Genomic DNA, 54,753 nt, shown 5'->3' with positions numbered 1-54,753 from the left:
GGCCGCTAGAGCATCGCCCCGGCTCCGATACCCGGTCGAGGTCGCTGCGCGGGATCGCATGCCGACCCGATCCCGGGGATTCCAAAGGGATCATCCCTTTGGCGGGGTCCCGGGGCAGAGCCCCGAGGCATTCGCAGGGCATGCGCTCTGCGCCCGCGAAGGGTCTCGGACCGCACGAAACCACGGCTCGGCTTGCCGATCCTCGGTCCCGGTGTAGCGGCCCCCCGTCGCGCCGGCCGCCGCCCGACCCGTGGGCGGCTGCGTCCGGCCCCGTCGCCTCAGTGACCTGAGCCGCGCATCAGGCTCTTGAGGCGCTGGTCGGCCCTGTCGAGGCGGTCGGCGATGCCCCGCCGGATGCACCGGCCGATGGAATCGCCCGCATAGAACCCGATCGTCTGCTCCTGATGCCGGCAGGACAGGACCGGCGGCCAGGCCATCACTCCCGCCACCACGAGGAGCACCACCACGCTGTCGACGGCGAGCCAGCCCTTCCAGCCGAGCCGAAAGCCGCCCTGGCCTGGGCGGCGGCGGGACCCCCGCCGACGGGACGGATCGGGTCCGACCCGCGCCATGCGGGCGCGGAACTGGGCTTCCTGGAGCCTGTCGGGGGTGTCGCCGGCTGCGGGGAGGAGGGGGCGGCTGGACATGGCGCGCTCGCGGGGTCGTCAGGTGCGGATCGGACGGGATTCGGGCCTCGTCCCGGATGCCGGGCGCCGAGGGCCCGGGCGGCTCATTCGGTGATCCGCTTCAGGAGCGCGAAATTGTCCTGCACGGACGCGACGCTGCCGAACATCGCGTGCCGGGCGCAGGCGCCGGTCCCGAGGAGCCCGAGCCAGCCCGCCGCCGGGGGCCCGCTGCAATCGGCGTAGCTGCCGTAGAGGAACAGCGCCACCGGCAGCGCCAGCAGGCCGAACTTCACGCAGGCGAACAGACGCCCGAAGACGCCGCGGCGCGCGCGGGGCGGCGCGTCGTCCTCCGCGTCCCAGCCCGCATCCTCCGGATCCCATCCGTGGCGATCCGCGTCGATGTCCCGATCCCGGCGGTACATGGCAAGTCTGGCCTCGGTCTGATCCGGTCAGACACGGTGCCATGCCTTCGTGAAGCTTGGCCTAAGGCGAATGTTTAAGGTTGCCTGAACGCCGACCGCGCGTCCGCCAGGGGTCAGGCGGCCAGCGCCCGCCTCACCGTCGCCCGCAGGTCCGCCAGCGAGAAGGGCTTCGTCAGCACGTCGGTGACGATGGCATCGAGTCCGCGCGCCCGCTCGCGCTGGTCCGCGAAGCCGGTCATCAGCAGGATGGTCAGGTCCGGGAAGTCGCGCTTGGCCGCCAGCGCCAGGGCGATGCCGTCCATGAGCGGCATGCGGATGTCGGTGAGCATCAGATCGAAGCCGCCATGGGCCTCGTTGAGGCGGTCGAGCCCGTCGCTCCCGTCGTTGGCGGTGACGACCGCATGCCCGTCGATCTCGAGACCTCGCTTGAGGAAGCCCCGGACGGTCTCTTCGTCATCCACCAGGAGGATGCGCGCCATGTGGTCCCGTAAACGTCCCCGCCCCGCGAGCCTCCCGCCGTGACGACGTCAGACCCTCCGACGCACGACAGACGCAGACCGATCCGCACCATGTCAAGATGGGGCGCGGTCAAAACCGCCGGATCGTCGCGGCCCGCGGCGAAAATGCCGCGCCGGACGGATGTCCGGCTACGGATCGAACAGATCCGGATCCCCGCTGCCGAAATCGACCACGCCGACGAAGGGCAGCTGCCGGAAGGCGTGGGCCGCGTCCATCCCGTAGCCGACGACGAACACGTCGGGGCAGGTAAAGCCGACGAAATCGGCGTCGATGGTCACGGCGCGCTTGCCGGGCTTCTCCAGCAGCACTGCTGTGAGCACCCGCCGGGCGCCGCGCGCCATCAGCAGGTCCTTGGCGAAGACGACGGTCCGGCCGGATTCCAGGATGTCGTCGACGAGCAGCACGTCCCGCCCGCGCACTTCGCTCTGCACGTCCCGCAGGATCTCGACCTGCCCGCTGGAGACCGTCCCGGTGCGGTAGCTCGACAGGTGGACGAACTCGACCTGCGGCGCGAGCCCGACCCGGTGGAGCGCCCGCAGCAGGTCGGCGGCGAACATGAAGCTGCCCTTGAGCACGGCCACGACCAGGAGATTCTCCGGCCGCGCCCCCAGGATCTCCCGGGCGAGCTCGTCGTTGCGCTTGGCGATGGCGGCCTCGTCGAACAGGGTTCGGACGCGCCGTTCAGGGATGCTCATCTCACGTGTCCCGGAAGTCCGGCCGCGGGACGGGACCCGCCGCCGCGCTCGGCACCGGTCTTAGCCTCCCCGGATCGCGGGGGAAACCGCGGATGCACGACGGCGCCGCCGCAGCGTCACCGAACCGACCGCCCCCGCACAAGCAAAAGGGGCCGGCGATCCGCCAACCCCTTGCGCTGTCGAGCTGAATGGATGGTACCACCGCCCCGGCTCGAACGGGGGACCCCCAGATCCACAATCTGGTGCTCTAACCAACTGAGCTACGGCGGCACTGGCGGGCGGTGTATCGTGGGCCGCGGCGGTTTTCAAGCGATGTGCGCGGCGTTGTGCGGGTCGGCGCCCCGGATCGGTGGACGCAGGCCGGGTTCGGCCCCTAAGTGAGGCCGCAAGGCCGAGCCGTGATACGGCGGCCGGGGCGGACCGGGGTGAACGGACGGACCGTGAGCGCGCGACAGCCAGCGGCGGCCAAGGGCGGGAACCAGGCCCCCGCGGACCGGTCGGCGGACGCGCCGGCCCGGAATGCGGCCGGGCCGCAGGGACGCCGCCGTCGCCGCTGGACCGGCGCCGGCATCGTCCAGGCGCCGGGGCAGCTGCGCAGCCTCGTCCGCCGGAGCGAGGGCGGCCTCATCGCGCTGGCGACCCTGGTGGGCTGCATCGCCGGGGTGGCCGTCTCGGGCATGAACTGGGCCACCCAGAGCCTGCGCGAGCTGCTCTTCCTCCTGCCGCCGGGGATGCGGCTCAGCGCGGCCGACACCGTCTCGCCGGTGCTCCTGCTCGTCGGGCCCTGCCTGGGCGGCGGGCTGCTCGGGCTCGTGATCGTCGCGGCAGGCTTCATCCGCGGCCCGCGCAAGCGCCCCGCCATCGACCCGATCGAGGCGAACGCCCTGCACGGCGGCCGCCTGTCCCTGCGCGACAGCCTCTACCTCGCCCTGCAGAACGTCATCTCGAACGGCTGCGGCGCCTCGGTGGGGCTGGAGGCCGGCTACACGCAGCTCGCCTCCGGCCTCGCCTCCCGGCTCGGGATCGCCTTCGAGGTGCGCCGGAGCGACCTGCGGACCCTGGTCGGCTGCGGGGCCGCGGGGGCGATCGCGGCGGGCTTCGGCGCGCCGCTGGCCGGGGCCTTCTACGCCTTCGAGCTGATCATCGGCACCTATTCCATCGCCACGCTGACCCCGGTGGTGGTCGCGGCGCTCTGCGGCAACCTGATCGCGCAGTCGCTGATCGAGACGCAGCCGCTGGTCGATTTCGGCGACGTGCAGGCGATCACCACCTCGCACGTCACCAGCATGGAGATCCTGCCGAGCCTCGCCCTGGGGCTGGTCTGCGCGGGGCTCGGCATCCTGATCATGCGCGGGGTCACCCTGGTGGAGCGGCTGGTCCAGGCCTCGCGGGTGCCGCGGGCGGCGGCGCCGGCCCTGGGCGGGCTCTGCGTCGGGGCGCTGGCGCTGCTGGCGACGCCGCAGGTGCTCTCGGGCGGGCACGGCGCCCTGCACCTGCACTTCGCCGCCGAGGGGCAGGGACACGGGATCGCGGCCCTGGCCGGGCTGTTCGCCGCCAAGGCGGTGGCCTCGGCGATCTCGATCGGCTCCGGCTTCCGGGGCGGCCTGTTCTTCGCATCCCTGTTGCTCGGGGCCATCGCGGGCAAGCTGTTCGCCGCCCTGGCCCCTGCGCTCGTGCCGCCGCTGGCGGGATTCGGACTCACGCCGCTCGCCTACGCGGTGATCGGCATGAGCGCGCTGGCGGTGGCGGTCATCGGCGGGCCGCTGACCATGACGTTCCTGACCCTGGAGATCACCGGCAGCCTGCCGATCACCGGGCTGGTGCTGGCGGCGGTGATCGCGTCCTCGCTCACCGTGCGCAAGACCTTCGGCTACTCCTTCGCCACCTGGCGCTTCCACCTGCGCGGCGAGAGCATCCGCAGCCCCCACGATGTCGGCTGGATCCGCTCGCTGACCGTGGGCCGGCTGATGCGCCGCGATCCCGGCACCGTGGCGGTGGACACGCCGCTGCCCACTTTCCTGCGCGCCCACCCCCTGGGCTCGCCCTCCCGGGTGATCGCCGTGGACGGGCGCGGGCGTTATGCCGGGATCGTGAACGTCCCCGAGGCGCATGCCGCCGCGCGGGAGGCCGATGCCGCGGCGCAGCCCGTGCTGGTCGACCTCCTGCTGCACGGCGCGGATTTCCTCACCCCGGGCATGAACGCCAAGGACGCCGCCGCCGCCTTCGACCGCACCGAGAGCGAGGCGCTGGCGGTGGTCGACGGGCCCGAGACCCGCAGGGTGCTGGGCCTGCTCACCGAGAGCCACACGCTCAAGCGCTACAGCGAGGAACTCGACCGCCAGCGCCGGACCATGGCGGGGGAAATCGACTGATTGTCAGGCCGGGGTGTTGACCGGATACCGGCGCGGACCAATCACCTGACGCCGACGATCCGGGCTCAGCGAGGCCCGCTCTTCCGAAACGCGTGGAGGATTCATGCCCGGTCCAGAGACCAGCCAGCAGCGCCGCTACCGCATCGCGGTGATCCCGGGCGACGGGATCGGCAAGGAGGTGGTGCCCGAGGGCGTGCGCGTGCTGGAGCAGGCCGCGAAGCGGCACGGCTTCGCGCTCCAGCTCGACTGGTTCGATTTCGCGAGCTGCGACTACTACGAACAACACGGCCGGATGATGCCGGAGGACTGGAAGGCGCAGATCGAGACCCACGACGCGATCTATTTCGGCGCCGTCGGCATGCCGGAGCGGGTGCCCGACCACATCTCGCTCTGGGGCTCGCTGATCCTGTTCCGGCGCGAGTTCGACCAGTACGCGAACCTGCGCCCGGTCCGGCTGATGCCGGGGGTGAAGTGCCCGCTCGCCGACCGCAAGCCCGGCGACATCGACTTCTGGGTGGTCCGGGAGAACACCGAAGGCGAGTACTCGAACGCGGGCGGGCGGATGTTCGCCGGCACCGACCGGGAATTCGCCCTGCAGGAGACGATCATGACCCGGCACGGGGTCGACCGGATCCTGAAATTCGCCTTCGAGCTCGCTCAGAAGCGCCCGAAGAAGCACCTGACCTCGGCCACGAAGTCGAACGGCATCTCGATCACGATGCCGTACTGGGACGAGCGCGTGAAGGCGATGGCCGAGGGCTACCCGGACGTGCGGTGGGACCAGTACCACATCGACATCCTGACCGCGCATTTCGTGCTCAATCCGGACCGGTTCGACGTTGTGGTCGCCTCGAACCTGTTCGGCGACATCCTGTCGGATCTGGGTCCCGCCTGCACGGGCACGATCGGCATCGCGCCGTCCGGCAACATCAACCCGGAGCGAGTGCACCCGTCCGTGTTCGAGCCGGTCCACGGCTCCGCCCCCGACATCGCCGGCCAGGGCATCGCCAACCCGATCGGCCAGATCTGGTCCGGCGCAATGATGCTGGAGCATCTCGGCGAGCACGAGGCCGCCCGGGAGATCGTCAGCGGGATCGAGCGGGTGCTGTCCGAGCGGACGCTGCGCACGCGCGACCTCGGCGGCAATGCCGACACGCAGGCGTGCGGGAAGGCGGTGGCGGAGGCTCTGGGGTAGGGGCGGTCGGTCCCGCCGCCTCCCACCAACCCCCCTCATCCTGAGGTGCCCGCGCCAGCGGGCCTCGAAGGAGCCCTCCAGGGATCGCGAGACCGCTGGAGGGCTCCTTCGAGGGCTACGCTGCGCTCCGCCGCCTCAGGATGAGGGGATTGGGTTGGACGATCGTCGCGTTCAAAACAATCAGCGCGGACGGCGGCGGACGCTCACCACGTTGCTCGCCTGCTCGACCTGGCCGGAGGAAGCCGGCAATGTCGCCAGCGCGGTCTTGACGATGGTTGCGGCGTCCAGCCCGGCCTCGGCGTACATCTTCTCCGGGCTGTCGTGGTCCTGGTACAGGTCCGGCAGCGTCAGCGTCCGCACACGCACCCGGCCCGCATCCAGCGCGCCCTGCTCCGACAGCAGGTGCAGCACCATCGCCCCGAACCCGCCGCGCGAGCCCTCCTCGATGGTGATCAGCACCTCGTGGCTCTGCGCCAGCTCCAGGATCAGCGCCTCGTCCAGCGGCTTGGCGAAGCGCGCATCCGCGACGCTCACCCCGACGCCCTGATCCGACAGCGTGTCCGCCGCCTTCAGCGCCTCGGACAGGCGCGTGCCCAGGCTGAGGATCGCCACCCGCGCCTCCGCGTCCCGCCGCACCACCCGGCCCTTGCCGATCGGAAGCACCTCGCCCCGCTCCGGCAGCTCGACCCCGACCCCCTCGCCGCGCGGGTAGCGCAGGGCGATCGGGCCGGAATCGTGCGCGTGGGCGGTCGCCACCATGTGGACCAGCTCGGCCTCGTCGGAGGCCGCCATCACGGTCATGTTCGGCAGGCAGCACAGATACGCCAGGTCGAAGGCCCCGGCATGGGTCGCCCCGTCCGCCCCGACCAGCCCGGCCCGGTCCAGGCAGAACCGCACGGGCAGGTTCTGCAAAGCCACGTCGTGCACGACCTGGTCGTAGGCCCGCTGCAGGAAGGTCGAGTAGATCGCCACGAACGGCCGGTAGCCCTCGGTGGCCAGGCCGCCGGCAAACGTCACCGCGTGCTGCTCGGCGATGCCGACGTCGAAGGTCTTGTCCGGATGCGCCTTCCCGAACAGGTCGATGCCGGTGCCGCCGGGCATCGCCGCGGTGATCGCCACGACCCGGTCGTCGGCGTCGGCCGCCTTGATCAGGCTCTCGCCGAACACCCTTGTATAGGCCGGGGCGTTCGGCTTGGCCTTGGCCTGGACGCCCGAGACCACGTCGAACTTGACCACCCCGTGATAGCGGTCGGCGCTGGCCTCGGCCGGGGCGTAGCCCTTGCCCTTCCGGGTGACGACGTGGAGCAGGATCGGGCCGTGCTCGGCGTCGCGGACGTTCTTCAGGACCGGCAGCAGCTGGTCGAGGTTGTGCCCGTCGACCGGGCCGACATAGTGAAAACCCATCTCCTCGAACATCGTGCCGCCGCCGACCACGAGGGAGCGGGCATATTCCTCGGCCGCGGCCGCGCGCTGGTAGAGCGCCTTCGGCAGGAGCTTGCCGAGCTGCTTGGCGGTCTCGCGCAGGGACTGGTAGGTGCCGCCCGAGGCCAGCCGCGCGAGGTAGCCCGACATCGCGCCCACCGGCGGGGCGATCGACATGTCGTTGTCGTTGAGGATCACGATCAGGCGCGAATGCAGGGCGCCGGCATTGTTCATGGCCTCGTAGGCCATGCCGGCCGACATCGAGCCGTCGCCGATCACCGCGATGGCGTTGCGGCGCGTCACGCCGCGGCCCTTGGCCTTGGCGGCGGCCGCGTCGAGGTCGCGGGCGACCGCCATGCCGAGCGCGGCCGAGATCGAGGTCGAGGAATGGGCCGCGCCGAACGGGTCGTAGACGCTCTCGGAGCGCTTGGTGAAGCCCGACAGGCCGCCGCCCTGGCGCAGCGTCCGGATGCGGTCGCGGCGCTCGGTGAGGATCTTGTGCGGGTAGCACTGGTGGCCGACATCCCAGACGATCCGGTCGTCGGGGGTGTCGAACACGTGGTGCAGCGCGACCGTGAGTTCGACCACGCCCAGCCCCGAGCCGAGATGGCCGCCGGTGACCGAGACCGCGTCGATCATCTCGGCGCGCACCGCCTCCGCCACCGCCGCAAGCTCCGATTCCGGAAGACGGCGCAACGCCGCCGGATTCGGGACACGGTCGAGAAGTGCGCTCTGCTCGGGGGTAATCGCCACGGCATCAACCTCTAACGGACGGGATCGGTCGGACCGCCGAGCCTCAGGACATATCGAGCGGGGCGACGCCCTCGGGCCGCCCGTCGGAGCCGTGGGTGATCCGCTGGATCCGCGCCTCGGCCCGCTTCAGGAGCGCCTCGCAATGCTTCTTCAGCACCTCGCCGCGCTCGTAGATCGCCACCGACTCGTCCAGCGGGACGTCGCCCCGCTCCAGCCGGCGCACGATTTCCTCGAGCTGTTCCAGCGCCTTCTCGAAGGGCAGGTCGCCGGCGGCCGGGGCCGCCTCGGGTCTGCTCACGGTCATCCCAGATACTTCCTTTGGACAGGTTCTACGGCGCCAGCCCCCACCGCCACAACCCAGGCAACCGGGGGGCAAGGCGGCCGAAAGCCGTTTTGGCCCGGCGCGGCGACGTTTCCGCCACACTGTCCGCCACGCTCGCCCCCCGGTCGAGACCGCCGCCCCACCGTCGTCCAGGGGCCGCCGCCGGGTCTGTCTGCGCGGCCGGTCACGTGAGCGTGAGGCAGAACGGCACGCCCTCAAAGGCGTCCGCGCCGCGGCCGATCCGCTCGATCGCCGCCACCATGCGGCCGGCGCGGCCGAGCATGCGGTCGGCGATGGCCACGAACAGGGGGTTGGGCGTCGCGGACGGGGAGGCCGCCCGAAGGGCCTCGGCGATCGCGCCCTCGTCGCGCTCCGGTGCCAGCGCGCAGGCCGCGATATAGGCCGCCGCGGTCGAGCGGCTGATTCCGGCATAGCAATGGATGACCAGCGGCTGCGCCCGGGGCCAGGCCCGGACGAAGGCCAGGATGCCGGCGACATGGTCTTCAGCCGGCAAAACGTGGCCCTCCCGCGGGGCCGCGATATCGCTGACCCCGATCACCACGTGGTTGTCGGCCGCGATCAGAGCGGGTCGCTCCAGGGGCGTTCCGACATTGACGAGCGTGAGCACGTGGCTCGCGCCGGTGGCGGCGACGGTCTCGGGCAGGCGCGAGAGCGGGCAGACATGGAGGGTCGACATGATGGGCGCGCCTCTGCCGTGCGATCGTGACGGATCGAGGGCGGAGATCCGTCAGCCCGGGCGGAGCGTGTGGAACCGCGCGCGGAATCGGGCCTCGGCCTCGGCGGTGGGCCAGGGCTCGGCCAGGGCGACGACCGCCTCGGGCAACTCTTCCGGCCGGCCGAAATGGAGCGCGGCCTCGTCCGGGGCGAAACCGGCGAGCCGGACCGCCTCCAGATGGGCCGCGACCCGGTCGGCCCGCTTCACCAGCCGGGCGAGGGCGGGCGCCGGGGCTGGCAGGTCGAAGCGGCGGCGTATGGCGTCGAGCAGGCGCAGTTCGACGCCGCGATAGGCGTCGCCGATCGCGGCCTTCAGCGGGGAGATGATGTCGCCGACCACGTATTCCGGGGCGTCGTGCAGGAGCAGTTCCAGGCTGTCCGGATCGGTGCAGCCCGGGGCGAAGTGGCGGCCCACCGCCTCGACCAGCAGGCTGTGCTGGGCCACCGAGAACACGTGCGGGCCGCGGGTCTGGCCGTTCCAGCGGGCGACCCGGGCGAGCCCATGGGCGATGTCGGCGATCTCGATGTCCCGGGGCGCGGGATCGAGGAGGTCGAGCCGCCGCCCGGACAGCATCCGCTGCCAGGCCCGGGGCGGCGGGCTGTGCGCCGGGCTCACGGCGCCCGCCCGAGCCCGGCGCAGGGCCCGTGCCGATGGCAGCCGACGAGGTGGTCGTTGACCATGCCCACCGCCTGCATGAAGGCGTGCACGATCGTGGGGCCGCAGAAGGAGAAGCCCTCCGCCTTGAGGGCCTTGCCGATGGCGCGCGACACCGGCGTCTCGGTGGCGATCTCGGCCCGGCTCCGGGCGCTGCCCTGGACCGGGCGGCCGTCGACGAAGTCCCAGAGGAAGCGGGAGAAGCCGGGGCCGCTCTCCTCGATCCGCAGCCAGGCCCGGGCCCCCGCGATCGTCCCGAGGATCTTGGCGCGGTTGCGGATGATGCGGGCGTCCCCCATCAGACGGGCCACGTCGTCCTCAGTGAAGCGGGCGATCCGCTCCGGGTCGAAGCCCGCGAAGGCGTCGCGGAAGCCGTCGCGGCGGCGCAGGATGGTGATCCAGGACAGGCCGGCCTGGAAGCCGTCGAGGATCAGCTTCTCGTAGAGCGCCCGTCCGTCGCGCTCGGGCACGCCCCATTCGGTGTCGTGATAGGCGACGTAGAGCGGGTCGAGGCCCGCCCACCAGCAGCGGGGGCAGCCATCGGGATGCGCGATCAGGCCGGTCTCGGACATCGGACCGGTGTAGCGAGAACAGGAGAGGAACGCCACCGCCGAGGCAGAGCGGGTGCCGGCGTACGCGCATCGCGCCGGGTAGCGGACCCGGCGCGGTTCCCGCCTCTCAATAATGCGCCAGCACCGCCAGCAGCAGCAGGGCGATGATGTTGGTGATCTTGATCGCCGGGTTCACGGCGGGGCCGGCCGTGTCCTTGTAGGGGTCGCCGACCGTGTCGCCGGTCACCGCGGCCTTGTGGGCGTCGGAGCCCTTGCCGCCGTGGTGGCCGTCCTCGATGTACTTCTTGGCGTTGTCCCAGGCGCCGCCGCCCGAGGTCATCGAGATCGCCACGTAGAGCCCGGTGAGGATGACGCCGAGCAGGCTCGCCCCCACCGTGGCGAAGGCCTGGCTCTTGCCCGCGATCAGCTGGATCACGAAGAACAGCACCACCGGCGACAGGACCGGCAGCAGCGAGGGCACGATCATCTCCTTGATCGCCGCCCGGGTCAGCATGTCGACCGCCCGGCCATAATCCGGCCGGTCGGTGCCCTGCATGATCCCGGGCTTCTCCCGGAACTGGCGCCGGACCTCCTCGACCACCGCGGCCGCCGCCCGGCCGACCGCCGTCATGGCGATGCCGGCGAACAGGAACGGGATCAGGCCGCCGAGCAGCAGCCCGACCACCACGTAGGGGTTGGACAGGGAGAAATCGACGCTGACGCCCTGGAAGAAGCGGTACTGCGTCGGGCTCGCATTGGCGATGAAGTAATTCAGGTCCGACGTGTAGGCGGCAAACAACACCAGGGCGCCGAGGCCGGCCGAACCGATCGCGTAGCCCTTGGTCACCGCCTTGGTGGTGTTGCCGACCGCGTCCAGGGCGTCCGTGGACTTGCGCACCTCGGCGGGCAGGCCGGCCATCTCGGCGATGCCGCCGGCATTGTCGGTGACCGGCCCGAAGGCATCGAGCGCCACGATGAAGCCCGCGAGCGCCAGCATCGCGGTGACCGCGATGGCGATGCCGAACAGGCCGGCGAGCGCGTGGGTCGCGATGATGCCGGCCACGATCACGAGGGCCGGGAGCGCCGTCGATTCGAGGGAGATCGCCAGGCCCTGGATGACGTTGGTGCCATGGCCGGTGACCGAGGCGTCGGCGATGGACTTCACCGGGCGGAAGTTGGTGCCGGTGTAGTACTCGGTGATCACCACGATCAGCGCCGTGATGGCGAGCCCGATCACCGCGCAGCCGAACAGCCCGCCCGACGTGAAGGTCACCCCGGTGGAGGTGGTGAAGGACGTCGAGAAGCCGCCGAGCAGGGTCAGGTTGACGATGGCGATCGCCACCACCGACAGCAGCCCCGCGGTGATCAGGCCCTTGTAGAGCGCCCCCATGATCGACTGATTGGCCCCGAGCCGCACCGCGTAGGTGCCGGCGATCGAGGTGAGGATGCAGGCCGAGCCGATCGCCAGCGGGTAGAGCATCATCGGCTCGAGCACCGCCCGGCCGCTGCCGGTGGGTCCGGAGAAGAAGATCGCGGCCAGCACCATGGTGGCCACGACGGTCACCGCGTAGGTCTCGAACAGGTCGGCCGCCATGCCGGCGCAATCGCCGACATTGTCGCCGACATTGTCGGCGATCGTGGCCGGGTTGCGGGGGTCGTCCTCCGGGATCCCGGCCTCGACCTTGCCGACGAGGTCGCCCCCGACATCGGCGCCCTTGGTGAAGATGCCGCCGCCGAGCCGGGCGAAGATCGAGATCAGCGAGGCGCCGAAGCCGAGCGCCACCAGGGCGTCGATCACCTCGCGGCTCGACGCGTCGAGCCCGGCGCCGCGGGTGAGGAACAGGTAGTAGAGGGCCACCCCCAGGAGCGCGAGCCCGGCCACCAGCATGCCGGTCACCGCCCCGGACTTGAACGCCATGTCGAGCCCGGCGCCGAGCGAGGTCGCGGCGGCCTGGGCGGTGCGCACGTTGGCCCGCACCGAGACGTTCATGCCGATGAAGCCCGCCGCGCCGGACAGCACGGCGCCGATCAGGAAGCCCACCGCGACCTTGATCCCGAGGAACACCGCGAGCAGCACGAACAGGACCACACCGACCAGGCCGATGGTCGTGTATTGCCGGCGCAGGTACGCCTGCGCGCCCTCCGCGATGGCCGCGGCGATCTCCTGCATGCGCTGGGTGCCGGCGTCGCGCCGCATCACGTCGAGGATCGTGATGATGCCGTAGGCGACGGCACAGAGCCCGCCCGCGATGATGAGGATCAAGGGAATCATTCGACCGTCCTTGTTCTTATCGTGCCTGGCGGGGGCTTGTGCGTGTCGAGCGTGGCCGCTGAGAGCGGTCACGGGATGTGGCGCGCGGTTTTGGGGCTTTCCTTCCCAGAACAATGCCTTGATTGCCAAACTTCGCCGGTGAGCGCAAACGCTGTCTTGCACTTCGTTGCAGCGCGAAAACTGGAAGCCGCGCCGCGCGATAGGCAAGCGGTGACGATCGAGAATTATCCTGCCGGTTTTTCGAGCCGATGGCCGTGATCGGATGCCGGCCCCGCGAGCGGCGGATGAGGGCAATGGTTGGGTACAAGCGCGTCTCCCTCCCCCCTCTGCGGGGGAGGGTGGCCCCCGAAGGTGGTCGGGAGAGGGGAGCGACGGTGCAGAATGGGACTGCGCGCGTCATAACGGTTTGCGCCCTGTCCTGAAGCCGCGCTCCCCTCTTGCGGGACTTCGTCCCGGCCCGACCCCGCAGAGGGGGGGGGGAGGGCGCAGGTCATCTCTGGAGCAGGCCTGAAGTTCAGCCGGAGCGATACAAAACCCGATGTGTGAATCCGGTCGCCGCTGCGGGGGAGGGAGCGCGTGCGGGGCCGGCCGTTGCCCGCATTCGGAAGCGATGTGTGACCGTCCTAGGGCTGCGGGAGACGGCCGCTCGCCGGTGTCGCGCCGCGGCGTGATGGCGGCCCAATCGGGCCGCGCGGGTCGGGCCTCAGAAGTGGCTGAAGGCCCCGGTGGCGAACACGCGCGCAGCCCCGTCGCCCGACTCGAAGCGGGGCGGGCCGTCGCCCGCGGTGACTGTGCCGATGGCGGTGAGCGGCACCCCGGCCGCGGCCGCATCGACCCGGAACGCGTCGAGCCCCTCCGGCGCCACCGTGCAGAGGATCTCGTAATCGTCGCCGCCGGTCAGGACCGCGTCGATCAGGTCCGGCTCCGCCGCGCAGGCGGACCGGGCCGCCTCCGAGAGCGGCACCGATTCCACCGCGATCCGGGCCGAGCGGCCCCCACCCAGCATCTTGGCGAGGTCGCCCGCGAGGCCGTCGGACACGTCCATGGCCGCGGAGGCGTGGCGGCGCAGGGCGGGCGCCGCGGCGAGGCGGGGGCGCGGATGCAGGTAGCGGTCGGCCAGCGCCGCCCGCAGCGCCGGATCCAGGCCGGCGGCCCAGGGCGCCGCCGGGTCCAGGCGCAGGCGCAGGCCGAGGGCGGCGTCGCCGATCGTGCCGGTGACGCAGATCCGGTCGCCGATTCGGGCATGGGTCCGCCGCACGATCGCGCCGGCCGGCACCTCGCCGACCATGCTGATGCCGATCAGCGCCGGCCCGCCGGAGCGCACCGTGTCACCGCCGAGCAGCGGGCAGCCCGCCGCAGCGGCTGCCGTGCCGAGCCCGGCCGAGAAACCGGCGAGCCAGTCCTCCGTCCAGTCGTCGGGCAGCGCCAGGGTCAGCAGGAAGCCGCGCGGGACCGCGCCCTTGGCGGCGATGTCGGAGAGGTTCACGCCGAGCGCCTTGCGGGCGATGGAGGCGGGCGGATCGTCCGGGAAGTAGTGGAGTCCGGCGACCACCGCGTCGGCGGTGAGGACGAGGTCGTGGCCGGGGGACGGCGTCAGGATGGCGGCGTCGTCCCGGAGCCCGTCCGCGCCCGGCCCCGCCAGGGGGGCGAAGTAGCGGGCGATCAGCCCCTCCTCGGAGGAGCGGGCCGGGCCAGACACGGGTCAGGCCTTCTCGGCGGGCGGCCGCGCGGGGAGGGGCCTGGACGAGCCCGGCTTGCCGGACCCCTTGCCCGAGCCTTTGGCGGCCGCGACCTCGCCGGGCCGAACCTCCCGGGCGACCCGGTCGAGCACCGCATTGACGAGGCCCGGCTCGTCGGCGGTGTAGAAGCTGTGCGCCACGTCGACGTATTCCGAGATCGCCGCGCCCACCGGCACGTCGGGCCGGAACATCAGCTCGTAGGCCCCCGCCCGCAGGATCGCCCGGAGCACGATCTCGATGCGCCGGAGCGGCCAACCCTGGGCGAGCGCCTGGTCGAGCTTCTGGTCGATCGCCCGCTGCTCCGCGACGGTGCCGCGCAGCAGGTCGCGGAAGAACGCGGTCTCGGCCTGGGGATGGACGATGCCGTCGATCTCCCGGCCGATCCAGAACGCCTCGAACTCGGCCAGCGCGTCGAGGACGCCCTTGCCGGAGATGTCCATCTCGTAGAGCGCCTGCACGACGGCGAGGCGGGCGCCGGTGCGCGGGCTGATCGTCGCCGTCCCGGGGGCCGCGCCGGCGGCGGCGCCCTCCGGCGGGGTGTCGGTCGTCCCGGTCATGTCGGTATCCGTCATCGCGGGCGCACCGCCTCGGCCGCGCGTTTGAGGGCGAGCACGCCGAGGGCCGCCTCGGCCGCGCCGCCGCCCTTGTTCATCTCGGCCACCCGGGCGCGGGCCAGCGCCTGCGCCTCGGTCTCGACGGTGAGGATGCCGTTGCCCAGCGGGATCCGGCGGTCGACCGAGAGGTCCATCAGCGCGCGGGCGCTCTCGCCGGCGACGATGTCGTAATGGCCGGTCTCGCCGCGGATCACGCAGCCCAGCGCCACCACGGCGTCGTAGGGCACCGCGTCGAGCAGGATCGCCACGGTGGCGGGAATCTCCAGGGCCCCGGCCACGGTGACCACGGTGGCGTGCGCCGAGGCGGCCGCGATCGCCGCGCGGGCGCCGGCCAGGAGTTCGTCGGCGATCGCCTCGTAGTAGCGCGCCTCGACCACGAGGATGCGGGCCCCGGCCAAGGCCGGATCCTGGGGCTTCGGCGCCGTGTCGGCGCGGGTATGGGCGACCATGGCTCTCGTCCGGCCGGACTATCGGGGGGCAGGCGTGCGGTGCGACGGGCGCCCGCATGGGTGAGGACGGTTAGACCGAAGCGGCCGGCGCCACAAGCGGGGCGCGGCGGTGACCCGCCGGTGGAGGATCCGCGCCGTGCCGGGCGTAAGGCGCGCGCCCCTGCCCCGGTGGATTGCCCCGTCCAACCGAGGGCGCCACCCCGGGGACCTTCGCGGTCCGCGGCCTCAGGGGCCGTCGCCGGCCTCCGGGGCCGGATCGGGGCCGTCGATGGACCTGGCGAGTTCGGTCAGCACCTCCTCGACCATGGGCGGCCAGGGCGCGTTCTCATCATCCATCAGCCGCGCGGCGCCGACCAGGGCGGCGATCTGCTCCTCGTAGACCGGCCGCCCGACGAGTTGCGCGTAGCGCACCCGGGCGGCGAGCGCCGTCGCCAGGCGCTGGACCTCCGCGAGCTTCGCGTTCGGCGCGCGGATGCCGTCGCCGTTGCCCATCCCGTCGCCCCCTTCCGACCGTCGCTCGTCCTCATAGGCCATGGCCGGCGCGCCGTCAGGTGGCCCCGTGCCGAACCGGCCGGCGGGAACTTCCGGCGTCCGGAGGCGTCGGTTCCACACACAGACGCTTGCCGTTTCAGGAGCTTCCCATGCGTATGTCGACGATCTTCGCGGTGACCGCGGCCCTCGCCCTCGGCTCCGTGCCCGCCTGGGCGGATCCCGCCAGCGAGACCGGCACCGGCGGCGGCCCGACCTCTACCGCGAAGGCCCCGCACACCGCCGCGACCGGCCAGACGGTGCCGAATCCGGGCGCCCTCAACCCGAAGGAGACCGGCAGCATCGATCGGCGCAGCGTGAACGAGCGGCAGGACGACGCAATCACCCGCGGCATCTGCATCGGCTGCTCGCGCTAGCGCGTCGTCCCGAAAGCGCACACACCGTACCCGGCCTCAGTGTCCGGCACGGTGTGCGCGTCCCGGCGCCGCGTCCCACGGCTTTGGGCAATCGGACCGGCGGCGCGGGTTAGGCGCCGGCGACCCGCGGCAACCTGGGCTCGCTCAGCTCTCGGCCCGCAGGCTCTTCACGATCCGGCCCGCGATCTTGCGCACGGCCGCGTCGTCCCGCGCCTCGCCCTCGGCCTTGTCCCAGAGGTGGTCGAGGCTGGCGTCGAGTTCGTCCAGCAGTTCCGGATGACGCTGGGCGAGGAAGCGGATCGTCCCGAACAGCAGGTGCTCGGTCGCCATCTCGCGGCGGCGGGCCTCGACGACTGGGTCGAGGGGCGGCGTGGGGGTGTGGTCGGTCATGCGGGCTCAACGATCGGTCGGCGGTCCGGTTCGGCACGGCCGGCGCGGTGCGACGCCGCAAGAGACGGGTGATCGGTCACGGACAGCAAAGGCCACCGCGCCCGGTTGGCCGGGGCCGCCCGGCGCACGGGGGTCGACGCGTGATCCGCGCGCTCAGCGGCGCAGGGCGCCGATCCAGGCCGTCAACGGCTCCACGAACGCCGCCCAGGTCCGCGACCAGACCGTCCCGGGCCGTCCGTCCTCGGCCGGGCGGCCGGACATCAGGGCTGCCACCAGGGCGTCCTCGCTGGGCTTGCACTCGTCCAGGGCGTTGCGCTCGTTCCCGGCGCGGCTCTGCCCGGGGGGCTGATGCGCCGCGGAGTCGCGCAGGCAGCGGTGCCAGGCCCGTTCCAGCGCGCGCGGGTCGGCCGGATCGGCCGCCGCGTTCGCGCCCGCCTGGACGGCGGTCACGAGGAGGAGCGCGCATAGGGCCGGGACCACGCCCGGACGCGTCCAGCCCGGGAGCCACCGAAAACCCCTGTCGTGACGCGCCCGTCCCCGCCGAACCGTGATCCAGGTCGACGGAGAGCGCGTGAACACCGTCCTGCGCATCCCCGTCCTATGCCCCAGGGCCGGGCCGTTCGGATAGAACGGATCGGCAACAGTGGCGCGCGCTCGGCGGTCAGCTGTCCCGGCGCGCGCGGGCCGCCCGGCAGCCGTGATCCATCAGTTCCTCGGCGCTCGCCTCCGGCATCCTGTAGGCGAGGACGATCATGCCGGCCCGCTCGTCGTCGGGGTCTGCCGCGACCGCCGCGAAGCTCGCATCGTGCAGCCGCCCCCGCCAGCCCGGCACGCGCGCCAGCGCCTCAAACGGGTTGAAGCGCTCGACCGCGTCGGCCGGCACCCGCAGGGCGAGATAGCGCTCCTCCTCCAGGGGGACGGGGAACGGGGCCCAGCTCTCGCCGACGGCCGGGCCATGCGCCTTCAGGGCCGCCGTGACGCTGCGGTGCAGGCAGTCGAGATGGATGTGCAGCTGATCCTGGCTGCGGCCCCCCACCGAGTTCACCTCCAGGCCGACCGCCGCGACCGGCAGGCGGCCCGGGAGGGCGTCCGACACGAAGTGCCGCGCGTCGAGCGCCGCCCGCCAATAGGCGGCGCCGCGGGGCCCCTGGAGCACCGGCGCCTCGATCCCCGACACGTTGTCGGTGGGCATCACCACCGTATGGGTCGGCTGACCCGGCGCGCGCAGCACCGCCGTCCCGGGCCGCGCCCCGTCACCGAGATCGACGGACAGGCAGGGGAAGCTCCGGCCCGCGGCCTTCTTGGCGAGGACGCAGCCCTGCAGCGCGACCCACAGCACGTCGCGCACCGGGTTGGCCGCGTCGGCGGCCGGCATCGACGTGAAGGCGAGCAGCGTCGCGAGGACCAGCATTCGGCGCATGAGCAGGCTTTCCGGTCCTCGGCGGCCGTTAAGCGACAGGCAACGGCTCGCGGACATTGTATGCCGAAGCCGTCAGTATGAGGTTACGGAACGTCGATGCTTCGATTGGACACGCAGCGGCTCGTCCTGGTGCGCATCGCCGCCTGGATCCTGGTGGCCTTCATCGCCGCCGTCACCCTGGTGCCGATCGGCCTCCGGCCGGTGGTGACGGCCAATCCGAGCCTCGAACGGATCGCGGCCTACGCCCTGGCCGGGATGCTGATGATGGTGGGCTATCCGCGGCACCGGTTCCAGATCTTGATCGGCAGCGTGCTCCTCGCCGGCGCCCTCGAGGCGGCGCAGACCCTGACCAGCACCCGCCACGGCCGGGTCGAGGACTTTTTCGTGAAGGCGGCCGCCGCGCTGGCCGGCGTGGTGGCGGGTCTCGCCGTCGCGGCCCTGCGCCCCCAGGGCCGGGCGAACGGGTAGGCACCTGCCCGAGCCCGCGCGGAGGCGGGACCCGGTGGAACGCGCATCCCCATTGTAACCGAGTTTATCCAACGCCGACGCCGCCATTGACTTATGTTATTATTTTTGGTTGAACCGGTATATAACGACCAGGATCAGTTATAATCGATCAGGTGTGCCCTTGACTAATGGCAAGGGACGCCACGTTCATGGTGTACTCCCGCGAGAGAGGCGCCGATGGAAGACACCACATCAATCCCGAACCATGACCAGATCGATTTCGTCGAACTGACCGCCGACATCGTCTCGGCTTACGTGGCCAACAACTCCGTCCCGATGCCCGACCTGCCGACGCTCCTCTCCGGCGTCCATGCCGCGCTGACCGGATTGGGCCAGGGCGCCGCCCCGGCCGAGCCGGACTTCAAGCGGCCGACGCCCGCGCAGATCAAGAGGTCGATCACGCCGGACGCGCTGACCAGCTTCATCGACGGCAAGCCCTACAAGACGCTGAAGCGGCATCTCACCGGCAACGGCATGACGATCGAGCAGTACCGCCAGCGCTACGGCCTGCCGCCCGATTATCCGACGACGGCGTCGAGCTACTCGGCGATGCGCGCCGAGTTCGCCCGGAATGCCGGCCTCGGCCACAAGCGGAGGGGTTCGGCCGCCAAGCACGCCGACGCGTCCGAGACCGTGGCGGCGTCGCCGGAGGCGGCCGGCAAACCCGCCAAGGGCCGCAAGACCAAGAAAGCCGACGCGCAGGTCTGAGCGCGTCGGACCGGCGGTTCCGGAGGGGGCCGGGGCAGCCGGCGGCCGGAACGACGCGGGCGGCCGGCCGTTGCCTCCCCGAATGCCAGGGAGCCCCGCTTGAACCGAACGATCCTCGCCCTCCTCCTCGCCGCCACGACCGTGGTCGGGCTTCAAGCAACGGCCCGGGCGCAGGACCGGACCGGTTCCGGGGCGGAGCCGAAGACCGAGACCGCGGTCAAGCCGGACGCCGACACCCACGAGCCGGGCAAGACGGCCACGGACGCCGTGACCAACCCCTCCGCCGTGCCGCCGACCGAGGGCGCGGTCGGCACCGGCAAGCCGCCGGCCACGCATCCCCCGTCGGCGCCGGGTCGATAGGCCGCTTCGCGCGGGCCGGGATCGGTCGCCCCGCGCGTGCTAGACGGTGGCCGCGCTTGTTCGCGGGGCGGCCGCTCCATAGATGCCGATCATGATGTCATTCCCCTTCGACAACAGCTACGTCCGCCTGCCGGAGCGCTTCTTCGCGCGCCGGGCGCCGACGCCGGTGGCGGCCCCCCGCCTGATCCAGGTCAATCGGACGCTCGCCGGGGAACTCGGCCTCGATCCGGATTGGCTGGCGGGCCCCGAAGGCGTTGCCGCGCTTGCGGGGAGCAGCATCCCGCCGGGCGCAGACCCGGTCGCCACGGCCTATGCCGGCCACCAGTTCGGCCAGTTCGTGCCGCAACTCGGCGACGGCCGCGCGGTCCTGCTCGGCGAGGTGGTGGGCCGCGACGGGCGCCGCCGGGACATCCAGCTGAAGGGCGCGGGCCCGACGCCGTTCTCCCGGAGCGGCGACGGGCGTGCGGCCCTCGGGCCGGTGCTGCGCGAGTACCTCGTCAGCGAGGCCATGGCGGCGCTCGGCATCCCGACCACCCGGGCGCTCGCCGCGGTGGCGACGGGCGAGCCCGTGATGCGCGAGACCCCGCTGCCCGGCGCGGTGCTCACCCGGGTGGCGGCGAGCCACATCCGGGTCGGCACCTTCCAGTTCTTCGCGGCCCGGGGCGACGTCGAGGCGCTGCGGGCGCTCGCCGACCACGTCGTGGCCCGGCACTATCCCGAGGCGGCGCAGGCCCAACATCCCTACCGGGCGCTGCTCGACAGCGTCATCGCCGCCCAGGCGGCACTGGTCGCGCGCTGGCTGCTCGTGGGCTTCGTCCACGGGGTGATGAACACCGACAACATGTCGGTGGCCGGCGAGACGATCGATTACGGGCCCTGTGCCTTCCTGGATGCCTACGATCCCCGGACGGTCTACAGCTCCATCGACCGGGCCGGGCGCTACGCCTACGGCGAGCAGCCGCGCATCGCCCTCTGGAACCTCACGCGACTCGCCGAGACCCTGCTGCCGCTGCTCGCCGACGACGAGACCGAGGCGGTCGCCGCCGCCGAGGCCGCGCTCGCCGGCTACGCGCCGCGCTTCGAGGCGGTCTATCACGGCGACCTCGCCCGCAAGATCGGCCTCGGCGACCTCCGGGAGGGCGACGCGGCGCTGGCGGGCGACCTCCTGCGGCGCATGGCCGAGAACCAGGCCGACTTCACCCGCACGTTCCGGGCCCTGTGCGAAGCGGCGGAGCGGCCGGCGGGCGACGGCGCCGTGCGCGACCTGTTCGTCGACCCCACCGCCTATGACGATTGGGCCCCCCGCTGGCGGGCGCGGCTGGCCGAGGAGGCCCGCGATCCGGCCGAGACCGCCGCCGCCATGCGGGCGGTCAACCCGGCCTTCATCCCGCGCAATCATCAGGTCGAGGCGATGATCGCGGCCGCCGTCGAGCGGGCCGATTTCGCGCCCTTCGCGGCGCTCCTGGCGGTCCTGGCGCGACCCTACGCGGACCAGCCGGACCAAGCGCGCTTCGCCGAGGCGCCGGAGGGCGGCGGTGTGGGCTACCGGACCTTCTGCGGCACCTGACGCGCCCGGGGCGCGCTCAGGCCTGCGGCCAGGTGTAGATCTCGTGGACGCTGCCGTCGGTCCGGAACCAGTGCACCCGGGTGGCCGGGTTGAAGCCATGATCCCGATACGAGGTGGCGATCACCGACACGAGCGAGGCCGCCATCGAACGGTCGTGGATGTCGTAGGCCAGGAGCTGCGGTGAGCCCCCGTCGGTTCGGGCAAGATCGCGGACGAAGATCGAATACGACATGTCGCTGACTCGGCTCGATCTGAAACAACCTTTCCCTTCATATATCCCCAAGATCGCGGCTGTTCATTGCAGCCTCGTGTAAAGGTTAAGGGATATTCATCGGATTTCGACGATTTGATTGAACCTTCGCCAACCGGTATCCGCTTCAGGCCGCGGGCAGTCCGGGCGGCGCGGACAGGAGGGGTCGGGCCGATGGCGAAGCGGATCCTCGCGGGGCTCGTCGCGCTGCTCCTCGCCCTGTCCGGCGCGCGGGCGGGCGCCGTCGTGGTCGCCTCCAAGCTCGACACCGAGGGCGGGGTTCTCGGGAGCATCATCCTGCAGGCGCTGAACGCCCGGGGCATTCCGACAGTGGACAAGACCCAGCTCGGGGCCACGGCGATCCTGCGCCAGGCCCTGCTGGAGGGCCAGATCGACATCTACCCGGAATATACCGGCAACGCGGCATTCTTCTTCGGCCAGCCGGACCTCCCGGTCTGGAAGGACGCGGCGGCGGCCTACGAGACCGCCCGGACCCTGGACCTGAAGGCCAACGACCTCGTCTGGCTGGCGCCGGCCTCGGCCAACAACACATGGGCGATCGCGGTGCGGGCGGAGATCGCCGAGGCCGCCGGCCTGAGGACCATGAGCGATTTCGGCCGCTACGTGGCCGGCGGCGGGGCGATCAAGCTCGCGGCCTCTACGGAATTCGTGAGCACCCCGGCCGCGCTCCCGGCCTTCGGCCGGACCTACGGCTTCGCGCTCCGACCGGACCAGCTCGTCATCCTGGCGGGCGGGGACACCGCCGGCACGATCGCCGCGGCAGCGCGGGGTACCTCGGGGACGAACGCCGCCATGGTGTTCGGGACCGACGGCAGCCTCGCCGCCGCCCGGCTCGTGGTGATGGATGACGACCGGGGCGTCCAACCGGTCTACCAGCCCGCGCCGGTGGTCCGGGGGGCCGTCCTCAGGGCCCATCCGGAGATCGCCCCGGCGCTCGACCCGATCTTCCGCGCCCTCGACCTCGTCACCCTGCGGGACCTCAACGGCCGCGTGCAGCTCGGCGGCGAGCCGGCCGCGTCGGTGGCGGCGGATTTCCTCAGGCGGAGCGGCTTCGTGCCCTGAAGCCGCGGGGTCGAGGGGGCGGACCGGCGCTCAGCCCCCGCCGTCGCGGAGCCTGCGCAGCCCGGCGAGGGGGCCGGCGTCGTCGCCCGCCACCACCGGCTCGAAGGCGATGCCGGGCTTGCGCGGATACGGATCCAGCCCCAGCGCCAGGAACTCGGCGGTGAGCGCGCCGAAATCGATCCGGCCGCCGACGAGGGGGTCGGGGATGTCGGCATCCTCGGCATCGGTGCCGGCGAGCTGGTCGGTATCGGTGAAGACGACCTCGACCGGTTCGCTGACCGGCCCCTCGAACGGTTCGAGGCTGACGGTGCAGACCTGCGTCACCAGGGCCTCCACGGTCCCCGTCACCGTGAGGCGGCTGGTGGAGCCGGTGATCGCGAACCGCCCGACCAGATCGCGCAGGCCGGGGATGCGGAAATCGGCCGCGAGCGCGGCACACTCGGCCGGGCTCGCCTCCACGGTGACGGCGCCGCGCCCCTGGGGCAGGCGCTCGACATTGACCCAGCGCACGAGCGGTCCGCTGTCCCGCACGCCGTCTTGGGCGATCTCCCGGCGGCTGTCCCGGCTCATGCGATGCCTCCCGTTGATCCTCCGGCCGGAACGGCCGCCGCGGTGATGCCGTCCGGCTCCGGAAACGGCGGCCCGGCCCCGAGCAGGCCGTCGAGGTCGGCGCCCGACAGGGCCGCGTCGGCCGCCTGCACGTAGGCGGCGAGGCCCGCCCCGTCGCCCGCCCCGCCGAGGACGTTGCGGACCAGCGCCGCGCGCAGGGCCTCGCCGTCGCCCGCGTCGAGGGCGGAATCGTAGCCCGCGGCCCGGCCGTAGAAGGCGGCCCCGAGCTTCTTCATCCGCTTGGCCACGCCCATGTCGCCGACGCCCAGCTCGCGCAGGGACGCGTCGAGCTGGGTGAAGACGGAATTCACGAGATCCTGCGCCACCTCGGCGGCCGGCTCCGGCAGCCGGTTCAGCCGCCGCAGGACCAGGATCGCGTGCAGGCACAGGGCCTCGAAGCGGCCCTCCACGGTGTCGGGCACGCCCAGGCGCGTATAGAGGCCCGGGCGGCGGGCCGCCATGCTCAGGGCCAGGTGCAGCCCCTCCACGGCGCGGCGCCGCGCATGCGCCCGCCTGAACAGCCGCGCGATCATCGGTGCCACGCCCCGTTGGGGTGCGACGCCCCGTTGGGGTGCGACGCCCCGATGGGGTGCCACGCCCCGGCGGCCTGTGGCCAAGCTTGCCTTGTCAAAGCCATAACCCCGCGGTACGGCAACCCACGCCCAGGGCGCAAGCGTCGTCGGAGTCCTGTGCCGGCGGTGTCGGTCGCGCCCCGCCCGTTCACACGTTCTCTGGGGGCCCGATGCGGCGCCGTCTCGTTCAGTCCTTCGCGCGCCTCGCCCTGGTCGGCCTTGCGGGAGCCGGGCTGTCCGGCTGCATCGGCGAGGAGCTGCGCCACGGCTACCAGGTCGATCAGGCGGCCCTCGCCACGATCAAGCCGGGCATGAGCCCCGAGCAGGTCCTGCAGATCCTGGGCACGCCCTCGACCGTGTCCACGGTGGGCAACAAGTCCTGGTACTACATCTCCCAGAACACCCGCCGGACGATCATGTTCATGGGCGAGCAGGTCGAGGACCAGAAGGTCACGGCCGTCTACTTCACCTCTGCCTTCAAGGTCGAGCGCGTGGCGCTCTACGGGCTCCAGGACGGTCGGGTGTTCGACTTCATCGAGCGCACCACGCCCACCAGCGGCGCCGATCGGGCCTTCCTCAGCCAGCTGTTCCGCGGCCTGACCCGCTACGAGCCGTTTGGCAGCGGCAACGGCGCCAGCGTCGTGCCGGGCGCCAACCGCGGTATGTGAACCGGAGTGCCCGCCAGCAGGCGGGCGATCTCCGCGGGTTCCGAGAACAGGTATTCGGGTCCCTGCGCCGCCAGCGCCTGCGGGTCCGTATAACCCCACGCCACCGCGCCGAACGGGCAGCCAAGGGCCCGGGCCGCCTTCAGATCGCGGATCTCGTCGCCGATGCACAGGGCCTGCGCCGGCGCCACGCCCCGGCGCGCGAGGAGCCGCCGCAGCCGCCGCGCTTTGCCGAACAGCGCCGCCCCGCAGGCATAGGTGTCGATGAGGGCCGTATTGTCCGGCCCGAGCACCCGTCTGACCGTGTCGGCCCGGTTCGACGACAGGATCGCCATCGGCACGCCGGTCCGCGCGAGGCCGGCCAGCATCTCGGGCACGCCCGGAAACAGCGCGATCTGCGCCGCGTCGCGGGCCGCCAATGTGTGCATGTGGCGGGCGATGAACGGCAGCTTCCAGCGCGGGATGCCGAGATGGGCCACGATCGCGCGGGCCCCCTGGAGGCGTAAACCCTCGACCTCGTGCGCCTCGACCTGTCGGAAGCGATAGCGCGCGGCGACACCGTTCATGACCGAGCAGAACCAGTCGAAGCTGTCGGCCAGCGTCCCGTCGAAGTCGAGCACGACGAGGCGCGGCCCGGCGCCGTCCGTCCGACCGGCCATCTCAGGCCCGGAGGTTCTCGATCGGCACGCTGAGCCGCATCAGGAGGCCGCCGGGGGCCCAGTCGTGCTCCAGCACGCCGTCGAGCTGGCCGGCGACGCTGCGCTCGGCCAGGATCGTGCCGAATCCCTTCCGGGAGGGCGCGCCGGTGACCGGCGGCCCGCCCGCCTCCTGCCAGGTCAGCGTGTAGCGCCCCGCCTCCCGGCACCCGCTCAAGGAGACGCCGCCCGCCTTGGTGGAGAGGCCGCCATACTTCATGGCGTTGGTGGCCTGCTCGTGCATGATCAGCGCGAGGGCGGTGGCGGTGCGCTCGCCGATCTCGGCATCGTCGCCGGAAATCGCCACCCGCGCCTGTCCGCCCTCCTCGTAGGCGGCCATGATCAGGCGCATCAGGCCGAGCACGGTCTGACCCGCCACCGCGGGGGCGCTGTCGGGGGAATGCGGCCGGACGTATTCGTGGGCCCGCGCCAGGGCGCCGAGCCGCTCGCGGAAGGCCTTGGCGAAGGGCTGGGCCGCGGGATCGCTCCGGGCGGTGAGCGCGGCGAGGCCGCCGACCACGGCGAAGATGTTCTTGATCCGGTGCGACAGCTCTCGGATCAGCAGGTCGCGGGCCTCCTCGGCGCGCTTGGCCTCCCGGAGGTCGCGGGTGACGGTGGCGTAGCCGACCTCGGTCCCGGTCGGGTCGCGCACCGGGAAGATGTTGTAGAGGACCGCCACCGGCTCCCCCGTGCCGAAATGCCGGAAGGCCAGTTCGCCCTCCCAGAACCCGTCCCGGCGCATCGCCGGCATCACGGTCTCATCCAGGATGCGGCGGCTGTCGTCGGTGAAGAAATCGGGGATCCGGTGCCGGCGGGCGACCGCGAGATCGGGCAGCCCGACGAGGGACAGGGCCGCCTCGTTGAGATGGGTGATCTCGCCGTCGAGGGTCGAGAGGCCGATGAAGTCCTTCGAGGTCTCGACGATGGCGGCGAGCTTGCGCGCCTCGGCCTCGGCCCGCTTCAGGTCGTCGATGTCGGTGCAGGTCCCGAACCAGCGCTCGATCTGCCCGGCCCCGTCGCGGATCGGCATGGCGCGGCCGAGCGTCCAGCGATACGCGCCGTCGCGATGGCGCAGGCGGTACTCGATCTCGTAGGGCTCGCCGGTGGCCAGCGAGTGGCGCCAGCGTTCCCAGGCCAGCGCCTGATCGTCGGGATGGAACATGTCGTTCCAGCCCTCGCCGTCGGTGGAGCCGTAGGGCACGCCGGTGAACTCGTACCAGCGGTCGTTGTAGTAATCGTGGAACCCGTCTGGCCGGGTGGTCCAGACCATCTGGGGCATCGCCGAGGTCATCACCCGGAAGCGGCGCTCGCTCGCGGCGACCTCCGCCTCGCGGCTCGCCACCTGGGTCAGGGTCCGGCGATGCTCCAGGAGGTTCGAGATCTGGCGCGCCAGGGCGGCGAGCGTGGCGGTCTGATCCGAATCGAGCCCCTCCGACCGCGGCACCCGGTCGAGCACGCACAGGGCGCCGAGCGGGACGCCGCGCTCGCCCCGGATCACCGCGCCCGCGTAGAAGCGGAAGCCCTCGGGTCCGGTCACCAGGGGGTTCTGGATAGTCCGGGGGTCGGCGGTCAGGTCGGGGATGACGAGCAGCGCCCCGGCCTCGATCGTGTGGGCGCAGACTGAGCAGTTGATCGGCAACTCGCGCTTGCCGAGTCCGACCTCCGACTTGAACCATTGCCGCTCGGCATCCACCAGGCTGACGAGGGCGACCGGCGCGCGGCAGACATAGGCGGCGACCCGCACGAGATCGTCGTAGAGCGGCTCCGGCTCGGTATCGAGGATCGCGAGGTCGTGCAGCTCCGCAAGCCGATCCGCGGTGCTCCAGGCGCCGACTGTCGGTTCGAGGGCCGCGATCGCGTGAGGTGCCGGCAGATCCATGTCCGGCTCCAAATAGGGGCCTCGGGCGCAGCTGCCTAGATGTGACCGCATAGGACCGCCGCGCCTTCGACCGGCGCGGCGATCGTCCCGGGACCGGAGCGCCCGGAGCCGTCCCCGCTCCGATTGCGATTGGGAACGGCCCCGAGCCTTTGCTTTGGCGCGCGCCCTACGCGGCGCGGGCCTCGCCGAGGGTCGGATAATCGACGTAGCCCTCCGGGCCCTGGCTGTACCAGGTGGCGGCCTCGTCCTTGGCGAGGGGGGCGCCTGTGGCGATGCGCTCGACCAAGTCCGGGTTGGCGATGAAGGTCCGCCCGAACGCGATGGCGTCGGCGTCCCCGGCATCGAGCGCCTTCTGACCGCTGATCCCGTCGTAATCGGCGTTCAGGATCATCGGATTGCGGAACACGCGCCGCATCGCCGGGGCGATCGGCGGATGGTCGGCCTTGCCAAAGGTGCCGTCGGGACCCGGCTCGCGCATCTCCAGGAAGGCGATGTCGATATCGGCCAGCGCCTGGGCGGCGGCCACGAACAGCGGCTCGGGATTCGAATCGTTGCAGCCCTGGATCGCGCCGTTGGGCGACAGGCGCACGCCGGTGCGCTCGGGGCCCGCAACCTTGGCGACCGCCTCGGTCACCTCGCGCAGCAGCCGCACGCGGTTCGCGATGGACCCGCCGTACTGGTCGGTGCGGTGGTTGGTGCCGTCGCGCAGGAACTCGTCGATCAGGTAGCCGTTCGCGGCGTGGATCTGCACCCCGTCGAAGCCGGCCGCCAGGGCGTTGGCGGTGGCGCGCTCGTAATCGGCCAGCAGCCGCGGGATCTCGGCGACCTCCAGCGGACGCGCCTCGGCATAGGGCTTCTTGCCCGAATAGGTGTGGGCCTGGTCCGGGGCCGTGGTGGCCGAGGCCGAGACCGGCTTCTCGCCGCCGAGGAAGTCCGGATGGACCAGCTGGCCCATGTGCCAGATCTGGCAGACGATCTTGCCGCCCCGGTCATGCACCGCCTTCACGATCGGCCGCCAGGCATCGACCTGGGCGTCGGACCAGATCCCCGGCGCGTAGGGCCAGCCGAGGCCCTCCTGGGAGATGCCGGTGGCCTCCGTGAGGATCAGGCCGGCGCCGGCGCGCTGGGCGTAATACTCGGCCATGATCGGGGTCGGCACGTGCTCACGCGTGCCGCGGCCGCGGGTGAGCGGGGCCATGAAGATCCGGTTCTTCGCCTCGATGGCGCCGACGCGGATCGGGTCGAGCAGGGACGGCATGGGATACCTCGTTCTGGTGCGGCGCGGGCCGCATCCGGTTCGTTCCGGCGCCGAGGTGGCGTCGCCGCGCGGTGATGCCAAGGTGCACTGCAGCATCGCGGGTCGGTCCGTGCGCGAGCGCACCTCTCGGCAGGGCGGGATCGGCCCGGCTTTTTCGATCTGCGGTGTGCCGCGTCGCTCCGTAGCGGCCGCGGTGCGGCGGGGTCCAGGCACGAACACCCGGCCGCTTCTGGACGCCCGGATCCGGATGGGCCGGGCGGGCGGTGGAAGCCCGTCCGTTAAATCCTCACCCCGCCCTGGTCGCCGCCTCCGGCATCGGGAAGGTCGCGTAGGCGGGCCGTTCCAGCCTCACGGGATGCTCGCCCGCCCGCGGCGTCTCGCCGGCGTCACGCGCATCGCCCAGCCGGTCGATCCGGACCAGGGCGAGGCCGCGCGGGCCGGCGACGCTGCCGGTGGTGCCCAGGACCTTGCCGCCCGCCGTGATCTCGGTGCCCGGTGCGGGAACGCCGTCCGGGTAGGCGGCCGCCAGGATGCGGGTCCGGGCGGTGCCCCGGTGCTGCATCCGCGAGACGACCTCCTGGCCGACATAGCAGCCCTTCCGAAAATCGACGCCGCCGAGCTGGTCCATCAGCGCCTCGTGCGGGAACGCGTCGCCGAAGGCGTAGTCGCGCCCGCCCTCGGGGATGCCCAGCGCGATCCGGTGCGCGTGGTAATCGGCCTCCGCGGCATCGGCCGAGAAGGCGCCCGCGGCGGCGTAGAGCCGCGCGCCGAGATCGGGGTGGCGGGAATCCGCGACGGGCTCGGCCGCCGCCGGAGCGGCGCCGTCCCAGGCGACCGCGACCGCCACGGTGGGGTCGGCGGCGATCACCGCCTGGGCCCGCAGGCGGTAGAGCGTCAGGCGCTTGGCCAGATCCGCGGCCCGGTCCACCGGCAGGTCGAACCGGAATCCGTCCGGGATCCGCGAGACGAGGAAATCGAACAGGATCTTGCCCTGCGGCGCCAGCAGGGCCCCGAGCCGCGCTTCCGCGGGCTGGAGCGTCTCGACGTTGCAGGTCAGCACGCCCTGGAGCAGCGCGGCGGCGTCCGGGCCGGTCACGGTGACGAGGGCGCGGTCCGGCAGCAGGGCGACGGGCATGGCAGGCGGTTCCTTACGCGACGGGGGCGGTCCGGCGTGCCGGCCCGCGGAGCCGGGAGGTAAGCGCTGCCCGCCCGCGCCTCAACCGCCCGCGCTCCGGGCCTTCAATGCTGGAGGGTCGTGGTGAAGGCACCCCCGCGGATGCGCTCGGGGAAGCCCTCCGCGTAGCGGGCCGTGGCCTCCTCGCCGTAGGTCATCACCAGTTCCTGGAAAGCGGCGAACAGGGCGGCCTGCGCCATGCAATCCCCGTCGAGCCCGTCGAGACAGCCTTCCGCGAACGCTTCCGAGACGTAACTCAGCGCGACGCGCTTCTCCTCGACATCGACCTCGACGGGGGCGGTGTGAGAGATGTGCTGCATGACCCGATACTTCCATTGCGCCGGGCCCAGGACCCGGCGGACACAACGGATGATAAGCAGGTCCCGGCGGCTCGGCCAGCCGGGAATTTCGGATCGGTTAACGCGAGGGCTCAAATCCGATGCTTCGCCGGCATCGGCGCCGGGTGTGTCGCCCCTGCATCACCCCCCGAAACGCCCGGCCAGGGCATGCGACAGCCGGTCGCCCTCGGCCACGTAGCGGGCGGCCGCCTCGTGCGCCGCCGAGGTGCAGACCCGGTAGGTCAGCGCGTAGCCGCGATAGCCGCGGTTGTAGGCGCCGGCCAGCCGGTCGCGGCGGGCGGGCGTCACGCCCTCGGATTCGATCAGCGCCTTCATCCGGGCCGGCCAGTCGGCGGCGTCGGGCGCTGCGCAGAGGCCGCGCAGGAAGGCCAGGGCGCCGATGACCTCGGACATGCGCATCAGGTCGCGGTCATACGGGGCAGGGACGTCGGCGGGGGCGTTCGCCTCCTTGGAGGCCTCCTTCGGAGCCTCCTTGACGGGGGGGCGCCCTGAGCGCTGCTGCGCCTGTGCCGGCCCGGCGAGGAGCGCGAGCAGGCACAGGATCGTGGCCGCCGGTCGCCTCACGCCGTCGCCCCCCCGTCCTGGCGCCGCGCCGCGACCCGCGCGAAGGCCTCGCGCAGGGTGTCGATCAGTCCCGGCGTGGTCGAGAGGGCGGCGACCTCGGCGAGGCTCGCCCAGCGGGTGCCCAGGGCCTCGGGTCCGGCCACGGGCTCGCCGCCGCACCACAGGGCGGCGTGCGGGTGAACGACGTAGTGGTGCCGGGCGCGGCCGGCCTCGTCCCGGACGATGATCTCGGTGGGCGCGAGCACGCCGACCATTTCGGCCGTCAGCCCGACCTCCTCGGCCAATTCGCGCAGGGCCGCCGCCGCCAGGGATTCGCCGGCCTCCACGAGGCCGCCCGGCAGGGTCCAGACGCCCCGCATCGGCTCGTTGGCCCGCGCCGCCAGCAGGACGCGATCCTCCCGGATCACCGCGATCGACGCGCCCACGAAGGGCCGCGCCGGGAACAGCCGGCTCTCGGCCTCGGCGCTCACGGCATTCCCCCGTCCGGGGCGACCACGGCCACCCGGCCGTCGGCGAGCCCGACCACCAGCCGCGCCGCCGCCCCCTCGCCGAGGACCACGATGCCGGTCGCGGCCGGGGCGGGCAGGGGCACGCGCAGCCGCGCATGCAGCCCGCCCCTGGCGGTCACGAGGGCGATCTCGGAGCGGCCCGCCACCGGCAGGACGAGTTCGGGGACGCCGCCGGCCGGAACCGTGACGGCGAGATCCGCATCGCCCGCGCCGGCCGCGTAGCCCGTTTCCTCTCCGGCGGGCTCGATCCGGTCGGGGTGCAGCGTCCAGAGCTGGAGCGTGCCCCGGGCGCTGACCGTGGCGGCCTGGAGATCGCCGGACCCGGCGAAATCGGCGATGCCGGCGATCTTCAGGGGCGGCCCGGGCTGCGGCGGCGTGCGCGCCGTGACGGTCCAGGTTCCGCCCGCGTCCGGTCGGCCGATCAGGGCGAGGCCGCCCGACTCCGTCCCCGGCAGAGTCGTGGCCAGCAGGGCCGGCCGGTCGGCGAGGCGCAGCAGGCGCGGCCGCAGGGGCGCGAACAGGGCCACGCCCCCCGCCGGCACCGTGACGGTGGCCACCGGGACGGGCTTCGGATCCGTGCTGACCGCCATCGGCTGGCGCTCGCGGATCGTCAGGACGGCGGCGGCCTCGCCGCCGTCCGGGGCGCGGGTCCGCCCGGTGAGATAGGCGCTCAAGGGCCCCGAGAGCGCCCGGCGCGTGCCCGGGAGGGCGCCCCGCGGCGTCTCGGCGGCGCTCAGCCCCTCGACCGCCTCGCGGCCGATCGGCCTCACCGTGACGGTGCCGTCCGCCAGGGCGAGCACGGCGCCGCCCGCGTCGCCCCAGACCACGGCGATCGGCGCGCTCTCCTCGTCGCCGGCCGGCCGGCCGACCTTGGCGCCGGTGATCGGCAGCAGCCCGGAGGTCGCCACCGATACGGCGGCCTCGCTCCGGGAGCCGCGCAGGGCGCGCACCGCGAAGGGCAGGTCGAGGATCCGGATCCCGGATTCCGCCCGCGCGGCGACGGGCGCCGCGCACAGGAGCAGGCCCAGGACCAGCGCCCGGCCCCGCCGTCCCGGCGGGGAACCGTCGCCCGCGGCGGCCACGCCCGAGGGGGCACGCGATCCGGTCAAACGTGCTGGCCGCCGTTGATGTGGAGTTCCGCCCCGTTCACGTAGGACGAGGCCTCGGTGCACAGGAAGTAGATCGCCTTGGCGACCTCGTCCGGGGTGCCGAGCCGGCGCTGCGGGATCTGCTCCACGAGCTTCTCGGTGCCCGGCGACAGGATCGAGGTGTCGATCTCGCCCGGGGAGATCGCGTTCACCCGCACCCCGAGCGGCCCGAAATCGGCTGCCATTTCCCGGGTCAGGCCGGCGAGCGCGGCCTTGGAGGTGCCGTAGGCCGCCCCCGCGAAGGGATGGACCCGGGATCCCGCGATCGAGGTCACGTTCACGATCGACCCCCGCGCCCGGGCGAGTTCGTCGCGCAGGCCGCGGGCCAGCAGGATCGTGGCGAAGACGTTGACCTGGAATACCCGCTGCCACCCGTCGAACTCGGTGGCCAGCGCGCCCAGGCGCTCGCCGTTGGGGCCCTTGGGCGAGATGCCGGCATTGTTGACGAGCGCGTGCAGCACGCCGCCCTCGGCGTCGAGCCGCCCGCGGACCTCCTCGACGGCGCGGACCGTGTCCTGCGCGTCCGCGAGGTCCACCTGGAGATGGTCCTCGGGACCCATTTCCCAGGGGCAGTTCTCCGGGAAGGGGTGGCGCGAGCAGGTGATCACCCGCCAGCCCGCGGCCGAGAATCGCTTGACGGTGGCGTGGCCGATGCCCCGGCTCGCCCCGGTGAGCAGCATGATGCGCCGGCGTTCGTTGACGGGGAGGGCCAAAGCCGTAAGCCTCGCTGGCGTTAAGGATCGCGGCCCGCTCGGACGCGGGGCGTGCCGGTGAGGCTCAACGGTCTAGGCGCAGTGGGGCCGGAAATCCAGAGCGTGCCGGGCTCGGGGCGGGGAGGGATGGCGCGCAGACCAGCGCGGAGCGCATGCCTGCGCCTATGCCCGGCCCCGGATACCGACGTCGGGTCGGCGTCCCGTCCGGCCCTCAGCTGATCTGGATCGGCGCGTGCTTGCCGTCATGGGCCGCGCCCGACTCCAGGCTCGTCGTTTCCGCCGCATGCTGCTGGTCCCGCTGCGGCGGCGCGTAATCCGCGAGCGGGCGCCACGGCGCCGCCGGCACGCCCTGGCGGAAGCCGCCCGGCTTCAGGAACAGCCACACGGCGACGGCCATCCAGGGGACGACGAAGAAAACGAACGCGGCGATTCCCACGGCGTGCCTCCCGGCGGGGTGATGACGGGGATCAACGCCGCGGCCGCGGATGGGATCCCGCCCGGAGCGGTCGACGGCCCTCAGAATCGGGCGACCAGGCCGACGCCGCCGATCATCAGGACGCCGCCGAGGATGCGCCACAGGCTGGCCGGGTGGACCTTGAAGCCCACGAGGCCGAAATGGTCGAGCAGGATCGAGGTGATCACGCCCCCCGTGACGATCAGGCCGAGGAAGGCGGCGGCCCCGATCGTCTTGGACAGGTAGAGCTGCGCCGCCGTCAGCCCCGCGCTCATCAAGCCGCCGAGCCATGCCCACCAGGGGACCTGCGCCAAGCGGTCCGCCCCCGGCAAGCCGACCTGCCCCGTCACGAGCATGATCGCCACGATCGTGGCGATGCTGACGAGGAGGCTGACCACGCCCGCGAGGAGCGGCCGGGCGAGGGATTTGGCGAGGCCCGCGTTCTGGCCGGGCTCGATCGCGGTGGCGATGCCCGCCAGCAGGGCGAAACCGTAGAGGAGGAACATGCTCGGATCCTGACTGCGCGGGGCGTGGGATCGTCGGCGGGGCCGGTCAGGACACCGCCACCAGGGCGACGCCCGCAACCATCAGGACGCCGCCGAGGAGGCGCCAGCGGCCGGCGGGACGGCGCTCGAAGCCGACGAGACCGTAATGATCGAGGGCGATCGAGCCGATCACGCCCGCCGTGATGACGCAGCCCAGGAACGGCGCGGCCCCGACCTGCTCCGAGACGTAGAGCTGCGCCAGGACGACCGCGGCTCCGAGGATGCCGCCCGGCCAGGCCCACCAGGGGACGTCGGTGGCGCGCTCGGCGGTCGGCTGGCCGTACCAGCGCAGGATCGCCATGGCGCCGAGGAAGCAGGCCACCGCCAGCGCGAAGCAGAACAGGCCCGCCAGCATCGGCTGCCCGGTGGACTTCGCCAGCGTGGCGTTCTGGCCAGGCTCGATGGCGTTCGCGATGCCGGCCAGCAGGGCCAAGCCGTAGAGATACCACATGGGCGGTCTGTGCTGTCCCGGCGTGGACCCGCCCCTGCGCCGCTGGGCGCGGCCTGGGCAGCCGATGATCCAACCCGCCGCCGCTCCGGATGACCGCATCGCGATGGCGGGACGACCCGGGACAGATCGCCCCAGGGGCGGCACCGCCCAGGGTTTCGCGCGCCCCGCGACCGGGCCGCTGTCGTCCCGGGTGGGCTTGCCGCGACCCTGCGTCTGGTCTCGGCTTGGAGCGCGCTCCGGAAGCCGGACGGGCCTTGGCTGCGGCGCTCAGACCGCGCTGCCGGCGTGGCGCGGAAGGGACCGCGGCGCGCGTCCCCGCGCCACCCCCGCCCCTGGCCCCTCCCGGCCAGGGTAACGGTGTTCACGGATCGCGTTCCGGACGGTGCGCCCCCTCGACAGAAAGCTCGGTCCGGAACGGGCGCGCGCCCTCCCTCCGCCCTTAGCGGGGGAGGGTGGCCGCCGAAGGGAATTGGGAGAGGGGAGCGACAGTGCAGGATAGGACTATGCCCGTCATGCCGGTCGCGCCGTTTTCGGAGCCTGAGTTCCCCTCTTGCGGGACTTCGTCCCGGCCCGACCCCTGCTGACGCAGAGGGCGCCCATTGGGGCCGCCCTCGCCCGCCGGGGGGGCAGGGCTGTGCCTTCGGCCGGCCCCCTGGTCCGAACCTTGCTGTGGGCGCGGCGTGCGCGCCGTTTGCCGAGGCGCGGTGTCGGGTCTAAGCCTCAACCACCGCGCACGCGGGGCGGCTTGTGCTCAACTTCGACGGTCCTGGAGTTCCGATTGTCCCGTTCAGCCCTGAAGACCCTCGCCCGCGGCGTGTCCGCGGCGGCGGTCGCGACCCTCGCGCTCGCCGCGCTGCCCGCGCAGGCCGCCAACGTCTTCCGCTTCGCCTTCCAGGGTGATCTGAAATCCCTCGACCCGTACTCCCTCAAGGAGAGCTTCACCGAGGGCATGCAGCAGGCGGCCTACGAGTCGCTCGTCACCCTCGACAAGAACCTGAAATTCGCCCCCGGACTCGCCGAATCCTGGGAGACGCCCGAGCCGACCCGCTGGCGCTTCCACCTGCGCAAGGGTGTGAAATTCCACGACGGCTCGCCCTTCACCGCCGACGACGTGCTCTTTTCCGCCCAGCGGGTCCGGGCCCCGGGCTCGAACTTCACCACCAACGTGCCGGCCGACGCCGAATTCGTGAAGGTCGACGACGCGACCGTCGACATGGTGCTGAAGAAGCCGAACCCCATCGCCATCGCCCAGTTCCCGACCTGGCTGATCATGTCGAAGGCGTGGTCGGAGAAGAACGGCGTCGTCCAGCCGACCCCGCCCAACGCCAGCAGCCCGAGCTACGCCACCCTGCACGAGAACGGCACCGGCCCGTTCGTGGTCGCCGAGCACCAGCCCGGCGTGAAGACGGTGTTCAAGAAGTTTCCCGGCTACTGGGGCAAGGTCGAGTCGAACCTCGACGAGGCGGTGCTGACCACCATCGCCAACCCGGCGACCCGCGTCGCCGCGCTGCTCTCCGGCGAGGTCGACTGGATCGATCCCGTGCCGCTGCAGGACCAGCAGCGGGTCAATGCCAGCGGCACCGCCATCGTGATGGCCGGCCCCGAGCTGCGCACGATCTTCCTCGGCATGGATCAGGACCGGGACGAGCTGAAGGATTCCTCCGTCAAGGGCAAGAACCCGTTCAAGGACATCAAGGTGCGCGAGGCCTTCTACCTCGCCATCGACGAGGACACGATCGCCAAGCGGGTGATGCGCGGGCAGGCGGTGCCCTCGGCCCTGATGATCGCCCCGAGCCTCTATGACCGCGGCGCCGAGTTCAAGCGCCCGGCCACCGACCTCAAGAAGGCCAAGGATCTGATGGCCCAGGCGGGCTACCCGGACGGATTCTCGCTCACCATGGATTGCCCCAACGACCGCTACGTCAACGACGAGGCGATCTGCCAGGCGGTGGTCTCGATGCTCGCCCGCATCAACGTCAAGGTGAACCTCAACGCCCAGCCGAAGGCCAAGTACTTCGCCAAGGTGCTGGCGCCGGCCTACGACACCTCGTTCTACCTGCTCGGCTGGACCCCGTCGTCGCTGGACAGCCACAACATCCTCTACGAGATCGTCGGCTGCCGGAAACCCGGCGACAAGTCGGGCCGCGGCAGCTGGAACCTCGCGGGCTATTGCGATCCGAAGATCGACGCCATCGCCGACAAGGTCGAGGCCGAGACCGATAAACCTAAGCGCGATGCCCTGATCAAGGAGGGGTTCGACGTCCTGAACGCCGACTGGGGCTACATCCCGCTGCACCAGCAGGCCCTGGCCTGGGGCGTCTCCAAGAAGGTCCACCTGACCCAGCGCGCCGACAACCTGCTCCTGCTCTACTGGGTCTCGAAGGATCCCCAGTAGGGGCCGGGCGTGCTCGCCTTCCTGCTGCGCCGGGTGATCCAGGCGGCCGCCGTGCTGGCGGTCGTCGGGCTCATCGCCTTCGCGATGTTCCGGTTCGCGGGCGATCCCGTGAACCAGATCGTCGGGCCCGACACCACCGTGGCCGAGCGGGCCGAGATCCGGACGAGCCTCGGCCTCGACGATCCGGTGCTGGTCCAGTTCGCCCGCTACGCCGGCCGCGTGGCGCGGGGGCAGTTCGGCATCTCCTACCAGTTCCGGCAGCCGGTCTCGCAGCTGCTGGCCGAGCGGATGCCGGCGACCCTGGAACTCGCCTTCTGCGCCACGGTCTTCGCCCTGGTGGTGGGCGTGCTGATGGGGGTGTACTGCGCGCTCTACCGTGAATCCTGGCTCGCCGGGCTGTTCCAGGCGGTCTCGCTGATCGGGATCAGCCTGCCGACCTTTCTGATCGGCATCCTGCTGATCTATCTGTTCTCGGTGACGCTCGGCTGGCTGCCCTCCTATGGGCGCGGCGACACGGTGCGGCTGGGCTGGTGGACGACGGGCTTCCTCACGACCTCCGGGCTCAAGGCGCTGATCCTGCCCTCCGTGACGCTGGGCCTGTTCCAGATGACCCTGATCATGCGGCTGGTGCGCGCCGAGATGCTGGAGGTGCTGCGCACCGACTACATCCGCTTCGCCCGGGCCCGCGGCCTCTCCACCCGGGCCGTCAACCTGCGCCACGCCCTCAAGAACACGCTCGTGCCGGTGATCACCATCGCCGGTCTCCAGCTCGGCTCGGTCATCGCCTTCTCGATCATCACCGAGACGGTGTTCCAGTGGCCCGGCATGGGCCTGCTGTTCGTCCAGGCCGTGCAGAACGTCGATATCCCGATCATGTCCGCCTACCTGCTGCTCGTCGCGCTGATCTTCGTGACCATCAACCTCGTGGTCGACATCCTCTACACCGTGGTCGATCCGCGCCTGCGGCTCTCGTCCGCGCGGACCGCGTGAGGGCGGCATGAGCGGATACGACCTCGACGCGGGCGACGCCCCGCCAGTCCCGCTGCCGGAGGCCGCGCCCTCGCGCATCGCGCGCTGGCGCGACTCCGACCTGCTGGCGAGCTTCCTGGGCTCGAAGACCGCCGTCGCGGCGCTGATCGCCACGGTGCTGATGGTCGGGCTCGCCTTCGCGGCGCCGCTGGTCTCGCCGCAGAACCCCTACGACCCCGCCCAGCTCGACCTGATCAACTCCAACCTGCCGCCGATCTGGCAGGCGGACGGCCAGGCGCCCTACTATCTCGGCACCGACGACCAGGGCCGGGACGTGCTCTCGGCGGTGCTGTACGGCCTGCGCCTGTCGCTGATCGTCGGCGTGCTCGGGGTGGTGACCTCCGGCATCCTCGGCATCGCGCTCGGGCTGATCGCCGGCTACGCGGGCGGAGCCGTCGACACCCTGATCATGCGGGTCGCCGACGTGCAACTTACCTTCCCGGCGATCCTGATCGCCCTGGTGGTGGACGGCGTCGCCAAAGCGAGTTTCGGCAGCGCGCTCGATGTCGGGCCGCTGATCGGGCTGATCGTGGTCTCGATCGGCCTGTCGTTCTGGGTGCAGTACGCCCGGACGGTCCGCTCCTCCGTGATGGTCGAGAAGGGCAAGGACTACGTCCAGGCGGCGCGGCTGATCGGCCTGTCGTCGCCGGTGATCCTGGTCCGCCACGTGCTGCCGAACGTCACCGGCCCGGTCTTCGTGATCGCCACGATCAACCTCGCGCTGGCCATCATCACCGAGGCGACCCTGTCGTTCCTCGGCACCGGCCTCCCCGAGACCATGCCGTCGCTCGGCACCCTGATCCGCACCGGCAACCGGTTCCTGTTCTCCGGGGAGTGGTGGATCGTGGCCTTCCCGGGGGTGGCGCTCGCCGGGCTAGTTATCGCCATCAACCTGCTGGGGGATTGGCTGCGCGACGCGCTCAATCCGAAGCTGCAATGATGATCACGACGCGTTGGTCTGGGCTGAACGCCTCTCTCTCCCCCCTGTGCGGGGGAGGGTGGCCCCTGCGTCAGCAGGGGTCGGGAGAGGGGAGCGCGGTTTCCGGAAAGGACGTGCCGGGTGCCGAAACCCGCAGCGTCGCGCTGCCCCTCTCCCGACCCCCTTCGGGGGCCACCCTCCCCCGCAGAGGGGGGAGGGGGCGCGCGTGGCAGGGCCGGGCGGCATGATGGAAACAATCCTCTCCGTGCGCGACCTCACGGTCGCCTTCGACACCCGCCGCGGGCCGCTCACCGCCATCGACCGGGTGTCCTTCGACATCCACCGCGGCGAGATCCTGGGGGTCGTCGGCGAATCCGGGGCCGGCAAGTCGGTGACCGGCTCGGCGGTGATCGGGCTGATCGACCGCCCCGGCCGGATCGCCGGCGGCGAGATCCTCTTGCGCGGCGAGCGCATCGACACCCTCTCCCCCGAGGCGATGCGGCGGGTGCGGGGCCGCCGGATCGGCATGATCTTCCAGGACCCGCTGACCTCCCTGGACCCGCTGTTCCGGGTCGGCGACCAGATCGTCGAGACTCTCCGCACCCACACGGACCTGTCGGGCCGGGCCGCCCGAACCCGCGCCATCGACCTGCTCGCCGAGGTCGGCATCCCGGCCCCCGAGCGGCGGATCGACGGCTATCCGCACGAATTCTCGGGCGGCATGCGCCAGCGGGTGGTGATCGCCCTCGCGCTTGCCGCCGGGCCGGAGCTGATCATCGCCGACGAGCCGACCACGGCGCTGGACGTCTCGGTCCAGGCTCAGATCATCACCCTGCTCAAGCGCCTGTGCCGGGAGCACGGCACCGCGGTGATGCTGGTGACCCACGACATGGGGGTGATCGCCGAGGCCGCCGACCGGGTCGCGGTGATGTATGCCGGGCGCGTCGCCGAGATCGGCCCGGTCGCCGCCGTGATCGCCAAGCCGCACCACCCCTACGCCGTCGGCCTGATGGGCGCGATCCCGACCCTGTCGCAGGAAACCGACCGCCTCAGCCAGATCCCCGGCTCGATGCCCCGGCTGACCGCCATCCCGAAAGGCTGCGCCTTCAACCCGCGCTGCCCGAAGGTTTTTTCGCGATGCCGCGTCGAGCGGCCGGAGCCGCAGGCCGTGGAGGCGAGCCGGGTGGCCTGCCACCTGTACGATGCCGCTGCAGATTTCCCCTCCCCCTTGCGGGGAGGGGCCAAGGGTGGTGCAGACGGCACCATCACGCCCGATCCTGCACCACCCCCACCCTCGATCCCTCCCCGCAAGGGGGAGGGAAGGATCGCGCGATGACGGCCTATGTCGAGGTCACCGACCTGCGCCGCCGGTTCGACGTGTCGAAGCCCTGGCTCAACCGGGTGCTGGAGCGCGAGCCCCGGAAATTTCTCACGGCTGTCGATCAGGTCGGCTTCACGATCGAGAAAGGCGAGACCTTCGCGATCGTCGGCGAATCCGGTTCCGGCAAGTCGACGGTGGCCCGGATGGTGGTCGGCCTGCTGCCGCCCTCGGCCGGCGAGGTCCGCATCACCGGCATCTCGATGACCGATCCCCGGGAGGCGGCGGCCCGACGGCGCCTGCGCTCGCGCATCCAGATGATCTTCCAGGACCCCTACGCCTCGATGAACCCGCGCTGGCGCGTGGGCAAGATCATCGCGGAGCCGATCCGGGCGTTCAACCTGATCCAGGGGGAGGGGGCGATCCGCGCCCGGGTCGGCGAGCTGCTCGGCCTCGTCGGCCTCCACCCGGACGATTCCAAAAAATACCCGCACGAATTCTCCGGCGGCCAGCGGCAGCGGGTCGCCATCGCCCGGGCGCTGGCCAGCCAGGCCGAGTTCCTGGTGGGCGACGAGCCGACCTCGGCGCTCGACGTCTCGGTGCAGGCGCAGATCCTCAACCTGATGCGTGATCTGCAGGACCGGCTCGGGCTGACCTACCTGTTCATCTCTCACAACCTCGCCGTGGTCCGCCACATGGCGACCCGGGTGGGGGTGATGTATCTCGGCCGCCTCGTCGAGGTCGCGGCCGCCCGCGACCTGTTCGCGGCGCCCCGCCACCCCTACACGCGGATGCTCCTCGACGCGGTGCCCGACCTCGCCCATGTCGGCCGGGCCCGGGTGCCGGTCTCCGGCGAGATCCCGAACCCGATCGACCCGCCCCCCGGCTGCACCTTCAACCCGCGCTGCCCGCTGGCGAACGACCGCTGCCGCACCGAGGTGCCGGCGCTCCGCGACGGCGTCGCCTGCCACGCCGTGCAGGAGGGGCGGGCCTAGAGCCTCGTCCCGAAGCGAACCCCCGCCTCCGGATGGGGGGCGGGTTCGCTCCGCCCTGGCGTGCGGCAAACCCGGGCGCGACGGTCACGTCCGGCCGGACAGGAATGCTGTTTCTGAAACCTTGCGCGGTTGCGCGTTACAGAAATCAGGTTCATACGCTAATGTGATGCATAATATCTTCACTACGGATCAAGTACAAGAGGGGGACCGATTCAGACACTGGCGGAATGTCAGTGAAGAGCGTCTGGTTCCGATGGATCAGGTCTACATCGGAGACGGACCGTTCCATGCCAGAGTCGACGCCGCAACGATCGGAAACTTGGAGTTCACCAAATTCTCATTAAGCAACCTGAGATCGAATTCGACGCCGCGTTCGTTTCGACACGAAAATAGTAAAACGGACGTGCTTTTCGTCAGCTTGGTACTCGCAGGGTCGGTATCGGCAGATCAAAATGATCACGTCAGCACGGAAAAAGCTGGCGATTTTAGTATACGAGACCACAGTATGCCCTGGACGATCGAGCACGCTGGATACAGCGAGATGCTGGCGATCCAGATCCCGCGGTATCGGCTGGAGGGCATGCTGGGGACATCCCGCCGCTTCACCGGACTGACCGTGGACGGCACCCTGCCGACCGCGACCCTGACCCGGTCGTTCCTGTGCAACCTCGCGCGCGTGGGCGAGGACTTGGCGCCCCACGCGGCCGAGCGGATGGTCTCGGTGGGCATCGATCTCATCATCGCCTGCTTGGCCGGGCGCATGGCGAAGGAGCCGCCCAAGGCGCTGCACGGGACGCTGACCGTGCAGCGCGCCAAAGCCTACGTGGCGGCGAACCTCGGCGACCCCAACCTCGATCCGTCGCAGGTCGCCGCCGCCATGGGGGTCTCGCTGCGCCACCTGCAGGCGCTGTTTCGCGCGGACGGGCGCAACATCGCCGGCTGGATCTGGCAACGGCGGCTCGAAATGGCCGCGCAGCGCCTGTCCGATCCCGCCTGCCTCAACGTTCAGGTCGGCGAAGTCGCCTATCGCTGCGGTTTCGCCGACCAGGCTCACTTCTCCCGCCGCTTCCGGGACCGCTACGGCGTATGTCCGCGCGAATACCGCCACGCGGCGCTGTCTCAGGCCGCGCCCTGACGCGGGAGGCCAGCCCCGGAACGTCGCCGCTTGGCCGGATCGCCGCGTCGATTGCGGGTGCCGCCGCTGAACCCATCCCGGGGCGACGGCGCGGAAGTCCGGCCCGCGCGACGGATCCGTCATGGCGTACCGGATCCCGATGGGGTGCGCCTGACCCCTTCGGTTCGGATCCGGACGGTCGGGCCGGTCCGCCGCGGCGATTCGGGACAAACGGGCCCGAGCGAATACCCCGAGCCGAGATATGATTTCGTCGCTTAATATTGATCTACACAAATCAAATTTCGATGACCGTTCTTACTACGGCTCGTAAAGTCGATATTCCGGTCGATCTTCTACGAACACAGATTATAGCGCGTATTGATTGAAAGACTTGACGGGCTTGCGCGGATCACGCTATGGCCAGTCTAATATCTCTCCTGTGCGAGATGTGGCGCAGAGGATCTGGAGGCACGATCCGTGATCCTGAAAAAGATCACGCCAGGGTCGGGTTCGATCTTTGCCGAGCGCAATCTTGATGCCTCTTCCACATGGACTTGAGCGGGTCCGGATGGACCGGGTGCCGGTGACGGGGATGCACGTTATCGGCGTCGTGAATTCCGGGCTACGATCACGGGACGGGGGTCGCGAGTCGCGGCTTCGGGGTCTCGGCTCCGGAACCGGAGCGCGTCCGCTTCTCCCCGTCGGGCAGGGACGGCGGTTTCTCGGTCCCGCGATCGGCGCGGCGGCCGGACCCAGAGCGACAGGTAGGGTGCATGGATCCTGAAGGATCCGGGACTGGGCCGGGGGCCTCGCCCCGACGGGCCGACCGGCCATTGCGGATCCTCGCCGTCGCCGTCCAGAAGGGCGGCACCGGCAAGACCACGCTGGCCGCATCCCTGGCCGTCGCCGCCGCGGAGGCCGGCGAACGCGTAACCGCGCTCGACCTCGACCCGCAGAATTCGCTGGCGGGTTGGGGCACCCTTCGGACGAACGGCTCCGTCGCGGTCGACCGGGTCCAGCCCTGGGAGATCGGGCAGCTCACGGCGATCCTGGACCTGCTCGCCGCGCAGGGCACCACGCTCGCCGTCCTCGACACCGCCGGCAGCGCGACCGGGCTCGCCCCGGCCCTGAAGACCGCCGATTTCGTGCTGCTGCCGGTGCGGCCCTCCCGGCTCGACATCGTGGCGGCCCGCCCGACGCTCAAGGCCCTGGTCGGCGTCGGATTGCGCGGCCGGCTGGCCCTGGTGCTGAACCAGTGCCCGCCGCCGCCCTCGCCACGCACCACCACCTATGCCGACCAGTTGCGCGCGCTGGGGGTGCTGGCCGAGCCCGGCATCATCCACCGGGTCGACCATCAGGACGCCCTGGCCACCGGGCTGGGCGTGACGGAATACGCCCCCGGTGGCCCGGCCGCGGAGGAGATCCGCGCCCTCTGGGGCTGGATCGACGTGAAGATGCGGGCGATGGCCGCACGCTGATCTCAGCGCTGGTGATCTGAGCCCTGGCCGAGGGCCGCCAGGATCCGCGCCCAGGAGCGCGTGCCCTTGTGGAAGCTCGTCAGGTCGTACTTCTCGTTGGGCGAGTGGATGCGGTCGTCGTCGAGGCCGAAGCCGATCAGCAGGGTGTCGCGGTCGAGGAGCCGCTTGAAGTCCCCGACGATCGGGATCGAGCCGCCAGCGCCCACGGTCACGGCCGGCACGCCCCATTCCTCGGCGAGCGCCGCCTTGGCGGCCCCGAGCTGCGGCATGTCGAAGGGCAGGCTGATCGCCCGCGAACCCTTGTAGGTGATGACCTCGACCGTGCAGTCGGAGGGCACCCGCTCCCGCACGAAGGCCTCGAACGCCTGGGCCAGCACCTTCGGATCCTGGTCGTCCACGAGGCGGAACGAGATCTTGGCCGAGGCCGTGGAGGCGATCACCGTCTTGGTGCCCTCACCGGTATAGCCGCCGATGATGCCGTTGGCGTCGCAGGACGGGCGCGACTGCACCAGCTCGATCGGCATCCGCCCGCGCTCGCCCGCGGGCTCCTTCAGGCCGATCGGCCCGAGCAGCGCCTCCGGCGTCAGGCCGAGGCCGCGCCACTGCTCCAGCACCTCGGGCGGGCGCTCATGCACGCCCTCGTAGAAGCCCGGGATGGTCACCCGCCCGTCCGAATCGTGCAGGTCGGCGATGATCCGGGCAAGCACATGAATCGGGTTGCGGGCGGCGCCGCCGAAGAACCCCGAATGCAGGTCGCGGTCGGCGCAGGTGACCTTCACCTCGAAATAGGCGAGGCCGCGCAGCGACGCGGTGATCGCCGGCGTCCGCCGGTCCCACATGCCGGTATCGCAGACCAGCACCACGTCGCAGCCGAGTTTTTCGCGGTTGGCCGCGACCCATTCCGGAAGCCCCTGCGAGCCGCTCTCCTCGGCGCCCTCGATCAGGATCGTGACGCCGCAGGGCAGCGCGCCGCTCACGGCGATATGGGCCCGGCACGCCTCCACGAAGGTCATGACCTGACCCTTGTCGTCGGAGGCGCCGCGCCCGACGATTTTTTTGCCACCCCGGCCGTCCTCGGCGATGCGCGGCTCGAAGGGCGGCGTCGTCCAGAGGTCGAGCGGGTCGACCGGCTGCACGTCGTAATGGCCGTAGAACAGCACGTGCGGCGCGCCGGGCTTCGGCTTGGTCGCGAGCACCACGGGATGGAGCGAGGTCTCCTCCACGGCGGTCTCGAAGCCGAGCGCCGTAAGGTCCTGGGCGAGCCACGCGGCGGCGGCCCGGCAATCGCCGGCATGGGCGGGCTCGGTGGAGATCGACGGGATCCGCAGGAAGGCGAACAGCCGCTCCAGGGCGTTCTCCAGGTCCGTGTCGATGTCGTTGAGGATCGCGTCGAGCGCGGCCATCGGGATCTCCGGGATGCGGCGGGGATGTTTTCGAAACGAGGGTTACCCGAGGCGAGGCGGGCGCGGCAACGCCCGCATCGCCGATCGCTGAGACCGTTCGTCCTCGGAACAGGCGCAGATTGGAATGGTTATCGACGGATCTGGCTGCCCGGCACATGCCGCTGCCACCCCGGACTGATCCATTTCCTATCCGGCCCCGCGGCCGGCCCAGATCGTGGACACACCATGCTGTTAGAAAAAAGCCCGCCGGTGCGGGCCGATACCGGCCTCGCCATCACCCTGACGATCAACGGGCAGCGCCGCGAACTCCAGGTCGCACCCTGGACCACGCTCCTCGACCTGCTCCGCGAAAAACTCGACCTCACCGGCACCAAGAAGGGCTGCGACCACGGCCAGTGCGGCGCCTGCACGGTGCTGGTGAACGGCACAAGGGTGAATGCCTGCCTGACGCTGGCGGTGATGAAGGACGGCGCCGAGATCACCACGGTCGAGGGTCTGGCGGGCCTCGGCGCGAGGGCGGGCAGCAACGCCCTCCACCCGATCCAGGAGGCGTTCATCGAGCACGACGCCTTCCAGTGCGGCTACTGCACCCCGGGCCAGCTCTGCTCCTCGGTCGGCCTGCTGAACGAGGGCCATGCCCACACCCGGGACGAGATCCGGGAGGCGATGAGCGGCAACATCTGCCGCTGCGGCGCCTACACCAACATCGTCGACGCCATCGAGGACGTCCTGCAGGGAGCCGGCGCATGAACCGCTTCGACTATGTCCGCGCCGGCACGGTGGCGGAGGCGGTGCAGGCCTATGGGGCGGGCGCGCGGTTCATCGCCGGCGGCACCAACCTGATCGACCTGATGAAGTACGAGGTCGAGAAGCCCGGCCGGCTGATCGACATCACCCGCCTGCCGCTGGACCGGATCGAGGACCACGCGGGCGGCCTGCGGCTCGGGGCGCTGGCCACCAACGCCACGGTCGCCTACGACGAGAGGGTCGCCGAGCGCTATCCGCTCCTGCGCAACGCTATCCTGGCCGGGGCCTCCGCGCAGCTGCGCAACGCCGCCTCCACGGGCGGCAACCTGCTCCAGCGGACCCGCTGCTACTACTTTTACGATACGGCCACGCCCTGCAACAAGCGCGAGCCCGGCTCCGGCTGCCCGGCCATCGGCGGCGTGAACCGCATCCACGCGATCTTCGGGGCGAGCGAGAGCTGCATCGCCACCCATCCCTCCGACATGTGCATCGCGCTCGCCGCCCTGGAGGCGACCGTGCAGGTGAGCGGTCCGCAGGGCGATCGGACGATCCCGTTCGCCGAGTTCCATCGGCTGCCGGGCGACACGCCGGACCGAGACACCACCCTCGCGCCGGGGGAGATCGTGGTCTCGGTCGACCTGCCGGAGAGCCGGTTCCCGCAGCACTACACCTACCTGAAGCTGCGCGACCGGTTGTCCTACGCCTTCGCGTTGGTCTCGGTGGCGGCGGGTCTCGAACTCGATGGCGACACGGTGAAGACCGCCCGGTTGGCGCTCGGCGGCGTGGCCCACAAGCCCTGGCGCAACCGCGAGGCCGAGGCCCTGCTCGCGGGCAAGCCCGCCACCCGCGAGAGCTTCCAGCAGGCGGCCGACCTCATCGTCGCCGAGGCCAAACCGCAATCGGAGAACGGCTTCAAGATCGATCTCGCCCGGCGGGCCATCGTGCGCGGCCTCGAACAGGCCGCCGCCGGCACGCCCCAGTCGCTCAGCGACAAGCGCATCCAGTAGGCACCCCCCCGATGACCCAGACCTTCAGCTCCACCGGCCGCGACACCTTCGTGGGCAGCCCGCGCAGCCGCATCGACGGACCCGCCAAGGTCACCGGACTCGCCAAATACGCCGGCGAGTTCGCCGCCCCCGATCTCGCCTACGGCTATGTCGTATCGAGCACCATCACCAAGGGCCGGATCGCCGCGATCGATGCCACCGCGGCCGAGGCGGTGCCGGGCGTCCTCAAGGTGATCACCCACGAGAACCGGCCGCGCACCGCGTGGCGCGACAAGAACTTCCAGGACGCGGTGGCGCCCCCCGGCTCGCCGTTCCGTGCCCTCTACGACGACCTGATCGTCTATAGCGGCCAGCCCGTCGCCCTGGTGGTGGCCGAAGATTTCGAGACCGCGCGCTACGCGGCTTCGCTGGTTCATGTCCGCTACGAGGCCCAGGACCACGCCACCGACATCAAGGCCCTGCGCGGCGGCGCCTACGATCCGCCGGAGAAGCGCAGCGGCATCAAGCCGCCGCCCGAGCCCTGGGGCGACGCCGACGCCGCCTTCGGTCGCGCGCCGGTCCGCGTCCAGGGCGACTACCGGATCGCCAACGAGCACCACAACCCGATGGAGCCCCACGCCTCGACCGTCGTGGTCGAGACGGACGGGACCTACACGGTCTACGACAAGGTCCAGGGCGTCTCGAACAGCCAGCAGTACCTCGCCGGGGTGTTCGGCCTGAAGCCCGATCAGGTGCGGGTGCTCAACCCCTATCTCGGTGGCGGCTTCGGCTCGGGCCTGCGCCCGCAATACCAGCTGTTCCTGGCGATGCTGGCCGCCCAGGAGCTGAAGCGCTCCGTCCGCGTGACCCTGACCCGCGACCAGATGTGGTCCTTCACCTACCGGCCCGAGGCGCTCCAGACCATCGCCCTGGGGGCCGAGCGCGACGGCACCCTGACGGCCCTCCGGCACGGCGCCGTGCAGGGCACCTCGCATTACGAGGACTACCAGGAGGTCGTGGTGAACTGGTCGGGCGTCCTCTACCGCTGCGACAACGTCGCCCTGACCTACGCCCTGGCCAAGCTCGACACCGCGACCCCCGGCGACATGCGCGCGCCGGGCGCGGTGAGCGGGGTCTTCGCCATCGAGACCGCCATGGACGAGCTCGCCTATGCGACCGGGATGGATCCGATCGCCCTGCGGCTCAAGAACTACGCGGACTCGGATGCCACCGCCGGGGGCAAGCCGTTCGGCTCGAAGGAGCTGAAGAGCTGCTTCGCGCAGGGCGCCGAGCGCTTCGGCTGGGCCAAGCGCAGCCCTGAGCCCCGCTCCATGCGGGACGGGCGGGAGCTGGTCGGCTGGGGCGTCGCCACCGGCGTCTGGGAATCGATGATGATGCAGTCGAGCGCCATCGCGACCCTGACCCCCGACGGGCGGCTGACGGTGGGCAACTCCACCGGCGATATCGGCACCGGCACCTACACGATCCTCACCCAGATCGCCGCCGACACCCTCGGCCTGCCCATGGAATCGGTGACCACCAAGCTCGGCGACACCCGCCTGCCCGAGGCTCCGGTCGCGGGCGGCTCCTGGACCGCGGCCTCCTCCGGCACCGCCGTGATGAAGGCCTGCCGCAACGTCGGCGAACAGGTGTTCAAGCGCGCCCGGGCCATGGAGAACTCGCCCCTGGCCAACGTCGATTTCAACCGCGCCGTGTTCGCGGACGGCCGTATCTCGGTCGCGGGCGATCCGGGCCGCAGCGTCGCCCTGGTGGAGGTGCTGAAGGCGGCCGGACTCGACAAGGTCGAGGCCGTCGAGGCGGCCGGGCCCGACAAGGACTTCAACAAGACCTACGAGGCCTACACCCACTCGGCGGTCTTCGTGGAGGTGAAGGTCGACGAGGAACTGGGGCAGGTCCGGGTGACCCGCGTCGTCTCGGCGATCGCGGCCGGCAAGGTGCTGAACCCCAAGACCGCGCGCAGCCAGATCCTCGGCGGCGTGGTGATGGGGATCGGCTCGGCGCTGGAGGAGGAGTCGATGCTCGACCACCGCGTCGGCCGGTTCATGAACCACAATCTCGGCGAGTACCACGTGCCGGTGAACGCCGACATCTACGATATCGACGTGATCTTCGTGGACGAGGAGGACAAGGCCAACCCCCTCGGCGTGAAGGGTCTCGGCGAGATCGGCATCGTCGGCACGGCGGCGGCGATCACCAACGCGGTGTTCCACGCCACCGGCAAGCGGGTCCGTGACCTGCCGATCACGATCGACAAGCTGCTGTGAGGAGGGGCGGCCGATGTTTCACGGGAAACATCGGCCGCCTGTGAGCCTTGCGATTCGGTACGCGAAGGCCGTCGCAGGCATCGAGCAGCGATCGTCCCGCACGAGATCCCCGTGAGCCACCTTGTGCAATCCTGGCGCTTCTGGGCGCTCGCCGCCGCGGGCTTCGCGGCGCTCACCGCGATCCTCGCCAAGATCGGGGTCACGGGCGTCCAGTCCGATGTCGCGACCTTCGTGCGGACCGCGGTGATCCTGGTCTTTGCCGGGGCGATCGTCCTCGGCTCCGGTCAGGCCGGGGGCCTCGCGCAGATCTCCGGCCGCAGCCTCGTCTTCCTGGTCCTGTCGGGGCTCGCCACCGGGGCGTCCTGGCTGTGCTACTTCCGGGCGCTGTCGCTCGGCGATGCCGCCCGGGTCGCGCCGATCGACAAGCTCAGCGTCGTGCTGGTGGCGATCCTCGGCACCACCCTGCTCGGCGAGACCCTGAGCCTCGCCGCCTGGGCGGGCGTCGCGCTGATCGCGGCGGGCGCCGCCCTCGTCGCCTCGGGCTGGTGAGGGCGCGCACCGATCCGTTAACCCGATCCGCGCATGCTGCAGGTCCATCGCGAAAGGGGACCACCATGGATTGGGTCTACCGCGGCTTCGAGACCTCGCTCCTCGGTCTCGCCCTGGGCCTCGGCCTCGCCGCCTGCCTGACGCTCGGCACCGGGCGCATGCCGGCCGACACGCCCTCCGTCACCCTGCCGATGCTCACGGTGACCGCCCCCGCGCCCTGAGGCGGGGGGCGGCCGATCGTCAGGCGGCGCTCGGGACGGCGCGGAACATGAAGCTCCGGGCCTCGGCGTCCATCTCCGCCTTGAACGTGTGGCGGCCCTTCAGGGCCTCCGCGGCCTGAGCGGCCGGCCGGGCATTGACGGCGTCGAGGTGGCGCTTGACGTTGGGCAGATCCGCGAAGGCGCCCTCGCCGAGGATGAACGGCACCATCCGGGCCCAGCCCCAGACCGCCATGTCGACGATCGTGTAGGTCTCGCCCAGCATGTATGCGCGGTCGGCGAGCCGCCGGTCGAGGATGTCCCAGTGGCGGCGCGCCTCGAACGCGTAGCGCTCGGTGGCGTAGGCGCCGCCGTCCTGGGCGAAGTGGCGGAAATGTACGCACTGGCCGGAGAATGGCCCGATGCCGGTGGCCACGAACATCAGCCAGGACAGCATCTCGCCCCGCACCGCCTCGCCCTCGGGCAGGAACCGGCCGGTCTTGCCCGCGAGGTAGAGCAGGATGGCGTTGGAATCGAACACCGTCACGTCGCCATCGGCGATCGTCGGCACCTTCCCGTTCGGGTTGAGCGCCGTGTAGGCGGGCTCGAACTGCTCGCCCCTGCGCGCATCGACCGGAACCGGCTCGTAGGGCAGGCCCATCTCCTCCAGGCAGAGGGCGACCTTCATCGGGTTGGGGCTGAGATTGTAATAGAATCGAATCACGGCGCTCTCCCTGAACGACCCCGGCAGGATGTCCGGAGTCGGGTCCCGCACAAGCCGCGGCCGCGCAGGACGGCTATTCCGTCACGATCTTGTAGCTGCGGCCAGGCACCAGCGCGGCGCCCCGCTCCAGGCCGTTGAGGACGAGGAACCGGTCGAGCGCCCGGTCCGGCACCGCCATGCGGCGGGCGAGATCCTCGGCGGCGGTCGAGGTCGCCGGCACCACCTGCAGCCGCAGGGGGCGCAGGACGGCCTCGTCGGGCGAGATCGGGCCGAGGGTCTCGATCCAGCGGCGGAAGTCCGGCTCCGGATCGGCGGCGCCCTTGGCGGCCATGATCATCCGGTAGGTCGAGTCGCCGATCCGGATCGCCGCGAGGCGGAAGGTCCAGTCCTTGCCCCGCGAGAGCGCGAAGGCCGCCGGGTGGCCGGACACCTCCCGGGTCTCGAAGCCGGCCGGATCGAACGCGTCGTTCCAGCTCGCCTTCAGCACCGCGTCGAGGGGCTGACCCTCCTTGGCCTCAATCTGGTCGAACAGCAGGCGCCGGCTGCCGTCCGGGGTCGTGCCGAGCACCGCCGAGCGGGTGTTCTCCAGGGCGAAGCCATCCGGCACCTCGAAGGCGATGCCCAGGCCCGGATGGATGAAGCGGTGGCCCCGCACCGCGCCATCGCGGGGGTTGTCGCCGTAGGCGAGCCCGTCCACCGCGGCGAGATAGGCGGCGCGGTCGTCGGTGCCGATGCCCGGCGCGCCGATGCGGCGGGCCGCCCGGGTCACCTGGGTGACGCGCTCGGCGGTGCCCGGATGGGTCGCCAGCATGTCGGGCTCGTTGGCGCTGCCGGCCGCCTTCAGCCCGGTCGAGCGGTTGAGGGCGGTGAGGAAGCGGCCGGCCGCGAACGGATCGTAGCCGGCCTTGGCCAGGGTGCGCACGCCGGTGGCGTCCGCCTCCAGCTCCTGCTCCCGGGAGAAGCGGGCCAGCGCGAAGCGCGACTGGTTCTGCAGCTGCGCCCCGGTGGCCGGGTCGTTCAGCACGTCCGCCACGACCCGGCTGACCAGGGCCGAGCGCAGTTCCAGCTCGCTCCGGGCCGTGGCGTGGTTGAGGGTGACGTGGGCCATCTCGTGCGCCAGCACGGCCGCCACCTCGGAGGTGTCGCTCGCCAGCGCCACCAGCCCGCGGGTGACGTAGAGCCGGCCGTTCGGCAGGGCGAAGGCGTTGACCACGGGGGAATCGAGGAGCGTCACCACGTAGGCCTGGTCGGGCCGGTCGCTCGCCTTCACGAGCCGGTCGGTCACCTCGGTGAGCATCCGCGTGACGTTGGGCGCGCGTGCCTCGCCCCCGAAGGAGGCCACCAGCTTGAGGTGGTCGGCATCGGCGACGCGCTCGCGGCCGGTGGTCCGCGGCGCCTCCGCGGGCACCCGGATCACGGCCGGCTGCACGGTCGCGGCGGTCTGGTCGGCCACGCAGGCGCCCAGGGCGAGGCCCAGGACCGCGCACACGGCCAAGGCCCCGGCCCGGGCCGCCGCCGAACCGGGCGGGAACCGTCCCGCCACCCGAAACACCCCCGTGATCCCGCCCATCGCGATCAGCGCCGCAGCCCCCCGTCCGTCTCCGGTCCGGCCTCCGGCCGGTCCGCCTCGCCCAGCACCTCGATGGCGTCGGCACCGGCCTCCAGGGTCGGCCCGCGCCGGACGTCCAGGATGCCGCGCACCCGCACGGGCCGGCCTTCGAGCGAGGCCGCACTCAAACCACGGGCGCGCACCATTCGCCAAGTGCGTTTCGATACCGTGACCGTGAGCCCGTCCGCGCCCCGGGGCGCGAAGTCGAGATAGGTCCGGGCGCCGCGCTCGCCGACATGGCGCAGCCGGCCCTCCACCACCGCGAAGCGCCCGGCGAGGGCCCGCAGCGCCGGACCGTCGGTCGCGGCCGGAACCGGCGCGCGCCACAGGCCGAGCCCGTTCCTCCGCGCGGCGGCCTCGACCAGGCGCAGGGCCGGGCGGCAGAGCGAATCGGCCTCGTTCGCGTCCGCGAAGGCGAGGCCCGCGCCGATCAGGCCGCCCGCGAGGTCCGCGTCGCCCTCCGCGACCTGGATGTCGGCCCGCCTCCGGTCCCAGCGGTCGGGCGGCCCGCGCGGCGTGACCACGAGGGCGGCACCCCGCCGGGCGTCGAGCCAGGCCCGCGCCGCGGCGGCGGCCTCCGGCGCGTCCGGCCACCGCACGGAATCCAGCACGACCCGGGCGCCCGACGCGAGGCGGATCTCGCCCCGGAGCCCGATCCCCTCGAGGATCTCGGCGCGCGCCGGTTCCGCCAGGCACTCCGATGCCCCGGCCCGCGGCGCCGCCCGGGCCGGGAACCCTGCCAGGAATGCGGCCACGAGGGCCGCCATGAGCGCCGCTATGAGCGCCGCCGCCAGCGTTCCCCCGATCCGCCCCGCCGATCCCGCATGTCCGCGCATCGAACACCCCGGGACATCATGCGCCCTGAACGCGCCCTGTCCACCGGGCGTGTTGGCCTGCGGCGGTGAGGATGCTAAGGAGACGGCGGTTGTCTCCGTAGCTCAGCTGGACAGAGCACAGGTTTCCTAAACAGGCTCAATTGGGCGTCGCGCCGGGAAACCGCGCGGCGGATCCGCTCAAAGTCGGGGAAAGCTTCCGGCGCCGGCGCTTCGTCGTCCGGCACCCTGCCGATCCCGAGCCAAGCCCGCGCGGCGCGTCCGCGTCCCGTGGGAAGGTGTAGAGACTAGACGGGCGGCACCTACCGGCCGGGCGCGAGCCCGGCCCAGGGTGAAGGGATAGTCCAGGCCACGAACGCGGTCCTCGGGGCGCGGCGGCGAAAGCCGAAGTGGTATGAAACCTGGGGTCGCAGGTTCGAGCCCTGCCGGGGACGCCATCATTCAAATCCAGGGATGCCGCAGGTCCCGGCGGCCCGGGCCGATCGTCATCCGCAACGACGGCGTACCGGTGACAAGATCCCTGGTCCGCGCTAAGCTTCGCTGCCGAGAATCAGGGCAGAGGGGGTGGGCGAGCACTTCATGGCGGGTCAGAAAACCGATCAGCGCGACGTTTATGTCGGACAGCGCATTGCCGAGCAGCGGCGGAAGGCATCCCTGACGCAGCGTCGCGTTGCGCAAAGCTTCGGTATGTCTGCGGCTCAGCTCCAGAAATACGAGAAGGGCACCAACCGGATCAGTGCCGTCCATCTCGATATCTTCTCGCGGATGACCGGAGTACCGATGGATTACTTCTTCAAAGGCATGCCGCGCACGGATGACTTCATCGCACCGGGTTTCGGCGAGCGGGAGCAGGCGTCCCTGTCCGAAGGCGGCCTGAAGGGATTGGCCGAGGTCGTGGGACGCCACATCACGGAGAACTTCACCGAGGAGACCCGCCGCGACGTCGCCGACGCCATCCGGGCGCTGGAGAGCAAGCTCGGCGGGTAAGTGGTCGACCGCAGGGCGGGCGTTTTTCCACTCATATCGTCCGTTATAGCGGATCCGTTCGGCGATCCGGCTTGACCGGGCTCGGACCGGGTGCGAGAACCGCGGCCCCAAGAAGGGTCAAGCGCCGCGATCGCGCCGGCGTGCTCTGCAGCCGAGGGCGTCCGATGCCGCGTTCCAACTACCTGTTCACCAGCGAGTCCGTTTCCGAGGGGCATCCGGACAAGGTCTGCGACAGGATCTCGGATACTGTGGTCGATGCCTATCTCTCGGCGATGCCCGAGGCGCGGCTCGGCGTCGAGACGCTGGCCACCACCAACCGCATCGTGATCGCCGGCGAGGTCCGCGGGCCGGATTCGGTGACCTTCAAGGATCTCGAGGCCCTGACCCGCGAGGCGGTGAAGGATATCGGCTACGAGCAGTCGGGCTTCCACTGGAAGAACAACGACGTCGCCATCCACCTGCACGCCCAGTCGGCCGACATCGCCCAGGGCGTCGACGCCGCCGGCAACAAGGACGAGGGCGCGGGCGACCAGGGCATCATGTTCGGCTACGCCGCCGACGAGACCCCCGAGTTGATGCCGGCGCCGATCTTCTACGCCCACCGGATCCTCAAGGACCTCGCCGACGCCCGTCGCGCCAAGCAGGGCGATGCCGCCAAGCTCGGCCCCGACGCCAAGAGTCAGGTCACGGTCCGCTACGAGAACGGCCGCCCGGTGGAGGTCACGCAGATCGTGCTCTCGACCCAGCACCTCGACGAGTCCCTGGACTCGGCGGACGTGCGCGCCATCGTCGAGCCCTACATCCGCAAGGCCCTCCCGGAGGGCTGGGTGAACGAGGGCACGGCCTGGCACGTGAACCCGACCGGCAAGTTCGTGATCGGCGGTCCGGACGGCGATGCCGGCCTCACCGGCCGCAAGATCATCGTGGACACCTACGGCGGCGCGGCGCCCCATGGCGGCGGCGCCTTCTCGGGCAAGGATCCGACCAAGGTCGACCGCTCGGCCGCCTATGCGGCCCGCTACCTCGCCAAGAACGTCGTGGCGGCCGGGCTCGCCCGTC

59 protein-coding genes, 2 tRNA genes and 1 pseudogene (2 of these 62 running past the window's edge) are annotated in these 54,753 nt (G+C 71.6%); 25 read left to right on the top strand and 37 right to left on the bottom strand.

The annotated features are described in order from the left end of the window. A protein-coding gene (locus AC3IF3_RS09470) for a hypothetical protein (RefSeq protein ID WP_489228470.1) crosses the window boundary here: on the top strand, positions 1–9 show its 3' end. It extends 528 nt beyond the left edge of the window; 9 of the gene's 537 nt are visible here — the last part of the coding sequence; its start codon lies off the left edge, out of view; the stop codon is at positions 7–9. Positions 10–278: 269 nt separating this feature from the next. Here the strand turns inward: AC3IF3_RS09470 and AC3IF3_RS09465 are convergent, their stop codons facing one another. The 5 genes from AC3IF3_RS09465 to AC3IF3_RS09445 all read right to left on the bottom strand — a co-directional run bounded on the left by AC3IF3_RS09465 (position 279) and on the right by AC3IF3_RS09445 (position 2,532). Next, the gene (locus tag AC3IF3_RS09465; RefSeq protein ID WP_489228469.1) at positions 279–647 is read right to left on the bottom strand and encodes a hypothetical protein; all 369 of its coding nucleotides are present in this window, start codon (positions 645–647) and stop codon (positions 279–281) included. A gap of 83 nt (positions 648–730) precedes the next feature. Next, positions 731–1,048, bottom strand: a complete 318-nt coding sequence (locus AC3IF3_RS09460) for a hypothetical protein (protein WP_489228467.1) — start codon at positions 1,046–1,048, stop codon at positions 731–733. A gap of 113 nt (positions 1,049–1,161) precedes the next feature. Further along, positions 1,162–1,527 carry a response regulator gene (locus AC3IF3_RS09455; protein ID WP_243971022.1) on the bottom strand — a complete coding sequence of 122 codons (366 nt, stop codon included), beginning with the start codon at positions 1,525–1,527 and terminating at the stop codon, positions 1,162–1,164. Between the two features lie 168 nt (positions 1,528–1,695). Further along, positions 1,696–2,262, bottom strand: coding sequence for a hypoxanthine phosphoribosyltransferase (hpt, locus tag AC3IF3_RS09450; protein WP_243971020.1), 567 nt, complete (start codon positions 2,260–2,262; stop codon positions 1,696–1,698). Positions 2,263–2,455: 193 nt separating this feature from the next. After that, positions 2,456–2,532: transfer RNA gene (locus AC3IF3_RS09445), tRNA-His, on the bottom strand. A gap of 170 nt (positions 2,533–2,702) precedes the next feature. Here AC3IF3_RS09445 and AC3IF3_RS09440 point away from each other — a divergent pair. Both AC3IF3_RS09440 and AC3IF3_RS09435 read left to right on the top strand, forming a co-directional pair. Next, positions 2,703–4,634 carry a chloride channel protein gene (locus AC3IF3_RS09440; RefSeq protein WP_489228465.1) on the top strand — a complete coding sequence of 644 codons (1,932 nt, stop codon included), beginning with the start codon at positions 2,703–2,705 and terminating at the stop codon, positions 4,632–4,634. Positions 4,635–4,737: 103 nt separating this feature from the next. Then, positions 4,738–5,829, top strand: coding sequence for a tartrate dehydrogenase (locus tag AC3IF3_RS09435; RefSeq protein ID WP_489228463.1), 1,092 nt, complete (start codon positions 4,738–4,740; stop codon positions 5,827–5,829). 180 nt (positions 5,830–6,009) lie between these two features. Here the strand turns inward: AC3IF3_RS09435 and dxs are convergent, their stop codons facing one another. The 10 genes from dxs to AC3IF3_RS09385 form a co-directional block, all read right to left on the bottom strand. Next, entirely contained in the window at positions 6,010–8,004 is a 1,995-nt protein-coding gene (dxs, locus tag AC3IF3_RS09430) for a 1-deoxy-D-xylulose-5-phosphate synthase (protein WP_489228461.1), read from the bottom strand. A 43-nt stretch (positions 8,005–8,047) separates the two neighbouring features. Beyond that, positions 8,048–8,308, bottom strand: coding sequence for an exodeoxyribonuclease VII small subunit (locus AC3IF3_RS09425; RefSeq protein WP_243971012.1), 261 nt, complete (start codon positions 8,306–8,308; stop codon positions 8,048–8,050). A gap of 202 nt (positions 8,309–8,510) precedes the next feature. Beyond that, a complete protein-coding gene (locus tag AC3IF3_RS09420) occupies positions 8,511–9,023 on the bottom strand; it encodes a tyrosine phosphatase family protein (protein ID WP_243971010.1) in 513 nt (170 codons plus the stop codon). A 51-nt stretch (positions 9,024–9,074) separates the two neighbouring features. Further along, positions 9,075–9,635: an HD domain-containing protein gene (locus AC3IF3_RS09415; protein WP_489220301.1), complete on the bottom strand. Its 561-nt coding sequence runs from the start codon at positions 9,633–9,635 to the stop codon at positions 9,075–9,077. Between the two features lie 38 nt (positions 9,636–9,673). Next, positions 9,674–10,288 (bottom strand): DNA-3-methyladenine glycosylase I, encoded by a 615-nt coding sequence (locus AC3IF3_RS09410; RefSeq protein WP_489228460.1) that lies wholly within the window; start codon positions 10,286–10,288, stop codon positions 9,674–9,676. A gap of 106 nt (positions 10,289–10,394) precedes the next feature. Next, on the bottom strand, positions 10,395–12,539 hold the full coding sequence (locus tag AC3IF3_RS09405; RefSeq protein WP_489228458.1) for a sodium-translocating pyrophosphatase: 2,145 nt from the start codon (positions 12,537–12,539) through the stop codon (positions 10,395–10,397). A 703-nt stretch (positions 12,540–13,242) separates the two neighbouring features. Next, positions 13,243–14,238 carry a thiamine-phosphate kinase gene (gene thiL, locus AC3IF3_RS09400; protein ID WP_489228456.1) on the bottom strand — a complete coding sequence of 332 codons (996 nt, stop codon included), beginning with the start codon at positions 14,236–14,238 and terminating at the stop codon, positions 13,243–13,245. 3 nt (positions 14,239–14,241) lie between these two features. Beyond that, positions 14,242–14,835: a transcription antitermination factor NusB gene (gene nusB, locus AC3IF3_RS09395; protein ID WP_489228454.1), complete on the bottom strand. Its 594-nt coding sequence runs from the start codon at positions 14,833–14,835 to the stop codon at positions 14,242–14,244. A gap of 11 nt (positions 14,836–14,846) precedes the next feature. After that, positions 14,847–15,341, bottom strand: a complete 495-nt coding sequence (ribH, locus tag AC3IF3_RS09390) for a 6,7-dimethyl-8-ribityllumazine synthase (protein ID WP_489215408.1) — start codon at positions 15,339–15,341, stop codon at positions 14,847–14,849. Positions 15,342–15,566: 225 nt separating this feature from the next. Then, the gene (locus tag AC3IF3_RS09385) at positions 15,567–15,875 is read right to left on the bottom strand and encodes a hypothetical protein (protein ID WP_489215406.1); all 309 of its coding nucleotides are present in this window, start codon (positions 15,873–15,875) and stop codon (positions 15,567–15,569) included. A 107-nt stretch (positions 15,876–15,982) separates the two neighbouring features. On the opposite strand from AC3IF3_RS09385, the gene AC3IF3_RS09380 reads away from it, so the two are divergent. Continuing rightward, positions 15,983–16,246: a hypothetical protein gene (locus AC3IF3_RS09380; RefSeq protein ID WP_243970605.1), complete on the top strand. Its 264-nt coding sequence runs from the start codon at positions 15,983–15,985 to the stop codon at positions 16,244–16,246. 144 nt (positions 16,247–16,390) lie between these two features. Here the strand turns inward: AC3IF3_RS09380 and AC3IF3_RS09375 are convergent, their stop codons facing one another. The 3 genes from AC3IF3_RS09375 to AC3IF3_RS09365 all read right to left on the bottom strand — a co-directional run bounded on the left by AC3IF3_RS09375 (position 16,391) and on the right by AC3IF3_RS09365 (position 18,056). Continuing rightward, positions 16,391–16,636 (bottom strand): hypothetical protein, encoded by a 246-nt coding sequence (locus AC3IF3_RS09375; protein ID WP_243970604.1) that lies wholly within the window; start codon positions 16,634–16,636, stop codon positions 16,391–16,393. A 153-nt stretch (positions 16,637–16,789) separates the two neighbouring features. Then, the gene (locus AC3IF3_RS09370; protein ID WP_489228452.1) at positions 16,790–17,116 is read right to left on the bottom strand and encodes a hypothetical protein; all 327 of its coding nucleotides are present in this window, start codon (positions 17,114–17,116) and stop codon (positions 16,790–16,792) included. Positions 17,117–17,297: 181 nt separating this feature from the next. Beyond that, on the bottom strand, positions 17,298–18,056 hold the full coding sequence (locus AC3IF3_RS09365) for a CDP-diacylglycerol diphosphatase (RefSeq protein WP_489228450.1): 759 nt from the start codon (positions 18,054–18,056) through the stop codon (positions 17,298–17,300). Positions 18,057–18,152: 96 nt separating this feature from the next. On the opposite strand from AC3IF3_RS09365, the gene AC3IF3_RS09360 reads away from it, so the two are divergent. The 4 genes from AC3IF3_RS09360 (at position 18,153) to AC3IF3_RS09345 (ending at position 21,198) form a co-directional block, all read left to right on the top strand. Continuing rightward, a complete protein-coding gene (locus tag AC3IF3_RS09360) occupies positions 18,153–18,524 on the top strand; it encodes a hypothetical protein (protein ID WP_243970598.1) in 372 nt (123 codons plus the stop codon). 216 nt (positions 18,525–18,740) lie between these two features. Next, a complete protein-coding gene (locus tag AC3IF3_RS09355) occupies positions 18,741–19,271 on the top strand; it encodes a Ros/MucR family transcriptional regulator (protein ID WP_489228448.1) in 531 nt (176 codons plus the stop codon). A gap of 99 nt (positions 19,272–19,370) precedes the next feature. After that, entirely contained in the window at positions 19,371–19,631 is a 261-nt protein-coding gene (locus AC3IF3_RS09350) for a hypothetical protein (protein ID WP_489228446.1), read from the top strand. An 88-nt stretch (positions 19,632–19,719) separates the two neighbouring features. Further along, positions 19,720–21,198, top strand: coding sequence for a protein adenylyltransferase SelO (locus tag AC3IF3_RS09345; RefSeq protein ID WP_489231268.1), 1,479 nt, complete (start codon positions 19,720–19,722; stop codon positions 21,196–21,198). A 16-nt stretch (positions 21,199–21,214) separates the two neighbouring features. Here AC3IF3_RS09345 and AC3IF3_RS09340 read toward each other — a convergent pair whose 3' ends face one another. Beyond that, a complete protein-coding gene (locus tag AC3IF3_RS09340; RefSeq protein ID WP_243970592.1) occupies positions 21,215–21,430 on the bottom strand; it encodes a hypothetical protein in 216 nt (71 codons plus the stop codon). Between the two features lie 192 nt (positions 21,431–21,622). Between AC3IF3_RS09340 and osmF the strand changes: the two genes are divergently transcribed. Next, positions 21,623–22,531, top strand: a complete 909-nt coding sequence (gene osmF / locus AC3IF3_RS09335) for a glycine betaine ABC transporter substrate-binding protein OsmF (protein WP_489228444.1) — start codon at positions 21,623–21,625, stop codon at positions 22,529–22,531. A 30-nt stretch (positions 22,532–22,561) separates the two neighbouring features. On the opposite strand, the gene AC3IF3_RS09330 is transcribed toward osmF, so the two are convergent. Next, a complete protein-coding gene (locus AC3IF3_RS09330) occupies positions 22,562–23,101 on the bottom strand; it encodes a YceD family protein (RefSeq protein WP_489228442.1) in 540 nt (179 codons plus the stop codon). Next, positions 23,098–23,673: a ubiquinol-cytochrome C chaperone family protein gene (locus AC3IF3_RS09325; protein ID WP_489228440.1), complete on the bottom strand. Its 576-nt coding sequence runs from the start codon at positions 23,671–23,673 to the stop codon at positions 23,098–23,100. Before AC3IF3_RS09325 ends, AC3IF3_RS09330 begins: the two co-directional genes overlap by 4 nt. A gap of 209 nt (positions 23,674–23,882) precedes the next feature. On the opposite strand from AC3IF3_RS09325, the gene AC3IF3_RS09320 reads away from it, so the two are divergent. Then, entirely contained in the window at positions 23,883–24,380 is a 498-nt protein-coding gene (locus AC3IF3_RS09320) for an outer membrane protein assembly factor BamE (RefSeq protein ID WP_489228438.1), read from the top strand. Here AC3IF3_RS09320 and AC3IF3_RS09315 read toward each other — a convergent pair. The 12 genes from AC3IF3_RS09315 to AC3IF3_RS09260 form a co-directional block, all read right to left on the bottom strand. Next, the gene (locus AC3IF3_RS09315; protein ID WP_489228436.1) at positions 24,317–25,036 is read right to left on the bottom strand and encodes an HAD hydrolase-like protein; all 720 of its coding nucleotides are present in this window, start codon (positions 25,034–25,036) and stop codon (positions 24,317–24,319) included. The genes AC3IF3_RS09320 and AC3IF3_RS09315 overlap by 64 nt on opposite strands. Before the next feature lies 1 nt (position 25,037). Beyond that, positions 25,038–26,951 carry a PAS domain S-box protein gene (locus AC3IF3_RS09310; RefSeq protein ID WP_489228434.1) on the bottom strand — a complete coding sequence of 638 codons (1,914 nt, stop codon included), beginning with the start codon at positions 26,949–26,951 and terminating at the stop codon, positions 25,038–25,040. A gap of 166 nt (positions 26,952–27,117) precedes the next feature. Continuing rightward, positions 27,118–28,209: an alkene reductase gene (locus tag AC3IF3_RS09305; protein ID WP_243970581.1), complete on the bottom strand. Its 1,092-nt coding sequence runs from the start codon at positions 28,207–28,209 to the stop codon at positions 27,118–27,120. A gap of 286 nt (positions 28,210–28,495) precedes the next feature. Continuing rightward, positions 28,496–29,344 (bottom strand): CAF17-like 4Fe-4S cluster assembly/insertion protein YgfZ, encoded by an 849-nt coding sequence (gene ygfZ / locus AC3IF3_RS09300; RefSeq protein WP_243970580.1) that lies wholly within the window; start codon positions 29,342–29,344, stop codon positions 28,496–28,498. A gap of 104 nt (positions 29,345–29,448) precedes the next feature. Next, on the bottom strand, positions 29,449–29,703 hold the full coding sequence (locus AC3IF3_RS09295) for a hypothetical protein (protein WP_243970579.1): 255 nt from the start codon (positions 29,701–29,703) through the stop codon (positions 29,449–29,451). A 159-nt stretch (positions 29,704–29,862) separates the two neighbouring features. Next, the gene (locus AC3IF3_RS09290; protein ID WP_489228432.1) at positions 29,863–30,306 is read right to left on the bottom strand and encodes a TIGR02301 family protein; all 444 of its coding nucleotides are present in this window, start codon (positions 30,304–30,306) and stop codon (positions 29,863–29,865) included. Beyond that, the gene (locus AC3IF3_RS09285) at positions 30,303–30,776 is read right to left on the bottom strand and encodes an NUDIX hydrolase (RefSeq protein WP_489228430.1); all 474 of its coding nucleotides are present in this window, start codon (positions 30,774–30,776) and stop codon (positions 30,303–30,305) included. Before AC3IF3_RS09285 ends, AC3IF3_RS09290 begins: the two co-directional genes overlap by 4 nt. Next, positions 30,773–31,924 (bottom strand): hypothetical protein, encoded by a 1,152-nt coding sequence (locus tag AC3IF3_RS09280; RefSeq protein WP_489228428.1) that lies wholly within the window; start codon positions 31,922–31,924, stop codon positions 30,773–30,775. The genes AC3IF3_RS09285 and AC3IF3_RS09280 overlap by 4 nt, the downstream gene beginning before the upstream one ends. Beyond that, entirely contained in the window at positions 31,921–32,643 is a 723-nt protein-coding gene (locus tag AC3IF3_RS09275) for an SDR family NAD(P)-dependent oxidoreductase (protein WP_243970615.1), read from the bottom strand. The genes AC3IF3_RS09280 and AC3IF3_RS09275 overlap by 4 nt, the downstream gene beginning before the upstream one ends. Before the next feature lie 244 nt (positions 32,644–32,887). After that, on the bottom strand, positions 32,888–33,112 hold the full coding sequence (locus tag AC3IF3_RS09270) for a hypothetical protein (protein WP_243970575.1): 225 nt from the start codon (positions 33,110–33,112) through the stop codon (positions 32,888–32,890). Positions 33,113–33,192: 80 nt separating this feature from the next. Continuing rightward, on the bottom strand, positions 33,193–33,636 hold the full coding sequence (locus AC3IF3_RS09265; RefSeq protein WP_243970574.1) for a DMT family transporter: 444 nt from the start codon (positions 33,634–33,636) through the stop codon (positions 33,193–33,195). Between the two features lie 46 nt (positions 33,637–33,682). Next, on the bottom strand, positions 33,683–34,126 hold the full coding sequence (locus tag AC3IF3_RS09260) for a DMT family transporter (protein WP_243970573.1): 444 nt from the start codon (positions 34,124–34,126) through the stop codon (positions 33,683–33,685). Between the two features lie 778 nt (positions 34,127–34,904). On the opposite strand from AC3IF3_RS09260, the gene AC3IF3_RS09255 reads away from it, so the two are divergent. The 7 genes and pseudogenes from AC3IF3_RS09255 (at position 34,905) to AC3IF3_RS09225 (ending at position 43,374) form a co-directional block, all read left to right on the top strand. Then, on the top strand, positions 34,905–36,521 hold the full coding sequence (locus AC3IF3_RS09255) for an ABC transporter substrate-binding protein (protein WP_489228426.1): 1,617 nt from the start codon (positions 34,905–34,907) through the stop codon (positions 36,519–36,521). A 9-nt stretch (positions 36,522–36,530) separates the two neighbouring features. Beyond that, entirely contained in the window at positions 36,531–37,511 is a 981-nt protein-coding gene (locus AC3IF3_RS09250; RefSeq protein ID WP_489228424.1) for an ABC transporter permease, read from the top strand. Between the two features lie 7 nt (positions 37,512–37,518). Then, positions 37,519–38,490, top strand: a complete 972-nt coding sequence (locus AC3IF3_RS09245) for an ABC transporter permease (RefSeq protein WP_489228422.1) — start codon at positions 37,519–37,521, stop codon at positions 38,488–38,490. Positions 38,491–38,713: 223 nt separating this feature from the next. Beyond that, positions 38,714–39,679 (top strand): annotated as a pseudogene (locus AC3IF3_RS09240) (ABC transporter ATP-binding protein); the annotation flags it as partial. A 122-nt stretch (positions 39,680–39,801) separates the two neighbouring features. Next, on the top strand, positions 39,802–40,782 hold the full coding sequence (locus AC3IF3_RS09235) for an ABC transporter ATP-binding protein (RefSeq protein ID WP_489215375.1): 981 nt from the start codon (positions 39,802–39,804) through the stop codon (positions 40,780–40,782). A gap of 166 nt (positions 40,783–40,948) precedes the next feature. Continuing rightward, the gene (locus tag AC3IF3_RS09230; RefSeq protein WP_489228420.1) at positions 40,949–41,917 is read left to right on the top strand and encodes a helix-turn-helix domain-containing protein; all 969 of its coding nucleotides are present in this window, start codon (positions 40,949–40,951) and stop codon (positions 41,915–41,917) included. Positions 41,918–42,669: 752 nt separating this feature from the next. Next, on the top strand, positions 42,670–43,374 hold the full coding sequence (locus AC3IF3_RS09225) for a nucleotide-binding protein (RefSeq protein ID WP_489215371.1): 705 nt from the start codon (positions 42,670–42,672) through the stop codon (positions 43,372–43,374). 2 nt (positions 43,375–43,376) lie between these two features. Here AC3IF3_RS09225 and AC3IF3_RS09220 read toward each other — a convergent pair whose 3' ends face one another. Further along, a complete protein-coding gene (locus AC3IF3_RS09220) occupies positions 43,377–44,777 on the bottom strand; it encodes a M20/M25/M40 family metallo-hydrolase (RefSeq protein ID WP_489228418.1) in 1,401 nt (466 codons plus the stop codon). Positions 44,778–45,002: 225 nt separating this feature from the next. Here AC3IF3_RS09220 and AC3IF3_RS09215 point away from each other — a divergent pair, with 225 nt between their 5' ends. The 5 genes from AC3IF3_RS09215 (at position 45,003) to AC3IF3_RS09195 (ending at position 49,565) form a co-directional block, all read left to right on the top strand. Then, positions 45,003–45,527 carry a (2Fe-2S)-binding protein gene (locus tag AC3IF3_RS09215; protein WP_489228416.1) on the top strand — a complete coding sequence of 175 codons (525 nt, stop codon included), beginning with the start codon at positions 45,003–45,005 and terminating at the stop codon, positions 45,525–45,527. Then, a complete protein-coding gene (locus AC3IF3_RS09210) occupies positions 45,524–46,531 on the top strand; it encodes an FAD binding domain-containing protein (RefSeq protein ID WP_243971074.1) in 1,008 nt (335 codons plus the stop codon). Before AC3IF3_RS09215 ends, AC3IF3_RS09210 begins: the two co-directional genes overlap by 4 nt. Positions 46,532–46,542: 11 nt before the next feature. After that, the gene (locus AC3IF3_RS09205; protein ID WP_489228414.1) at positions 46,543–48,795 is read left to right on the top strand and encodes a xanthine dehydrogenase family protein molybdopterin-binding subunit; all 2,253 of its coding nucleotides are present in this window, start codon (positions 46,543–46,545) and stop codon (positions 48,793–48,795) included. Between the two features lie 111 nt (positions 48,796–48,906). Beyond that, on the top strand, positions 48,907–49,344 hold the full coding sequence (locus AC3IF3_RS09200) for an EamA family transporter (RefSeq protein WP_489228413.1): 438 nt from the start codon (positions 48,907–48,909) through the stop codon (positions 49,342–49,344). Between the two features lie 65 nt (positions 49,345–49,409). Continuing rightward, positions 49,410–49,565, top strand: coding sequence for a hypothetical protein (locus tag AC3IF3_RS09195; protein WP_243971080.1), 156 nt, complete (start codon positions 49,410–49,412; stop codon positions 49,563–49,565). A gap of 19 nt (positions 49,566–49,584) precedes the next feature. Here the strand turns inward: AC3IF3_RS09195 and AC3IF3_RS09190 are convergent, their stop codons facing one another. From AC3IF3_RS09190 to AC3IF3_RS09180, 3 genes are all read right to left on the bottom strand, one after another. After that, positions 49,585–50,265 (bottom strand): glutathione S-transferase family protein, encoded by a 681-nt coding sequence (locus AC3IF3_RS09190; RefSeq protein ID WP_489215358.1) that lies wholly within the window; start codon positions 50,263–50,265, stop codon positions 49,585–49,587. 73 nt (positions 50,266–50,338) lie between these two features. After that, complete coding sequence (locus AC3IF3_RS09185) at positions 50,339–51,835, bottom strand: M48 family metalloprotease (protein WP_489215356.1); 1,497 nt, start codon at positions 51,833–51,835, stop codon at positions 50,339–50,341. A 5-nt stretch (positions 51,836–51,840) separates the two neighbouring features. Then, positions 51,841–52,710 carry a pentapeptide repeat-containing protein gene (locus AC3IF3_RS09180; RefSeq protein WP_489228410.1) on the bottom strand — a complete coding sequence of 290 codons (870 nt, stop codon included), beginning with the start codon at positions 52,708–52,710 and terminating at the stop codon, positions 51,841–51,843. Positions 52,711–53,067: 357 nt separating this feature from the next. Between AC3IF3_RS09180 and AC3IF3_RS09175 the strand changes: the two genes are divergently transcribed. The 3 genes from AC3IF3_RS09175 to metK all read left to right on the top strand — a co-directional run. After that, positions 53,068–53,144: transfer RNA gene (locus tag AC3IF3_RS09175), tRNA-OTHER, on the top strand. Positions 53,145–53,286: 142 nt separating this feature from the next. Continuing rightward, positions 53,287–53,694, top strand: coding sequence for a helix-turn-helix domain-containing protein (locus AC3IF3_RS09170; protein ID WP_243971253.1), 408 nt, complete (start codon positions 53,287–53,289; stop codon positions 53,692–53,694). Between the two features lie 164 nt (positions 53,695–53,858). Then, positions 53,859–54,753 carry the 5' portion of a methionine adenosyltransferase gene (metK, locus tag AC3IF3_RS09165; RefSeq protein WP_489215352.1) on the top strand. It continues 284 nt past the right edge of the window, so only the first 895 of its 1,179 coding nucleotides appear in the window; the start codon lies at positions 53,859–53,861; its stop codon lies beyond the right edge, outside the window.

Source organism: Methylobacterium sp. J-118 (assembly GCF_057836565.1).
This window is presented reverse-complemented; position numbering and strand designations above follow the sequence as displayed.

Bases quoted from the DNA above. Each gene is read 5' to 3' on its own strand.
- hpt (WP_243971020.1), bottom strand. From the start codon at position 2,262: ATGAGCATCCCTGAACGGCGCGTCCGAACCCTGTTCGACGAGGCCGCC.
- AC3IF3_RS09215 (WP_489228416.1), top strand. From the start codon at position 45,003: ATGCTGTTAGAAAAAAGCCCGCCGGTGCGGGCCGATACCGGCCTCGCC.
- AC3IF3_RS09235 (WP_489215375.1), top strand. From the start codon at position 39,802: ATGACGGCCTATGTCGAGGTCACCGACCTGCGCCGCCGGTTCGACGTG.
- AC3IF3_RS09305 (WP_243970581.1), bottom strand. From the start codon at position 28,209: ATGCCGTCCCTGCTCGACCCGATCCGCGTCGGCGCCATCGAGGCGAAG.
- AC3IF3_RS09320 (WP_489228438.1), top strand. From the start codon at position 23,883: ATGCGGCGCCGTCTCGTTCAGTCCTTCGCGCGCCTCGCCCTGGTCGGC.
- AC3IF3_RS09340 (WP_243970592.1), bottom strand. From the start codon at position 21,430: ATGTCGTATTCGATCTTCGTCCGCGATCTTGCCCGAACCGACGGGGGC.
- AC3IF3_RS09410 (WP_489228460.1), bottom strand. From the start codon at position 10,288: ATGTCCGAGACCGGCCTGATCGCGCATCCCGATGGCTGCCCCCGCTGC.
- AC3IF3_RS09275 (WP_243970615.1), bottom strand. From the start codon at position 32,643: ATGCTGCTCACCGGGGCGAGCCGGGGCATCGGCCACGCCACCGTCAAG.
- AC3IF3_RS09375 (WP_243970604.1), bottom strand. From the start codon at position 16,636: ATGACCGACCACACCCCCACGCCGCCCCTCGACCCAGTCGTCGAGGCC.
- ribH (WP_489215408.1), bottom strand. From the start codon at position 15,341: ATGGTCGCCCATACCCGCGCCGACACGGCGCCGAAGCCCCAGGATCCG.
- AC3IF3_RS09465 (WP_489228469.1), bottom strand. From the start codon at position 647: ATGTCCAGCCGCCCCCTCCTCCCCGCAGCCGGCGACACCCCCGACAGG.
- AC3IF3_RS09455 (WP_243971022.1), bottom strand. From the start codon at position 1,527: ATGGCGCGCATCCTCCTGGTGGATGACGAAGAGACCGTCCGGGGCTTC.
- AC3IF3_RS09330 (WP_489228442.1), bottom strand. From the start codon at position 23,101: ATGAGCCGGGACAGCCGCCGGGAGATCGCCCAAGACGGCGTGCGGGAC.
- AC3IF3_RS09310 (WP_489228434.1), bottom strand. From the start codon at position 26,951: ATGGATCTGCCGGCACCTCACGCGATCGCGGCCCTCGAACCGACAGTC.
- AC3IF3_RS09185 (WP_489215356.1), bottom strand. From the start codon at position 51,835: ATGGGCGGGATCACGGGGGTGTTTCGGGTGGCGGGACGGTTCCCGCCC.
- AC3IF3_RS09315 (WP_489228436.1), bottom strand. From the start codon at position 25,036: ATGGCCGGTCGGACGGACGGCGCCGGGCCGCGCCTCGTCGTGCTCGAC.
- AC3IF3_RS09210 (WP_243971074.1), top strand. From the start codon at position 45,524: ATGAACCGCTTCGACTATGTCCGCGCCGGCACGGTGGCGGAGGCGGTG.
- osmF (WP_489228444.1), top strand. From the start codon at position 21,623: ATGGCGAAGCGGATCCTCGCGGGGCTCGTCGCGCTGCTCCTCGCCCTG.
- AC3IF3_RS09325 (WP_489228440.1), bottom strand. From the start codon at position 23,673: ATGATCGCGCGGCTGTTCAGGCGGGCGCATGCGCGGCGCCGCGCCGTG.
- ygfZ (WP_243970580.1), bottom strand. From the start codon at position 29,344: ATGCCCGTCGCCCTGCTGCCGGACCGCGCCCTCGTCACCGTGACCGGC.
- AC3IF3_RS09170 (WP_243971253.1), top strand. From the start codon at position 53,287: ATGGCGGGTCAGAAAACCGATCAGCGCGACGTTTATGTCGGACAGCGC.
- AC3IF3_RS09195 (WP_243971080.1), top strand. From the start codon at position 49,410: ATGGATTGGGTCTACCGCGGCTTCGAGACCTCGCTCCTCGGTCTCGCC.
- AC3IF3_RS09435 (WP_489228463.1), top strand. From the start codon at position 4,738: ATGCCCGGTCCAGAGACCAGCCAGCAGCGCCGCTACCGCATCGCGGTG.
- AC3IF3_RS09425 (WP_243971012.1), bottom strand. From the start codon at position 8,308: ATGACCGTGAGCAGACCCGAGGCGGCCCCGGCCGCCGGCGACCTGCCC.
- AC3IF3_RS09365 (WP_489228450.1), bottom strand. From the start codon at position 18,056: ATGCGCCGAATGCTGGTCCTCGCGACGCTGCTCGCCTTCACGTCGATG.
- AC3IF3_RS09265 (WP_243970574.1), bottom strand. From the start codon at position 33,636: ATGTTCCTCCTCTACGGTTTCGCCCTGCTGGCGGGCATCGCCACCGCG.
- AC3IF3_RS09230 (WP_489228420.1), top strand. From the start codon at position 40,949: ATGCATAATATCTTCACTACGGATCAAGTACAAGAGGGGGACCGATTC.
- AC3IF3_RS09415 (WP_489220301.1), bottom strand. From the start codon at position 9,635: ATGCTGTCCGGGCGGCGGCTCGACCTCCTCGATCCCGCGCCCCGGGAC.
- AC3IF3_RS09205 (WP_489228414.1), top strand. From the start codon at position 46,543: ATGACCCAGACCTTCAGCTCCACCGGCCGCGACACCTTCGTGGGCAGC.
- nusB (WP_489228454.1), bottom strand. From the start codon at position 14,835: ATGACCGGGACGACCGACACCCCGCCGGAGGGCGCCGCCGCCGGCGCG.
- AC3IF3_RS09260 (WP_243970573.1), bottom strand. From the start codon at position 34,126: ATGTGGTATCTCTACGGCTTGGCCCTGCTGGCCGGCATCGCGAACGCC.
- AC3IF3_RS09460 (WP_489228467.1), bottom strand. From the start codon at position 1,048: ATGTACCGCCGGGATCGGGACATCGACGCGGATCGCCACGGATGGGAT.
- AC3IF3_RS09355 (WP_489228448.1), top strand. From the start codon at position 18,741: ATGGAAGACACCACATCAATCCCGAACCATGACCAGATCGATTTCGTC.
- AC3IF3_RS09420 (WP_243971010.1), bottom strand. From the start codon at position 9,023: ATGTCGACCCTCCATGTCTGCCCGCTCTCGCGCCTGCCCGAGACCGTC.
- AC3IF3_RS09295 (WP_243970579.1), bottom strand. From the start codon at position 29,703: ATGCAGCACATCTCTCACACCGCCCCCGTCGAGGTCGATGTCGAGGAG.
- AC3IF3_RS09360 (WP_243970598.1), top strand. From the start codon at position 18,153: ATGCTTCGATTGGACACGCAGCGGCTCGTCCTGGTGCGCATCGCCGCC.
- AC3IF3_RS09380 (WP_243970605.1), top strand. From the start codon at position 15,983: ATGCGTATGTCGACGATCTTCGCGGTGACCGCGGCCCTCGCCCTCGGC.
- AC3IF3_RS09225 (WP_489215371.1), top strand. From the start codon at position 42,670: ATGGATCCTGAAGGATCCGGGACTGGGCCGGGGGCCTCGCCCCGACGG.
- AC3IF3_RS09220 (WP_489228418.1), bottom strand. From the start codon at position 44,777: ATGGCCGCGCTCGACGCGATCCTCAACGACATCGACACGGACCTGGAG.
- AC3IF3_RS09385 (WP_489215406.1), bottom strand. From the start codon at position 15,875: ATGGCCTATGAGGACGAGCGACGGTCGGAAGGGGGCGACGGGATGGGC.
- AC3IF3_RS09245 (WP_489228422.1), top strand. From the start codon at position 37,519: ATGAGCGGATACGACCTCGACGCGGGCGACGCCCCGCCAGTCCCGCTG.
- AC3IF3_RS09405 (WP_489228458.1), bottom strand. From the start codon at position 12,539: ATGATTCCCTTGATCCTCATCATCGCGGGCGGGCTCTGTGCCGTCGCC.
- AC3IF3_RS09180 (WP_489228410.1), bottom strand. From the start codon at position 52,710: ATGCGCGGACATGCGGGATCGGCGGGGCGGATCGGGGGAACGCTGGCG.